A 45548-nucleotide genomic window follows, 5' to 3' on the forward strand; every position below is an offset into this window, starting at 1 on the left:
TCGCCGATGGTGATGTCGCCGCCGTTCTGCGTGATGGGGGGATTCGCAATGATTTGCTGGATGCGGGAGTCACCGTCGCTGCCTCCGCCCATCCAACCGTGACTGGAGTGGAGATGGCCGGTGATGTGGACCTGGCTGTCGGAGCCGGGATGGATGCGGATGTAGCCGGAGCCGGTGAAGACATTGACCGAAGGCGAGCCGCTGACGTTGAGGGTGCGGTCGAAGTTGCTGTCGGCGAGGGCAGCGGTGGCGGCGAAGGTGAGGACGGCGGCGGTGGCTAACATTTTCGCGTTCATGGAGTTCCTTTGCTCAGGCGATGGCTACGATTTCGATGCTGCCTGTGGTGCATCCGGTGATGTATTTATGCGCTGGCTTCGATGGGTTTACAGGACTGGTCGCCTGTCTTTCGGTGGCAGAACTATTGTTGCAGGATGACGTTGTCTCCGGGTTTTAGGCCGGCGAGGATCTCGGTCTTGGTGCCGTTGGAGATGCCGGCTTTGATGTCGATCTTACGACGTCCAGTCTTTTGTTTGGGGTCAGGGACTTCGACGGAGGCGTTGCGGTCTTTGTCATAGAGGACGGCCTGCTCGGGAACGGTGAGGACGTTTTTATGCTCTTCCATGAGGATCTCGGCGTTGGCGGTCATGTTGGCTTTGAGTTCGCCGCCGGGGTTGTCGATGGAGACGCGAACCTCGAAGGTGGTGACGTTGTCTTTTTCGACGCCGAGGGGAGCGATGCGCGTGACCTTGCCGAGGAAGGTCTTGTCCTTGAAGGACTCGACTTTGATGCGGGCAGGCTGGCCGAGATAGACCTTGCCGATGTCGGCCTCGTCGACCTTGCCCTGGACGTAGACCTGGCTGGTGTCGCCTACGGTCATGACGAGGGTGGCGGTGGAGCCGAGGACGAGGATGGAGCTTACGGCGTCACCTTTTTCTACGTCGCGGGAGAGGATGATTCCGTCCATGGGGGACTGGATGGTGGTGTAGCTGAGCTGCTCTTTAAGCTGCTTGAGCGAGGCTTGGTTCTGGGCGACCTGGGCCTCGGCCTGGCGAAGCTTGGATTGGTCGACGGAGATCTGGGCGACGGCTTTGTCACGAGTGTTGGCGGCGGCGAGGTACTTCTGTTGGGCGTCGTCGAGAGCTTGTTTGGAGACGACGCCGTCTTTGGACATCTCAAGATTGCGGTCGTAGGTGTGCTTGTACATGGGCAGGTCGGGGGCTTCAGCGTTGACCTTGTCGTAGTCGATGGATGCGGCGGCGGCGCGGGCGTTCGACTCGGCTGCAGCGAGTGTGGCCTTCTGGGCGGCGACCTGGGCGAAGATCTCGATCTGGTCGAGCTGGGCGAGGGTCTGGCCGGTGCGGACGCGGTCGTTGATGTCGACGTTGAGGTTGGTGACGATGCCGGAGGCTTTGGATTTGACCTCGACCTTGGTGATGGGCTGGACCTTGCCGGTGGCGACGACGGAGCGGGCTATATCTCCGTTTTCGGCCTTGGCGAGTTGGGAGGGCTCGAACTTGGTGGTGTTGCCGTGGGCGGTGACGGCGACGGCGAGAACGACGATGGCGATGAGGGCGGCTAGGCCTGACCAGAGCCAGAGTTTTCGTTTGTTTTTACGCTGTGTCGCCAAGGTATAGCTCCCATGAGATCGGTTATGTTACTGGTCTCGAAGTTTGATTACGCAAGAAGTGGCGGTGTGGTTCCGTATGGGTGGGTAAAAGTTTGGTGGAGCGGATGTTAGACGGGGAGGGGAGGGTGTCAGTAGCAGGGATGTCTAAAATTTGAGCGTAAAGGAGAGGGTTTACTGATGGGTGAAAGGCGGATGAACGGGGTGGGGTTTCACTCCGCAACGCGATGAGAGTGCACGTTGCGGTTGAGGTCTTCTTTCTGTTTTCTGTGGATGAAGGAGGTAGGCAATGGCAAGTGCAAAAGCAGATCCCTACGGGATGACAAAACAAAAGGGATAAACAACGACAACCACAACCGCAGATCCCCTACGGGGATGACAAACAAAAGGGCGAGCAACGGAAAAGGCAAGGGCAACGACAACAACAACAATAGAAACGATAGTGGCGGATTGGATGGGTCAGGCGTATTTACGGAGGACGCCGAGGACTTTGCCTTGAATGCTGACGTTTGCGGCAGGGGCGTAGATGGGGGCCATCTCGTTGTTCGAGGGTTGGAGTCGGATCATGCTGCCTTCGCGGTAGAAGCGCTTGAGGGTGGCGTCGGAGCCGTCGACCAGGGCGACGATGATCTCGCCTTCGCGGGCGGTGCGAGTGCGTTCGACGAGGACGTAGTCGCCGGAGACGATGTGTTCGTCGCGCATGGAGTCGCCGCGTACTTCGAGGGCGAAGACCTCGCGGTTTCCGATGATGTCGCTGAGGGAGATGCTCTCGGCGGTCTCGATGGCCTCGACGGGTTTGCCGGCGGCGATGCGGCCGAGAAGAGGCAGGCGATCGGAGCCTTTTTTGCCGCTGCGGACGGGAAGGACGTCGATGGAGCGGCTGCGGTTGTGCGCTCGCTGCAGCAGGCCTTTGTTCTGGAGGTTGGTGATGTGTTTATGCACGGTGGCGAGAGAGCTGAGGCCGAGGCCGCTGGCGATCTCCTCGTAGGAGGGAGAGTAGCCGTTCTTCTGGGTGAAGTTCGAGAGGAAGTCGATGACCTCTTTTTGCCGACGCGTGATAGCCATGCGCCTGATTGTAGCGAATAAAAAGCGAATTGCAAAAATATATTTGCTACTAAGTGCTCGACTGGATATCGGGGGGTGCTTGAAGTGTTACGTGTGTTGTCTTCAAAGATAGTGGCTAGGTATATTCCGATGTCTTCCGTGCATGAGAGGAAAGTACGGTGCGATTCCCGTTTTGAAATTGTCTATGCAAATCATACAAAACATGACTTGTCATTGAGCTGTCGATGCACCAAGGTAATTACACGCCTGCACGTTGGTAACGTGACCGATGGTTGGTAATGGGTGAATTGGACTACTGGAGGATTTTGAGGGATGAGAGTTCTGATCGTTGAGGATGACGCTGCACTTGGGTTGTTTCTGCAAAAGGGTTTGAAGCTTGAAGGACATGATGTGACGTGGGTCGGCGATGGCGAAGCCGGCCTGAGGCATGCGGAGGAGTATCGGCCGGATCTGATTGTGCTCGACCTGAGCCTGCCGCGGAAGGATGGCACCGAGGTACTGGCGGAGATGCGCGGGCGTTTCGACGAGACGGCGGTGCTGGTGTTGACGGGACGAAGCCAGGTGGAGGAGCGGGTGAAGTGTTTGAACCTTGGCGCGGACGACTGCCTGCTGAAGCCGTTTAGCTTTCATGAGCTGACGGCGCGTTGCCGGGCGCTGCTGCGACGACGTGAGCAGTATGCAGACCCGATGTTGCGGCATGGCGATGTGGAGTTGAACCGCATGGACCGGAGGGTGATGCGGAACGGGCGGTTGGTGGAACTTACGGTGAAGGAGTTCAGCCTGCTGGAGTTTTTGCTGATGAGGCGTGGACAGTGCTGCACGCGGAGTGAGCTGCTGCGCGAGGTGTGGCAGATGTCTCCTGATGCGGGGACCAATGTGGTGGATGTGTATGTGAACTATCTGCGCAGGAAGCTGGGCGCGGCGAGTGTGGATGGGGATGTGGCAGCGGGCTCTGTGATTGAGACGGTGCGGGGCGAGGGCTACCGGATGGGCGATGGTCGCAGGACGGTGGCGCGTGTGGAGGCGTATCCCGCTGGTGCGGCGCTTGCCGGTGCGTGAGGCAGTGGAGCGGGTGGAGCAAGCGGATCTGGTTGAACGGATCGATGTTGCGCTGCATGGTCTCTGCCAGCCGCTGACGGTGCTGCAGTGCCGGTTGGCGATGGGAGAGCTGATCGGCGAGCCGGAGGCGATGCGCGAGGCGATTCGAGAGGCGCTGCTGGAGTGTGCGCGGTTGAACAAGACCGTGGGTTCGATGCGGACGATGTTACAGGATTGCATGCGGGATAGAGACGACGAGAGGGCGGGGTAGAGGCGATGAGTGCAGAACGGGGTGCGGTGTTGAACGAAGACATGATGGAGATGGCGGCGACGCGGACGGTAGTGTTGGCGAGTGCGGATGCGGCGTTGCGGGAGAGGCTGCGAGCTTCGCTGACCGGGCTGCGTTGGCAGGTGCGCGAGGCTGCGGGTGGGGCGGAGGCGATGGCACAGCTTGAGGATGCGCGGTCCGAGGCGCTGCTGGTGGATAGCTGGCTGCCGGATCTTGAGGTGGGAGAGTTTGCGACGGTGATCCGGATGATGTATCCGGCGATGGAGTTGCTGCGGGTGGACGGCGGAGCGGATGGAGGGGCGCGGAGCCCGAGACGGAATGAGCTTTTGCATGCTCTGCGGGAGGCGCAGAATGCACCGTTGAACGATACGGCGGCGTGGATGGCGGCTCCGGTCTCGGTGCCGACGTCTGGTGTTGGTTCTGGATCTGGCGTAGGAGCGCGGATTCCGGTGCGGGTCACTGCGGTGACTACCTCGCCTGTTCGGCAGCGGGAGGTGTCGGGAAGAGATGCTGTTGACGAGGTGTTGCGTGCGATACCGGAGTCGCTTGTTGCGGCGGAGGTTCGGGCGGAGGCGATGTTGCCTGAGATGGTGGGGACGAGCGAGCCGATGCGTGAGTTGGCGAGGCTGATCCGGCTGGTGGCGCCGCGTTCGACGACGGTGCTGATTGAAGGTGAGACGGGGACGGGAAAAGAGGTGGTGGCGCGGGCTGTGCATCGGCTGAGTACACGCGCGGGGAGATCTTTTACGGTGTTGAACTGCGCGGCGATTCCTGAGGCTCTACTGGAGGCGGAGTTGTTTGGTCATACGCGGGGTGCGTTTACAGGGGCGGTGCAGTCGCGTACAGGACGGATTGAAGCGGCGCATGGGGGGACGCTGTTTCTGGATGAGATTGGCGAGATGCCGATGGCGCTGCAGGCGAAGATGCTGCGGTTTCTCGAGTGTGGCGAGTTGCAGCGGGTGGGCGATAACGAGACGGTGCGGGTGGATGTGAGGGTGGTTACGGCGACGCATCAGCCGTTGGAGAAGCTGGCGTCGAGCGTGGGGGCGGAGAGAACGTTTCGATTAGATCTTTATCATCGGCTCGCGGTGTTTCCGGTGGAGGTGCCGGCGCTTCGTCAGAGGATGGAGGATATGGCGCAGCTGGCGGAACACTTCCTGGAGCAGATGGGGCAGGAGATGCCGCGGAAGCGGTTGAGCGCGGAGGCGAAGGCGAGGCTGCATGAGCATAGCTGGCCGGGCAATGTTCGGGAGCTGATGCATGTGCTGGAGCGTGCGGCGATTCTGGCGGGGGACAGGCTGGAGATTGGTGCAGAGGAGATTCGGTTCCGTAGGGCTACTCGGGGGTAAAGATGGTGTCCTGCCGGACGGGCCCACTACTCGTGGGGAGGTCACTTCGTGACTTGTATACCTTGTCGTGGCAGGATCATCTTCTATGGGCCTCGCGTTGCTCGGCAATGAAAATTCCGACCAGCGGGAGGAGCTTGGGTGTCGGTGGTTGCTTGACCGGTATACGCGTCACGAGTGACCTACCGCTGAGCAAGCGGCCCGTCCGGCAGGACAGAATCCTGAAGATGATTTGTATAAGAGCGCTCTCATTCGAGGGCGCTTTTGTTTGGCCGCAGGACTGCATCTACAGCATGCGTGGAGGTGCAGGCGATGCAGACGACGACAGCGATGAGCGATGCACTGGGACGGTATCTGGATCTGACGAGTCAGCAGATGCAGGTGACGGCAAGCAACATGGCCAACGTAGATACGCCCGGATATAAGACGCAGGGATTCGACTTTGAACAGGAGTTTGCGCGGCAGTTGCATGATGGCGGCGGCGCGGCGGCGCTGGAGGGGATGCAGGCGCCGGTGGAAGATGTGGATGGGCTGGTGGCGCGTCCGGATGGAAACAATATTTCGATCGATCGCGAAAGTATCCAACTGGCGAAGTCGCAGCTTCAGTTCAAGCTAGGCGAGCAACTGTTGAAGGGTGAATTCTCCGGTCTGATGAGCGCAATTCATATGGATTCGAAATAACTATGAACCTCTTTGGCGTAATGGATGTGAGTGCTTCGGCGTTGAAGGCAGAGCGAGTGCGGGCGGAGGTGGTGGCGTCGAACATGGCGAACGCCGAGACGACGCGGACTCCAGAGGGCGGGCCGTATCAGAGACATCATGTGGTCTTTGAAGCGCAGGGCGGTGGGAGCTTCGAGCAGTCTCTGGCGAGCGAGATGAACGGTGGAGCGGGTACGACTTTTCGGAGTGGTCTTCGCAGCGCGTTTACAGGCGGGTTGGGAGGTTTGAGTAGCGGTTTGACGGCTGCCGATCCGACGCCTGGAGGAGTTGCGGTGACGAGTGTGATCAGCGATGCGAGTGCGCCGTTGCAGCGGTATGACCCGCAGCATCCGGATGCAGGGCCGGACGGGTTTGTGTCGTATCCCGACATCAATCCGCTGACCGAGATGGTGGATTTGATGGGCGCGACGCGTTCGTACGGGCTGAATGCTTCGGCGATTACGGCAGAGAAGAGCATGGTTTCGACGTCGCTGGATCTTCTGAAATAAAAATGCAGTGTGTAGCACGAGATGGACTGAGGTAGGGGAGCGATTGTGACAGCATTGACTGGTTTGACGATGCCGAGTGGGTTTAATGTTGGAACGGTTGACGACGGATTTTTGAGTGACGCCGGAGTTGGGGCTACGAGTACGGGTGGTGGCTCGGGCGTGCCGTTTGCGGGCGTGCTGCAGACGATGGTGCAGCAGACGGGTGCGCTGGATCAGAAGGCTTCGGAGGCGGTGACGGGTTTGTTGAACGGATCCGGTGTGGAGATTCACGACGCTATGATTGCGACTCAGAAGGCGAATATTGCGTTTGAGCTGGCGTTGCAGGTGCGCAATAAAGCAGTCGGCGCATACCAACAGATGATGAGCATGCAGTTTTAACGATTTGTGACTTCACAGAAACGCTGAGGCGAGATGGCAGAGACAGTACAGGCAGGAGCGGGGATTCAGAAGGTGGGACAGAACGGCGATAGTACGCCGGTAGGCAGAGCGATGGCGATGGCTTCGACGTTGCGGGAGCGGCTGATGGCGATGCCGCAGGGCAAGCGGACGTGGCTGATCGCATCGGTGGTATTTCTGGCGGCGATGTGTGCCGGGATGGCGTGGTACGCGGGACGGCCGGATTGGAGGGTGCTATTCAGCGGGCTGGATGGCAAGGATGTTCAGCAAGTGTCGCAGGAGCTGGCGGCGGCGGGGATTCCTTATGAGACGACGACCGATGGCGGCGGGGTTCAGGTGCCGGCAGACATGTTGGATAAGGCTCGGATGGAGGTGGCTGCGAAGGGAATGCCGCAGACGGGAAGACTGGGGTTTGAACTGTTCGACAAGCCGAACTGGGTGGGGAGTGAGTTTGATGAGCGCGTGAACTATCAGCGGGCGCTTGAGGGAGAGCTGGAACACACGATTGAGACGCTGGGCGTGGTGAAGTCGGCGAGGGTGCATCTGGTGTTGCCGCAGCCTTCGTTGTTTACGGCGGAAGAGAAGGTGGCGAAGGCGTCGGTGGTGTTGAAGCTGAAACGTGCGGCGCTCGATCCTGAACAGGCGGATGCGATTCGCAGTCTGGTGGCGGGGTCGGTTGAGAACCTGAGCGTGGACCAGGTGACGTTGGTGGATGCGGATGGACGGATGAACTTCAGGCCGCGTTCGGCCAGTGCGGCGGAGGCGGACGCGCAGCAGGCGATGGAGGCGAAGCTGGTGGCGATGCTGGAGCCATTGGCAGGACACGACAATGTGCGGGCTACGGTGAATGTGAGCTACGACGAGGGAAGCGAAGAGCGGACGGACGAGGTCTACGACCCGAGCGAAGTGGCGACGCTGAGTATGCAGAAGAGTGAACAGACTTCAGCGGTGCGGGGACAGCCTTCGGGTGTGCCTGGGACGGCGAGTAATTCTCCTGCGGGCGCTCCGGAGGGAGCTGTTGCGGGATCGCAGGCTGCAGCTGCTCCAGGAACTCCGCCTCTGCTGCAAAAGCAGGCGTTGCCTGTCTATCCGGCGCAGGGTTCGGGGGTGGGACAGAGTCTGCATGAGGAGAATGGTACTTACGGAGTTACAAAACATCTGGTTCACTCCGAGCAAGGACCGGGGAGGGTGCGGAGGGTATCGGCGGCGGTGGTGGTGAACGATCGCAGCGTGATCGAAGGCACGGGCAAACTGGAACACGCGGTGTGGAAGCCGCGCAGCGCGGAGGAGATGCATCGGCTGGAGGAGCTGGCACAGGCTGCGGTTGGGTTTGATGCGCGGCGTGGAGACCAGGTGGTGATGGAGAACGTGAGCTTCAGCACGAACGCTCCCGAGGTAAAGCCGCCTGCGATGGAGAGGGCGATGGAGCAGATGAGTGGGCTGCTGCATGCGCAGCCGGAGTTGATGCGGACGCTGATGATCGGAATCTGCGGTGTGCTGCTGGTGTTGTTTGTGCTGCGGCCGGTGGCACGACAGGTATCTGCGACGCTGCAGGAGCCGAGGTTGTTGACGGCTGGAATACAGACGCCCAGCGAATTTGATGGGCAGGAAGAGTTCACACTGCCGGCGGGGAACGATGTTGAAGAAGAGGTGTTGCCACGGGCAAGAACTAAGACGCACCAGTTGCAACAGGGGATCTTTGAGCATGTGTCGGAGCATATCCGGCGGGAGCCAGGACAGAGTACGAGATTGATTGAAGCATGGATCGGATCGGCGGAGGAGAGATCGTAATGGGGACAACGATGCAGATGTCGGGTGTAGAGGCGATGAGGCAGAATCCACTGCTGTTAACACCGGAAGCAGGATTTGTCCCGGCCGATATTCCAGGGTTGCGGAAGGCAGCGATCCTAATGGTGGCGATCGGGGATGAGCTGGCGAAGGTGCTCTTTCTGAGTCTCTCGGAGAAAGATGTGCAGCGGGTGACGGAGGAGATCACACGGCTGGGAGATGTTCCGGCGTCACAGCTAACGCAGGTATTGACGGAGTTTTACGGGCTGCTTGAGACACAGCAGTACATGGTGCGGGGAGGGCCGGACTATGCGCTGCGGTTGTTGACCGAGGCGTTCGGCGCGACCAGGGCCGAGGAGTTGCTGCTGCAGGTTAAAAAGATTCGCGAACGTACGAACGGCGATATGGCGATGCTGCAGAATATGGACGCGCAGCATCTGAGCAAGTTTTTGGAGAACGAGCACTCACAGACGGTGGCGCTGGTTCTGGCTCATCTGGATGCGAAGCGAGGATCGACGGTGCTGATGAATCTGCAGGGCGCGATGCGGGTGGATGTGGTGCGGCGCCTGGCGGAGATGCGGCAGTTTTCGCCCGAGATGGCGCAGACGGTGGCGATGGCGCTGCATAAGCGAATGGAAAAGATGGGTTCGAGTGGAAGGAAGTCTTACTCGGGCTACAGGGCCGTTGCTGAACTGTTGAACCGGCTGGATCAGGGGGAGAGCAGAGGGATTCTGGAGGAGATTGAACAGAATGAGCCAAAGGTTGCGATTGGAATTCGCGAGCTTATGTTCACGTTCGAAGATCTGCTGACGGTGCCACCGGAGAGCATTCGTGAGTTTGTGAGTGCAGCGGACAAGAAGGTGTTGGCGATGGCGCTGAAGGGTGGAAAAGACAACGTGAAGGCTCATCTGTTCAAAGCGATGAGCTCGCGCGCGGTGGAGATGATGAAGGAGGACATGGAGGTGATGGGGCCGGTGCGTATGCGAGATGTGGGCGCGGCGCAGCAGGAGCTGCTGGCGTTGGCGAGGCAGCTTGAGAGTGAAGGAAAGATGATGCTGAAGATGGAGGCCGACGATGATCTCGCCGTATGAGAGTGCAAACGGTAGGGGTGCTGGAGCTGGAGTCGCGGCCAGGTTGTTGCCTCCGGGCACGCAGACAGTGTCGCGGCTGGAGTTTGTGTCGCTGGACTACGAGCATGTCGATGAGGACGTGGTGGAAGAGGTCTTGACGGTGAAGCCGGAGGTTCGGGTGAAGGAGGAGATGGAGATGTTTGATGGCCGTCTCAAAGCTCAGGCCGAAGAGGCGAGAGTGCTGCTGGAGACGGCGCGAAGTGAGGCGAGGTCTGAGGCCAGGCAGGAGTGGGAACAGGAGTTGGAAGAGAGGATCGCGGAGGAGCGAACGTTGCTGCTCAAGGCGAACGATGATTTTCAGAGGGAACGAAGAAGGTACTTTGCCGAGGTGGAGGCGGAGCTGGTGAAGCTCTCGCTGGCTATTGCAAAGCGTGTACTTCATCGCGAGGCGAAGCTTGATCCTCTCTTGTTGGCTGGCGTGGTGAGGGTTGCTCTGGACAAGCTTGCGAAGGGAAGTGCGACCGTGTTGCGTGTGCCTGCGGAAGAGTTGGGGATGTGGAGCGCGGTCTTTGCGATGGACACGGATGCGACATTGCAGGTTGCTGGAGATAAGCGGTTGAGCGCAGGGGAGTGTGTGCTGGATACGAATGTCGGCACGGTGGAGCTGGGCGTGAGTGCGCAGCTCGATGAGATTGAACGAGGCTTCTTCGACCTGTTACAGCAGAGGCCCGCGTGATGCGAGACATGCACAGTATGGAGGGGGCCAGTCGCGGGGATCTTGCGCCTTATCTGAGGCAGCTTGAGGTTAGGCCGTCGTGGCGGTGGAGCGGACGGGTGGTTGAGGCGAATGGACAGACGATTGAAGCAGAGGGGCCGCTGTGTTCGGTGGGCGAGTGCTGCGAGATCGTCGATGGCGAGGGGCGAAGACATCGTGCGGAGGTGATCGGATTTCGGGGCAGGCATGTGCTTGCGATGCCGCTTGAGGCAACGCAGGGAATTCGCTATGGCGATGCCGTGCTGGCGATGGGGGTGAGGCCGGGAATCGCAGTGGGACGAGAGATGGAGGGCAGGATCGTCGATGCACTGGGTGCGCCGCTGGATGGACTGCCGGCGCTGGGTGCAGGTCAGGTGTGGCCGCTGGATGGAGCACTGCCGAATCCGATGGAGCGGGAGCCGATTAAGGATCCGCTGCAGACGGGGTTGCGTGTGCTGGATGGAATGTTGACGGTGGGACGCGGGCAGCGGGTAGGAATCTTTGGCGGATCGGGCGTGGGTAAGAGCACGCTGATCGGAATGATGACGAGAAATACTGCGGCGGATCTTACGGTGGTTGGGCTGGTGGGTGAGCGTGGACGCGAAGTGCGGGAGTTTGTGGAGGATTCGCTGGGCGAGGAGGGACGGAGGCGATCGGTGGTGTTGGTGTCGACGTCGGACCAGAGTCCGCTGCTGAGGATGAGGGCTGCGATGGCGGCTACGTCGGTGGCGGAGTTCTATGCCGCGCGTGGGAAGCATGTGCTGCTTGTGCTGGATTCGCTGACGCGGTATGCGATGGCGGCGAGAGAGGTTGGGCTGGCAGCGGGAGAGCCGCCGGCGAGCAAGGGGTATACGCCTTCGGTGTTTGCGCGATTGGCGAAGTTGGTGGAGCGTGCGGGAAACTTTCGGAACGGAAGTATCACGGCGTTCTATACGGTGCTGATGGAGGGCGACGATCAACAGGACCCGGTGGTGGATGCGGTTCGATCGCTGCTGGATGGGCATGTGGTTCTGTCGCGCTCGATGGCAGCCGCAGGATGGTATCCGCCGGTGAATGTGCTGGATTCGCTGAGCCGGTTGATGCCCGCTGTGACTACGGCGGAACATCGCGCCAAGGCGGCGACGGTGCGCAGATTGCTGGCGGCGCATGCGCGTTCGGAGGATCTGATTCGGATTGGAGCTTATAAGGCGGGCACGGATGAAGATCTTGACCGAGCGATGCAGGCGATGCCCGTGCTGCGGGAGTTTCTGGAGCAGAGAAGCGAGGAGCGCGTGACGATGCAGGACAGTGTAGAGCGATTGCGCAAGATGGAGCTATAACGATGCAGCCGCGCCTGGCTACCTTGCGACGAATGGTGAATTTGTATGCGCTTGTTGAAGAGATGCATGCGGCAGAGCTGCAGCGGATGACGGCCGCGGTTCGCGAGACGCAGGTCGCGATCTCAGTAGAGGAGGAGGCTGCGGCTGCGGCACGGCTGGAGGGACGGGTTGCGTTAGTTGACGAAGATTGCCTGGGACGCGTGATGGCCGAGACCCAGCAGGAGACCTCCGCGTGGCGAACGGAGCGGTTGGAACAACTTCGGCGGGAGCGCGAGGCGTTGAACGATGCGGCCAGGGAGCAGTATGTCGCGAGCAAGTTGAAGAGAGAACAGATCAAACGCGTGATGGAAGATATCGCGGAACGAGTCGACATCGAAGAGCAGAGGCGTGCGCAGGGAACTTCCGACGACAGGTTTCTGGCTCGTAGACGATGGACCGACGAACAGGAACGGATACGGGCAGATCGGCAGATGAAGACGTGCTAATGACGCGGGTGTTGAGTTTGGCGTGTGGAGTGCAGTTGCACTCGCTGCCGGAGATGGACGAGGGATCGAGATGATGAGTGCGGCAATTTTATTGACGGGGAATACGGAGCAGGCCGGTGTACGAACGTCGTCATCTGAGCGTGGAGGGTCGGAGATTGCTTCGTTTGCTCAGAGCTTTGATGAGAACGTTAGCAACAGCACCGGGATAGCTGGAGGAGGCATCCATGATGGCGAGGCTGTCGAACATCGCGGCGTGCAGGGGGACGCGACAAAGACTGTTGGAGAGACTACACCTGCGGGCGAAGGAAAGATCAAGGCAGTTGTAGACGAAGGTGCCGTCGGAGAAGGTGGGAAGACTGAGACGACGAGAAAGAATGTTGTGCAAGTCTCTGACTTTAAGGTGGAGTCGCAGAACGGCAGTTTGATGAAGGGCGTCGAGGTTACCGGGCATGATGGGCCGGAGGTGGAGAGTACAGCAGAGATGGCTGAGGTCTCCCAGCATGGAGAACCGAAAGCTCCTGTGGACGGGGACCCGGCTGGGACGGCTCCTACGCCGACTACAGACTCCTCGACCCAGAAGCAGACTTTGATCTCGAAGAACGAGGAAGTTGTCGTTGTTCAGAAAAAAGAAGGTGCCGCACCTGCGAAGGCTGATGAGACAGGACCGGTAAAGAAGACCGGGAAGACAAAAGAGAGTTCGGCGACTAAAGCGGGGCATAAGGCAACAGAGACGGGATTGAAGACGAGTGGAGGCGAGACGAAGTTGAGTGCGCAACCTTCTGTCCAGGCTCCGGCACCAGCTATATCGCCCGCTCCTGCGGTCAATGGCGCTCCAGCGAGCGTGGTCGCGAAGGCGCCGGAGAGTGGGCGTGACGACGGTGTATCTGCTGCGAGCAAGCCGGTTCAGTTGTCTGCTGGATCAGGAGAAGCATCGATTCAGACGCCTTCGGCTTCTTCATCCGGGAGCGACACTCAAGGAGGCGGAAGCAACGTCGTTGCAAACGAGATGGGCGCGCCTGCGGCAGCTATGCCGGATGGACAAGCAGAGGCTTCGAAGTTGAATGCGACACAACCTTCGACAACGTTGGGTGTCGAGACGGATGGTAAGGCGCAGACTGCCGTCGCGGCAGCAATGCATGCGATGGGAGCGGGGGGTGGGACGTCTTCCGAGTTTGGGACGACGATGCTTTCGCCTGCGGGAGTGCCCGCGGATGCAAGTTTCGCGAAGTTGCCTATTGGAGGCGCCGCTGCACACGGGACGAACCCTGGGACGATGAGTGCTGGATCGGATGGGTCTTCGGCGGTAACGGCTGGGTCGATGGATGGAGCTCCGAAGACGTTCGAGGCAACGCCGACTGCGCTTGAGATCGGCGTGCAGAACGGAACCCATGGCTGGTTGAAGGTGCGTGCGGAGATGACTGACAGCGGCGTGGTGAATGCATCGGTCTCTACCGCCACGGCTGCGGGGCAGGAGATGCTGCATCGGGAGCTTCCAGCTTTGACGGCGTATCTGCACCAGGAGAAGGTTGCCGTAAATATGGTCGTCGTTAATACGCCGACGACGGCAGGAGGAGAGTTTCGAGGTTCCGTCCCAAGGAATGGAGATGCAGGCGATGGCCAAGCGGCTAGCGCCGGGGGACAGCAGCAGGGTTTTGGACGAGCGGCTTCGGGTCGTGCGGGTGAGACGACGGGCCAACGGAGTTGGGATGGAGATGGTGAAGACGGACTACCGTCCAACGCGACGTATGCAGAGGGTGGAAGCTGGTTGAGCGTGCGTGCTTGACCCAGTCAAACGAGATGAATTCATAGAAGCACTCAACAAGGAGAGAGAACGATGGACATGCAGCAGATCAATTCGATTTCAACACCAAAGCCGGCGGCGGCCAAGGCGGTCGCCTCGTCGCTGTCTCCAAAGACGGTGACGGCCAAGGCGGCGGCAGGCGGCGCTCCGGCGTCCGGTGCCGCCAGCGACTCATCGACTATCACAGCGAACGATTTTCTTACGCTGCTGGTGAGCGAGCTTCAGAATCAGGATCCGACACAGCCGACGGACCCGAACGCTTATATCACTCAGCTGGTTGGAGTGAACAGCCTGCAGCAGCTGATCTCGATCAACCAGGGACTGACTTCGGTGGAGACGCCGGCGAGCGATTCTGGGGGGACTGGAGGGACGGGGACAGGTTCGAACGCTGTTGCGAATGTGAACGCGATGGCGAGCGTCGATTCTCTGCCAGCCGCGCAGTCGATGTCTGGCCAGAACTCGATATGGGGTGGTGGCACGACCTCAAGCTAACCGCTCCGGCGTCTTCGATTTGCATGCAGATGATCAGGAAACGCTGGGTCATTCAAGCAGGCTCGACAAACAACAGAACTGTAACCGGAAGGAATTATAGGAGAAGGGTCATGGGAAATTTTTCTATCGCACTGTCTGGACTGGATGCTGATTCAGTCGCATTGAACACGATCGGCAACAATCTGGCGAACCTTAACACGACTGCGTTCAAGGGTCAGACAACTTCGTTCGAGGATCTTTTCTATCAACAGATCGGTCAGTCCGGATCGGGAGATGCGATTCAGGTTGGAGCCGGAACCCAGGTCTCGGGTACGAGCACGGACTTCTCAGAGGGCACGATTCTGCCGGATGCGAATCCGAACTCTTCGGATATGGCGCTGCAGGGCAACGGATTCTTCGTGGTGCAACAGGGCGGAGTGCAGTCGCTGACGCGAGCGGGAAACTTTGAGTTGAGCTCGAACGGCGATCTGATTACGCAGGATGGTCAGCAGGTGATGGGCTATGCGGCGGTAAATGGCGTGGTGAACCAAAACACCAGTTTGGCGCCGATTACGATTCCTGTGGGTGTGAACGAAGGAGCCCAGGCCACGCAGAACTTCTCGGTGACGGCAAACCTGAATTCGAATGCGACCGTGGGTACTGCGTTCTCTTCGCCGGTGCAGGTCTACGACTCCCTCGGACAGAGTCATCAGGCGACGGTGAACTATACAAAGACGGGCACGAACACGTGGAGCTATTCGGTAACGCTGCCGGCCGGAGATGCGACCGGAACGCCCACGAACAACACCGGAACACTGACGTTTGATTCATCGGGAAATCTTGTGTCACCGACGGGAAGCGTGAGTAATATTACATTTCCCGGGTTGGCGGATGGAGCGAGCGATCTGAGCTTTAACTGGAACTTGAATGGCAGCAGCGGAAGTCCAACGGTGACCCAACTGGCGTCGGCTTCGACCAACACGGCGGCCCCCCAGGATGGATTTACCAGCGGCGTCTACCAGAGCTTCACCGTGGATCCGAGCGGCGTGATTACCGCGCAGTTCAGCAATGGACGGACTTCGACGATCGGTCAGGTTGCGGTGGCGACGGTTGCCAACACGGCGGGACTGACGGCATCGGGCGGTAATAACTTCAATACGACGGCGGCCTCGGGACAGGCGACGATTGGTGTAGCCGGGGCTGGTGGGCGAGGCACTATCGATGACGGCGCGCTGGAACAGTCGAACGTAAACATTTCAACAGAATTTTCTAATCTGATTGTGGCGCAAAGAGCCTTCGAGGCAAATTCGAAGACGGTGACGACCTTCGATACTGTCTCGCAGGATGTATTGGCGATGGTCCGGTAACGACGTTCGACTTGCAGGCTGCGGCGGCGTAGCGGGTAGGGACCGAAGAATCGGCTCCCATCGGCTGGCCGCCCAGGCTGTTTTTCAAATGAGCAGGCGCATCTGCTGCGCTGTTCTTTTGATCTTGAAGATTCGCTAATCTTCGGCTGTGCGTGACTGGCCCTTCGGTTGCATTTCTCTTCAGCATCATGGCTAGTTCTCCTACAGTTTTGGCGAGTTCTCCTTCGGCTGCGGTTGGCTCTGCGGCGGTTCCGACAACACCTAAGTTTCCCGTCCTTCCTCTTGTACTTGCAGCTGTCATGGGGGTTGCGGTCACTGCACTTGTTGTTGGCGGGGTCGTGTACTATCTGGTGCGCTCTGGCCGTCTTCCTGCACACGACAGCTCTGCACACAAAGCCGAAGCCGCCGTTCCGATGACAACCCATGTGATGGCGCTGGAGCCGTTGCTGGTGAATCTTGCCGATGCCGGAGGTAGTTCTTACCTGCGCGTCGCCTTGACTATGCGAGTAGCCGATGCGGCGACCAAGCGAGATGCGAAGCCGAAGGAAGAGGCAGCCAAAGACAATAAAGCCGGGGATGAGGCGATGGCCGAGGCGCGCGATACGGTGCTTACGGTGCTGGGGCGGCAGACGGCGGATGGCCTGTTGGCCCCCGATGGCAAAGAGCGCCTGAAGGCGGAGTTGAAGGCGGCGTTTGGTGCGCAGAACACTGACCTGAAGGTAGTGGATGTTTTCTTTACAGATTTCCTGGTGCAGCGCTGACAGGTAAGCGGGGGATGGAGGGGCGATGACGGGGACAGAGCTTGCGAGGCGCGATGCACAGTTTCAAGCACGGGCCAGTGGACAGATGGAGACGGCGATATCGGGGGTGCCAGCGACGGCAGATCTGGTGACACCGTGGATGAATCGCATCGAAGAACATCCGTCGTGGGATGTACTTGGACAGCTACGGGTGACGATGCGGGTGGGAGTGGCGCTGGCGCACTTCAAGGTTAGCGATCTGCTGGTGTTGAAGATCGGACAGGTGTTTTCGAGCGCTTCGCCCGCGACCGAGGATGTGCCATTGATGGTGGGCCAGGTGCAGCTGGGCTGGACTGAGTTTGAGGTGCAGGAACAGCGAATGGCTCTGCGGCTGACGCGGCTCGGGTAGGGATCGGCGTCGGACAGCGCGATGGCGAATTGAAGACATGGCGAATTTGTGTGGAGCGAACGAAGGCTTATGAGACGGAGTGAGGATATGCAACTTTTGCACGGCACGGGACGAAGAGTTGAGATCAGGGCTGCGGGCGCTCCGAAGGTGGAGGGGCTGGCTGGCTGGGCGATCGCTCTGCTCAGCGGCTGGCGCGGCGAACGCGAGGCTCGGCCAAAGCAGCTTCGGCTGGTAGAGAGGCTTTCTCTGGGTGGCAAGAGAGAGCTGATGCTGGTGACCTGCGGGGGTGAGAGCTTTCTGATTGGAGGCGGACTGGAGAGTGTGGAGTCGATTGTTCGGCTCGAAGACAAGGGTTTGTTGAAGGACCTGGCGAAGAGTTTGGATGAGACATGCGAGTAGGGCTCCGATTGCGATGGGTATGGTGGATTCTGTCTGGGCTGACTGTGGCATCGCCTGCGCTTCATGCTCAGATCGAGCGTCAGGGCATGGTTGCAGTGATACTGGCACCGGATTCGTTCTGGGTGAAGCACGCGGCCGGTGAGTCTGGAGGGGCGCACGCTTCGGGAAGGGAGCGAACGTCCGCGGCTAAGGCGAAGACGCATAGTTCGGGGACTAATGGGAGTGGGGCGGAGGGCGCGGGCGGGGGCAAGAAGAACGATTCGATCGCTCAGGAACTTTCCGGAAGCAAGAGTGTGCCGTGGTCGATTGTGTTCGGACTGACCTTGCTGACGTTGCTTCCTGCGCTTCTGTTGTCGATGACTCCACTGGTACGGCTGTTGGTTGTCTTTCACTTTCTGCGTCAGGCATTGGGAACGCAGACGGCGCCGTCGAACCAGATCCTGATGGGGCTGGCGCTGATGATGACGTGGTTTCTGATGCAGCCGGTGCTGCTGGAGGTGGAGCAGACTGCGGTGAATCCGTACAGCGCTGGGACCATCACCGGAGCGCAGGCACTGGACCTTGGCATAGCGCCGGTGAAGCGATACATGCTGCGTTATGCGCGTGAGAAAGATCTGGCGGTGTTTGCGTCGGCGGGAATGGCGGTTCGTCCTAATCGCAAGGAGGACCTGCCGATTCAGGTGGTTGTGCCGGCCTACATGCTGAGTGAGTTGAAGGCGGGGTTTCAGATCGGTGCGGTGTTGTTCCTGCCGTTTCTGCTGGTGGATCTGGTGGTAGCGAGCGTAACGACCTCGATCGGCATGATGCAGCTGCCGCCGGTCGTGATATCGACACCGTTGAAGATTCTGCTGTTTGTGATGGTGGATGGTTGGAGTCTGCTGGCGGATCAGTTGATCAAGAGTTTTTAGAGCACGCGAGTTGAAGGGATTTGGAGGCTAACGATGGGACCGGATCAGACGGTGGAGATTATGCGGAGGGTCTTGATTGAGGCGATGATGTTGAGCGCACCCCTGCTGGTGACGGCATGCCTGGTGAGCGTTCTGGTGAGCCTGGTGCAGACGCTGACCAGCGTGCAGGAGCAGACGCTGACGGCGGTTCCTCGTCTGGCGGTGGTCTTTGTCGTGATGGTCGCGGTGCTGCCCTGGATGGTGCATCGGCTGGTTGGTTTTACGGTGCATATGTTCACTGGCTTTCATAAGTACCTGGGATAGAGGCGGCATGAATCACGAGCTGAGCACGTTGATCGATAGTTGGCCACAGTATCTGAGTGCCGCGGTGCTTGTCATGGTGCGACTGAGCGGTTTGATGGTGTTTGGTCCGATCTTTTCATCGCCTGCGATTGCGCCGCGGATCAAGGCCGGCTTTGTCTTCGCGATGACGGTGCTTCTGGCCCCGGTGGTAGCGGCGGTGCCTGGGGCGAGGGCGGTGCTCGATGCAAGGGCCTTACTGGGCGAGCTTGGCGTGGGACTGGTGTTCGGCCTATCGCTGATGCTGCTGAACGAAGCGTTGTCGTTCGCCGGAACTTTGCTCGGGCTGCAGTTCAGCTTCTCGCTGGTGAATCTGCTCGATCCCAACTCGATGATCGAGACGGCGGTTCTGGGACAGATGCTGGGATGGCTGGGGATATTGGTGATCATTGGCTCAGGACTAGATCGCAGCATGCTGGCAGCGATGGTTCGCAGCTTTAGCGCGGTGCCGGTTGGACAGGCGCTGATTGAGGCTAAGACTGGGGCTGCGCTGGCGATGATGGCGAGCGGGATCTTTCTGGCAGGGTTGCAGTTGGCCGCTCCAGTGATGGCTGCGGCGATGGCGGTGGAGATAACGATCGGGCTTGTGGCGAGGCTTTCGCCGCAACTGCCGGCGATGGTCATCAGTGTTCCGGTGAAGACGCTGGTCTCCTATGTGGTCCTGATCGCGAGCCTGGCGGTGTGGCCTGGATGGATTGAACGCCACTTTACGGCGCTTCTGGACGCGGCGGCGAAGTTGCTGGTGCGCGCATGAAGACGAGAGTGATCGCGAGGCGTTATGGCGGATAAGGGGACAGAGAAGGCAACTCCGCAGCGAAAGAAGAAGGCAAAGGAGAAGGGTGACAGTGCGCATAGTCGCGAACTACTGTCTGCGATGGCGATGCTGGGTGGAGTTGTGACGCTGGGGGCGATGTCGCCCAGGTTTGTCGCCAGTTGGGGTGGAGTGTATATGTCGAGTCTGCGCTCGGCGGTGGTTGGGGTGAGTGGCGTGGATGGGCAGAACGGCGAGCAGCTTTGGAACGCTGCCGTGCGGCGAATGCTAGCACCGGCGTTGGCTCCGGTGGGCATGATTATGGCTGCCAGTTTTATTGGGGCGCTGGTGTCGGGCATCGCACAGAGCGGGGGGCTGCAGATCTATCCGAACGCAGTGGAGTTGAAGTTTTCGAAGTTGAACCCGGTGACGAATCTGGGAAATCTGTTCAGCCTTCGTTCGGCGACGCGGCTGGTGAAGTCTCTAGTGCCGGCAGCAGTGATGGTGGTGCTGGGGTGGGGCGCGCTGAAGGCTCTGCTGATTCCCATGCCGGTGATGAGCCTGGTGAGGTTGCCGGAGACGTTCTCGACAGCGTACGGGTTAGCGCTCGATGCGGCGTGGCTGACGTTGGCGTGGTCGGGGCTGGACTACGCGATCGAGTTGAGGAGCTGGAATCAACGTTTGAAGATGAGCAAGCAGGAGATGCGCGAAGAGATGCGGGATGCGATGGGGAATCCGCAGATCAAGGCGAAGGTCCGGCAGATGCAGCGCGCGATGCGCAAACGCAGAATGAAGGCGGATATGTCGCGGGCGAGTGTGGTGATTACAAATCCCACGCACTATGCGGTGGCACTGGAGTTCAGCTTCGAGACGATGTCGGCGCCGACTGTGCTTGCGAAGGGGCGGGATCTGCATGCCGCAGAGATTCGAGAGGAAGCGCAGTGGGCGGGTATTCCGATCATCGAGAACCCGCCCTTGGCGCGGAGTTTATACAAGCTGGTCGAACCGGGTCAGTCGATTCCATTTGAGCTGTACGCGGCGGTCGCGGGGATTCTGGCTTATCTCTATAGACAGAAGGTTCAGGAACGAGTGAAGCAGGAACGTGAGGCGAAAGAGCGAGCGCAGAAGACGCAACGGGGTAATGCAGCGTTGGACTGGCGGGCTGGTGCGGGAGCGATGGGAGTGGCTGGGATACATGGTTTCGGAGGTGGAATGTGAGTGAGATGACGATGGAGAAGAGTAAAGGATTTCAGATAGCGAAGCTGCAGACACTGCTGCTGCCGATTGCGGCGATCAGCATGGTCTTCGTCATGATTATTCCGATGCCCAGCGCGGTGTTGGATATTTTGCTGGCGGCATCGATCACTGCGTCGGTGATTGTGTTCCTGACGGCGGTGCAGGTTCAGCGAGCTGTGGATTTTTCGGTGTTCCCAACGTTGTTGCTGTTGCTTACGCTGTTCCGACTCTCACTGAATCTGGCTTCGAGCCGGAGGATCCTGCTGCATGGCCAGGAGGGGACGCACGCTGCGGGCTCGGTGATCGAGGCGTTCGGGCAGTTTGTGGTGGGGGGCAACTATGTGGTGGGTCTGGTGCTGTTCCTTGCGTTGATTGCGATCCAGTTCCTTGTGGTGAGTCACGGCGCGGTGAGGACGGCGGAGGTGACGGCAAGGTTCACGCTGGATGCGCTGCCGGGTAAGCAGATGGCGATTGATGCCGATATGAACGCTGGCTTGATCGATGAGCAGGGAGCGAGGAAGAGACGTCAGGCGATCGCACGCGAGGCTGAGTTTTATGGCGCGATGGACGGCGCCGCGAAGTTCAACCAGCGGGATTCGCTGGCTACGATTTTGATTACGGCTATCAATATCGTTGCGGGGCTGCTGATCGGTGTGCTGCAGCATGGAACGGATCTGGCGACCGCGGTGAAGACCTACACGATCCTGACCGTGGGAGATGGGCTGGTGACGATGATTCCCAGCCTGCTGGTGTCTATTGCCGGCGGTATGGTGTTGACGCGGGCATCGTCAGCCGGATCGCTCAATGAAGAGTTGGGGACGCAGCTTCTGCGTGGGCGGAATACTCTTTGGATCGCTTGCGGCGTGTTGCTTGGGCTGGCCTTGATTCCAGGGTTGCCGAAGCTCTCTTTTGTTCTGATGGCAGTTGGGATCGGATTGATTGCGCGCAAACTTCCGGCAGCAAAGGATTCCTCGCTGCTGGCGGACGAGGCTGCGGTTGCGTCTGTGACGACGGGCGATAAGAGTAAGGCCGCGGATGCGTCGAAGGGCGAGAATCTGGCGTCGCTGTTGAAGATGGATGAGCTGACACTGGAGATCGGCTTTCAGCTGATTCCGATGGTAGATGAGAAGCAGGGCGGCCAGATGCTGAATCGTGTGCGTGCTCTGCGGCGGCATCTGGCGACGGAGCTTGGATTTATCGTTCCGCCAGTTCATATTACGGACAATCTACGGCTGAAGCCACGCGAGTATGTGGTCAGCCTGCGCGGCGTTGAGATCGCACGATGGCAGACGGAGCAGAACTGTCTTCTGGCGGTGAATGCAGATCCGAAGGCGCGGGCGCTGCCTGGATTGGAGACCAAGGAGCCGGCGTTTGGTGTGCAGGCGCGATGGATCCAGCCAGGACTTGAGGAGCAGGCGCTGGCAGCGGGCTACTCGGTCGTGGATCAGACGACAGTGATTGGAACGCATCTGGGCGAGTTGATTCGCAGGCATGCGCATGAGCTGCTGGGACGGCAGGAGGTGAAGCGCCTGCTGGACAGCATGAACGAGACGCATCCGAAGCTGGTGGAAGAGCTGGTACCGAAGCTGATGACGCTCGGCGAGGTGCAGCGTGTGTTGCAACAGCTGCTGCGAGAACAGGTGTCGATTCGCGACCTAGGGATGATTCTGGAGATCTTGGTGGAGTCCGCGCAGCAGTCGAAGAACGTGGTGCATCTGGTGGAGAGCGTGCGGCAGGCGCTTGGACGCGGTCTTGTGCATCCTCTGCTGGATGGCGAGGGCGGACTGCGTGTGCTGGTGCTGGAGCCGACGCTGGAGAGCGATCTTCTGCACACCTTCGATCCGCAGCGTGCGGGGCTGCTGCTGGGAGATGGAGCGCGTCCGGCGGGGATGCCATCGGACTTCCTGAAGCGGCTTGTGGAGTCTGTGAAACGCCTAACCGGAGGAGCCTCCCCCTCGGCACTGCCCGTGCTTCTATGTCCGAGTCCGGCACGTTATCACCTGAGGCGATGGCTGGAGCCGTTTCTACCAAAGATAACGGTGCTGGCGCCGGGGGAGATTCCTCCGGAGATTCGGGTACGAAGCGTCGGGACGGTTGGTTGAAGACGGCTGAGGCAGGACAGGTAGACGGGCACGCAGATTTGGAATGGAGGAAGTGATGAGCGCAGGGGATTCGATTCCGGTACAGGTTTTGCAAGGGTTGTCGATGGGCAGGACGTTCGGTAAAGGAGGTTTGTCTGTGGGACATGCAGTGAACGAAAACGAGACGGGACTGGCGCAGTCCGCGATGTTGGCTTCGTATTCGAAGGATGGAACCACGACGGCGGGAACACTTGAGAGTAGTAGTGCTACTGAGCGCGATCTGCTGCTGATGGAGCATCTGCCTACCGTACGCTATCTGGCACGCCGCATTCATGAGCGGCTGCCTCAGCATGTGGATCTTGACGACCTGATCTCGGCTGGTGTGGTGGGGCTGATCGATGCGTTTTCGAAGTTCGATCACAGCAAGAAGGTGCAGTTCAAGAGCTATGCCCAGTTCAGGATTCGTGGCGCGATCCTTGATTCGCTCAGGACGCTGGACTGGAGCCCGAGAGAGCTGCGCAGGAAGGGCAGGGCGGTCGAAGAGGCGATACGGGCGGTGACGCAGAGAGTGGGCCGGGCGCCGTCGGAGCAGGAGATCGCGCAGGAGATGGAGCTTACGCTGGGCGAGTATCAGTTGCTGCTTGGGGATCTGAAGGGGTTGGAGATTGGAAGCCTGCACATGGAGCGATCCGAAGACTCGGGCGATGAAGAGCTTGCTTACATTCCAGGCTCTCCCGAGGAAGATCCGCTGTTTCGCTGTCTAAAGGGGGAGATGAAACAACGGCTGGCGGATGCGATCGACGAACTTCCCGAGAAGGAACGAATGGTGTTGACGCTCTACTACTACGAGGAGCTGACCATGAAGGAGATCGGCCTCACACTTGGCGTCGTGGAATCGAGGGTCTCGCAGATTCATTCGTCGGCGGTGCTAAGGCTGCGCGTGGCATTGGCTAGTTTGCGTGCGGGCGGTTCTGCGGCGAACGCACCGCTTAGTGGTGCAAAGCGGAAGTCTGCGACGCGTTGATCGTACGTCGATGGATGAGAGAACTCTAACGAGAAAAAGATTCAGGGAAAAGAAAAAGAGGATGCATGGCGAAGGTTCTTGGACAGGGAGATATCGATGCGTTGTTTGCTGCGGCTGGAGCGGCGGCGTCGACACAGACGGCAGGGTCGGATACAGAAGTTCCTCTGGAGCGATATGACTTCAGCCGCGCTGGCCAGATCAGTAATGACCAGATGCGTGCGATCAGTTCGGTCAATGATCTCTTTGCGCGCAACCTGATGCATACGCTGGGCGCTTGGCTGCGGACGCCATTCAAGATGAAGCTGGTTGCGGGCGAGCAGCTTCCGTTCAGCGAGTTTCTCGAACGGCTATCCTCTCCGAGTTATGTTTGTACCATTCGGCTGGAACCGCTCGGTGCGGTTGGGTTGCTGGAGCTTGAGCTGGCGCTGGCTTTTCCACTGGTGGATGTTCTGCTGGGTGGCGTCGGGCGAGCGTGGCCTGCGCGGGAACTGACGGAGATTGAGGAGGCGATTCTGACCTCGGTGGTGCAGCTGGCGGTGCAGGAGCTGAACCTCGCGTGGCAGTCCGTGGGGCTGGAGTTTGTCTTCGAGAAGAGGGAGTCGGAGCCGGCGGTCGCCCGAATGATGACTGCGGGGGAGAAGACGCTGTGCGTGAGCTTCGAGGCGCGCATGCCGGAGGCGCAGGGTGCTATGAATCTATGTCTTCCCGCTGTGGTGCTGAACGCTATTCTGCGGCGATTGATCTCGGAGGGAGACCGTCCGAAGAGACGATCGAAGGAGGCGATGACGCGAATGCGTGAGTTGATGGGCGAGACGAAGGTGGGCGCGGCTCTACAGTTTCCGAAGATGCGGCTGCGAGCAGGGGAGCTGACGACGCTTGTGCCGGGAACAGTTCTTCGTCTGCCTTTGGCGAAACATGAGGCTTCAGAGCTGCGTGTGGCTGGACTGCGGTTCGGACGAGCCCATCCGGTGCGGACGGGCGAACATCGTGGCGCGCAGCTTGAGGGCATGAGTGAGATGGATCATCTGAGTGATGTTCTGACAGATCGGAGTTTGACCGAAACAACGGCTGTGAACTAGCAGATCAACGACTGTGGACTAGAGAGGAAGACGCAATGGAGAGTGTTGTAGGTAGTGGTGAGGTCGCTGGACTCGATCCAGGGGTGAATCTGCTGTGTGACATCGAGCTGGACGCCACGCTGCAGTTCGGTTCACGCGAGATGCCGCTGCGTGAGGTGCTGGAGCTGGGGCCGGGAGATGTTGTGGAGCTCGACCGGCACGTGTCGGAGCCTGTCGATCTGGTGATTGGAGATCGTATTGTGGCGCGAGGAGAGGTGGTTGTCGTGAGCGGCAACTTTGCGCTTCGCATCACCGAGGTTGCAACGCCGCAACTGAGACTGGAGACGATACGATGCCTTTTTTAACAAGGAAGACAGTCAGTTTTGAGAGCGATACTCTGGCGTCGAATGGGCTGCATGCCGGGTATGGAGCTGCGTGGCAGGATGATGCTTTCAGACCTTCGAAGCCTCTTGCCGAGCTTGATGGAACAGGTATGCCTGCTTCTCTGCGACAGCCGCAGACGAAGAGGATCTGCGGGCATGAGGAGTGTGCGAATGGATGGGTGATGCCTTGGAGAAACCGGCGGAGGCCGATCTTTGAAGGACAATGGGGCTGCAGCGGACGCTGTGTGTTGGCAATGGTTCAGGCAGCGGTGCGTCGCGAGCTGGGTGATAGAGATCGCGCGATAGCTGCTCCACATCGGCATCGGGTACCGCTGGGGCTGGTAATGCTGGCACAGGGTTGGATTACGCATCCGCAGCTTCGCAGGGCTCTGGAGGCACAACGCGAGAGCGGGACGGGAAGGATTGGGGATTGGCTGATCCGTGAGAGCGGGGTAGAGCCGGAGAAGGTGACACGCGGGCTCAGCATGCAATGGGGCTGCCCGGTATTGACGACGGAGGGATTTTCTCCGGAAGCGATGGCGCTGGTGATGCCGAAGATATTTGTTGAGACGTTTGGGCTGCTTCCTCTTCGGGTAGCTGGATCGCGGATACTCTATCTCGGATCGATGGACCGTCTCGATGCGTCGGTTGCGTTTGCCATGGAGCAGATGACGGAGCTGAAGGTCGAGAGCGGGGTAGTGGAGGGTGAGCAGTTCGAGGCCGCTCGACGCAGACTGCTGGCGTGTGACGGAGTGGAGATGAGGCTGGAGTCGCTCGAAGACAAAGACTCCATGTCGGCACGAATCACGGCGCTGCTGGAGCAGAGACAGCCTCTGGCCGCTCGGCTTGTCCGGGTGCATCAGTACTACTGGCTTAGAATGTGGCTGGAGTCAGGTGCTCTTGGAAGGGTAGGAAGCCTGCCGGGGGCAGCGGGCGAAGATGTGATGGATTATGGGTTCACGATTGGCGATCAGAGATAACACGCAGGGATAAATAGACGATTCGTCGAAACGTAAAGAGGTCCTCGCGGGCCTCTTTTATGTTTGAAGATTGTTTTATCGCTGCATGAAGCCAGAGGCGGGGGTGTTTATGGAGGATGACATTGCACCTACCCCGGAGTCTTGTGCGGGTCCAAGGCCAAGCTTGATGATAGCTCGGGAGTCGGGGATCAGTTTGGTCTGCCAGCCGTTGTCGCTTTGAAACTTCTGCATTGCAGCTTCGGTCTGGGCGTCCCAGTGCCCTGAGCCCTCTCCGGAGAGGTAGCCAGACTTAACGAGAGAGGCCTGAATCTGTGAGGCGCGATCGTCGTCGATGGAGCGCTGGCCCGGTGCTTTCGCTGAAACCTTCGATTTGGAGTGCTTATTGAAGATTCTTGGGGAAGTAGGGCCGCGGCGAGTGTGAGTGGCAGCTATGGACGGCACGGCCGTTGCCAGAAGTAGAGTCGAGATTAAAAAGATTCTATTCAACTGCATAGCTTGATGAATACCTTGATGTGAGTATCGAGCAAAGAGTCTGTTGAAGATGATGTCAGAGTATCTCGGGAGTAACCTGCCGTGCAACAAAAAGATCGACTCTTGCGGCTACCTCTTTCGAGGTGGATTGTTTTGGAAACCGGCAACGACCGCTGCAAAGGGAGGATAAGTTTCTACCCTCCCTGTGCAGCGACTGGATACTACGGCAGTGTGCCACCGATATAGGAGTTGAGGTTCTTCTGCGTGGCGGACTGAACCACGAAGACTACATCGTCTTTGGATTTGAGGGTGGAGACGACGGCCCTATAACTAGCTTCGTCGGTGACCGGCTTGCGGTTGATGGCGGTGATGATGGCGCCCTTACCGAGACCAATCTCATCTGCAAACGAACCAGGACGGACGCTGGTGACGATGACTCCACTCTTGACACCTGAACGGGTAGCGATTGAAGGAGGGATGGCGGTGACCTTGATACCAAGGGTACCCTCTCCTGCATCCGCTTCCTGTGGCGCGGGAGTATCGTCTGACTGCCCGACGATATCCGCGTATGTCTTGGCACGATCGCCAATCATGACAGATGCGGTGTTTTGCTTGCCTTCGCGTAGGTAACCGAGCTTGACGCTAGAACCGACGCGACGGGCGGAGATGTCGTTGACCAGATCGTCGCCATCCTTGATGCTTCGTCCGTCGATGGAGACGATGACGTCACCTGCCTGAATGCCTGCCTTGGCTGCGCCGCCGTTGGGGCTAACGACGTTGACAATGACGCCGGTGGAGAAGCCGTAGACGCGTGCGACGGCAGAGGATTGGGCGGGCTGGAACTGAATGCCGATGGAGCCGCGAACTACCTTATGTTCGGGTCCGATGAGCATGTTGTAGACGTTGGCGATCGTGTTGGCCGGCATGGCGAAGCCGACGCCCTGCGAGCCCATCGACTGGGTGTAGATGGCGGTGTTCATGCCGACGACCTGGCCGGCCATATCGACGAGCGGGCCGCCGGAGTTGCCTGGATTAATGGCGGCGTCGGTCTGGATGAAGCGCTGGAACTGGGTCTGGGAGACGCCGTTTGCGCTGGGCTCGTCGATGCTGCGGTTCTTCGCCGAGATGATGCCGGCGGTGACCGTCTTCGCGAGAGAGAAGGGGCTGCCGATGGCGAGAACCCAGTCGCCGACCTGTGCGCCGTCGGAGTTGCCGAGCTTCGCGGTAGGCAGGGGCTCTTTGGTGTCGATCTTAATGACGGCGATGTCGGTGTCTTTGTCCACACCTACCACGGTCGCGGGACGGCCGGGATCGGTGGGATCATCGGCGTCGGTGGAGAGCTTGACGTAGATCTTATCGGCTTTGTCGACGACGTGATTATTGGTGATGATGTATCCGCGAGCGTCTACGATGAAGCCTGATCCGAGTGCTCGGCGTTCTCCTCCACTATCGCTGTCGTCGCCTCCACCACCACCCTGGCCACCGAAGAAGCGGTTGAAGAAGTCCTGCATGTCACCGGGAGACTGGGCATCGTCATCACCGCTCTGGCCACCCTGATCGTTGGGGTTGCGCTGCTGCAGGCCGCGTTTGCCATGGCGGTTGGTTGACTGTTTCGGGAGCTCTTCCGTGTTGATGTTGACCACGGCGGGGCCAACCTCTTTGACGATCTGGGAGAAGCCGTTGGATAAAGCCACGGGGGATGGGATCACAATGGGCCTGGCATCGGTTGAGTTGACGCCCGTCTGCTCTTTGCCACTTACGTTGCGGGTGAGCACAGAGCCGGCTAGGATTCCGATCGAAAGTGTGGCAAGGAGGGTAAAGGTGGCCGTGAGCCGGTGGTTGCGAATGCGTTCCAGAAAGGTGGGAGGGGTGCTGTTCGGTGTGTCCATCGGTAGGTCTAACCTCATTCTTGTACGTTCCTGAGAGCCGGAGTGCGTGCGCGGCATGAATCTTAAGTATAGCTGCTATTGGCGAGTCGTTCCGTCAGAGGTTTGAGTGAACCATATCTGGGTTTAGACGCGAAATAACGGCAAAAGTCTTTATTGGCTCAGACGGGGTGGGTGGGGAGCGGCGGGGTGGAGGAGAGGACCTCGATAACGGCTATGCCTGCGAGGATGAGAGCGGCTCCGGTGAGGGAGCGGCGGCCGAGATGTTCGTGCAGGATGAGGAAGGACGTGAGGCAGGCGAAGACTGGTTCCAGGGTGAGGAGGATTGCGGTATGGGTGGGGGGGAGATAGCGCTGGGACCAGCTCTGGATGGTGAAGGCCGCAGCGGTGGCTAGGAGGCTGGTGATGGCGAGGGCGGTGATGAGGCGGGGCGTCAGTGTGATGTGGGGCGGCCCATCGAGTGGGAGGGTGAGGGCCATTATGAGGGACGCTGCGCCGATCTGGAGGGTGGCGAGCTGGCCGGTGGGAACTCGGTGCGAGGTGTGGGCAAGGGCGAGGAGATGACCGGCGAAAGCTATGGCGCAGGCGAGGGTGAGGAGATCGCCGGGACCGATGCTGATGAAGAGCGTGCTCCAGGTTGTTCCGACGGGCGTGGTGAGCAGGAGCAGGCCGGAGAAGGCGAGGAGTGCTCCGATGGCGGTGTTCCAGCGGGGAACCGGCGTGTTGGGTGAGCGGAGGGCTGGGAAGATGGTAAAGAGAGGGACGAAGACGACGACTAACCCAGTGATGAAGGCGGATTTGGCGGGCGTGGTGCGGGCGAGTCCGGAGGTTTGGAACTGGTAGCCAGCGGCGAGGAAGAGGCCGACGATAAGGCCGGAGAAGAGGGCTCGGCGATCGATGTGGCGGAGTTGGCGATGGTTCACGATGGCCAGGGCGATGAAGGCCAGCGACATGCGAAGGAGATTGAAGAGAAGAGGAGAGATGTCCTGGAGGGCGTCTTTGACGAGGACGAAGGTGGCACCCCAGACGAAGACGACCGCGAGCAGCAGGAGGTGGGCGAGCGTGGTGGGGCTGAGGCGGCGGGGCAACTAGTCCTTCGCTCCTGACTGCTGTGGTTTGCCGGTTGTGGGTGTTGAGGGTTTTGCTTCGGAGTAGACGGTCTCGCCATTGACGATGGTGCGGAGGACTTTGGTGTGGAGAAGTTGCTGGGGTGTTGCGGTGGTGATGTCGCGGTCTAGGACGACCAGATCGGCGAGGTAGCCGGGTTCGAGGCGGCCTTTCAGGTGTTCGCGGAACTCGGCGAAGGCGGAGGCTTGGGTGTAGGCGTAGATGGCTTGGTTAAGCGTGATCTTTTCCTGGGGCTGGAAGGTCTGGGTGCCGGCTTCGTTTTGGCGAGTGATGGCGGAGTAGAGGCCACGGAAGGGGTTGATGGATTCGACGGGGTAGTCGGTGCCGAAGGCGAGGGTGACGTTGTGGTCGAGGAAGCTCTTCCAGGCGTAGGCGTACTGGACGCGTTGGAGACCGAGACGGTCGGCGGCCCATTTCATGTCGGTGAGCAGATGGCTGGGCTGCATGGAGGCGATGACGCCTTCGCTGGCGAAGCGGTCGAAGTCGGCAGGGAGCAGGACCTGGGCGTGTTCGATGCGAAAGCGGAGGCTGGCGGGGGTGGGGATGGATGGGGGTGGTGCGGTGACGATGTTGGCGTCGGGGCTGCTGGGGGCGGTGGGCGGAGGTGCGGGGTTGGCGACCTGCTGGGCGGCTCCGAGGGCGTCGAGGGCGATGTGGTTGGCGCGGTCGCCGATGGCGTGGAAGCCGATCTGGAAGCCTGCGGCGGCGCGTTCGGAGGTGAGCTGGACGAGCTTGTCCTCGTTGTAACGGGCGAGGCCGGAGTTGGCGGGGTCGTCGGCGTAGGGCTCGTCCATGGCTGCGGTGCGGGAGCCGAGGGAGCCGTCCATGAAGCCCTTGAGCATGGTGAGGTGGAGGAGCGGATCGTCGGTTGGGTGGCTGGCGCGGCGCTCCTGGAGGACGGCTACGGGCTGGTTGAAGTCGAGCCACTCGGCGATGCGGAGGTGGAGTTGGCCGGTGTGTTCGAGCTCTTCGAGGGCGAGGAAGTCCCCCCACTCGGAGTTGTCCTGGACGGAGGTGACGCCGTGGGCGAGGGCGTCGTTGATGGCTACGTTGAGGGCCTGGCGGCGCTGTTCGAGTGTGGGCGGCGGGACTTTGTTGAAGACGAGGTTGCTGGCGGCGGTCTCGCGGAGGATGCCGGTGGGGCTGCCGGAGGCGTCGCGGTCGATCTTTGCGCCGGGGGGATCGGGGGTGTCGGCGGTGATGTTGGCGGCGGCGAGGGCGGCGGAGTTGGCGAGGGCCATGTGGCCGTCGACGCGGGAGAGGATGGCTGGGTGGTCTCCGGTGACCTGGTCGATGTCGGTGCGGGTGGGAAGCTGGTTGCCGGGCCAGAGGGTGTGGTCCCAGCCGCCGCCGAGGAGCCAGTCGCTGTGTCTGGCGGTGGAGGCGTAGTTGCGGATGCGGTTCTGCATCTCGGAGAGGGAGTGGACGCCTTCGAGGTTGATGGAGAGCTTTTCGCGGCCGGCGTCGGCGATGTGGGTGTGGGCGTCGTTGAAGCCGGGCATGGCGAAGGCGTTGTGCAGGTCGATGATTCTGGTCTTTGGGCCTTTTAGTTTGAGGATGCTGGCGTCCGGGCCTGCGGCGATGATCTTTCCGTTGGTGATGGCGAGTGCGGAGACCTTTGCCGGCATGGGGGAGGGGTCGTTGGGGCGGAGGTGGGTGCCGGTGAGGATGTTGCCGTGGAGATAGATTACGTCGGCGGGGGGCTGCGCTTGGGTGGCGGCGGCGGCGAGGAGGATCGCGCTCAGGATGAGGGGTTTCACGAGAGGGAGTGTATCAATTCCGGCTGGCGACTTGGTTGGTATGGCCCCCCTCCCCCTGCACTATGTTGCGCAAAGTCTTCTATCCAGATGAGTTAGGCTTGGACTTAGGTGATGGGCTTGGGCGGTAGACCGGGATGATGTCTGGAGAGTGAGTTGGTCTGCCTCCCTATATCAAAGTGAAGCCCAGGCCGAGGCCGGGGCTTAGAGGGAGTGCACACGATCTACGCCAGGCGCTTCCTAATTGCACCAACGACACCAAGGATGCCGGTGCCAAGCAATACGAAGGTGGAAGGCTCGGGAACCGGGGAAGGATTGTCGGTCACCGTCCATGTTCCGGGTTTATTCGAAACCGAGGCAAGAACGCCGCTATCATCACTCGCATGATCTCTATCTTGTGTATCTTCGGGGTCCTCGACAAAAAAGAGGGTTTGGAACGACGCATCGCCGCCCGTCGGTTTAATGATGATGTCCCAGCCGATGATATTGCCGCTCGCGTCTGTATTGAAGAGCAAAAATTCACTGGAGGAGTCGAGATTATTGCCTGAAAGAACGCCATCACTGAAACTCCAGGAAACCGGAGTAAAAAGTAGATGCTCTTGGTTCGGCCCGAGTAGATTATCCACCGTAAACGACCCTGTAATCGAGTCACTTTTGGTGTATGGGCCGGTTACCGTTATGAAGGCCGAACCTGTGTAGGTATAGGTGAAGGTGTCTGCGTGGCGGATGCTGCGAGGATAGTGAGAGCAGCGGCAGAGAGCAGCCAAGGGCGTAGAGAGATATGAGGCCTCGTTTCAAATCGTTATATGAAGGGAAGGACTGCTTGACCTTATGCGAATGAGGCGTGCAAACGCTACGGAGAACTTAGGAAAGTCTTTTCCCGATGCGGATTCACGAGACTCGTTGGATCGGCGTTTAGGAACTCCCCTATCGGGGATAGGGTGGCGGTACTTCGGTTTGGATGAGAAAGATCTGGTTGGAGCGTGGTCTTATCTAGACCCTACTTAAAGGATAGTGGATTGGGGGTAACTGGTACGCACGCTGTAGGCTGCTTGTTTTGTTTGGGTTAGGTGGATTGTGGGGTTGACACGATATTGTCCTGCCGGACGGGCCCACTGCACGTGGGGTGGGCGTTTGCACGCCTTTTTAAGCCTTCGGGTGGGCCTTCCGTTGGTCGGCATAGATGATTGTTCCCGAGCAACGGGAGGGCTGTCCGAAGGGGTATACAAGTCACGAAGTGACCTCCCGCCGAGCAGGCGGCCCGTCCGGCAGGACATTATCCTTGATGATTTGCGATCTGGTCGGTGATGTCGAGGAGGGTCAGGAGGATGCGGCGGAGGGCGGTCTCGCGTCCGGTGGGGTCGTACCACTCCTGCAGGGTGTGGATGCCGCCGCCTATGCCGCCGCTGCCGATGGCGATGGCGGGAAGGCCGCGGGAGATGGGGATGTTCGCGTCGGTTGAGCCGAGACGGGGTTCGGTGCGGAGGGCGAGGTGGCGGTCGACGGCGCGGAGGGTGTGGAGCAGGGGTGAGTCGTCGGGGAGGGCGGCGGCGGGGCGGTTGCCGATGGTCTCGATGTGGAGTTTGGGTGGTGAGCTGGTGGTGTGCTGCCGGGCGGCGGCGAGGACGGCGGCGTCGAAGATCTGGTGGACGTCGGTGGCGGTGGAGATGAGTTGGAGGGGGTCGGTGGAGCGGATGTCGAGGAGGGCGGAGGCGGACTCGGGGATGGAGTTGATGGAGGTGCCGCCGGAGATGTGGCCGACGTTGATGGTGGTCTGGGGGTTGGTGGGGAGTTCGAGGGCGGCGATGTGGGCGATGGCCTGGCTGAGGAGGAGGATGGGGTTGGGTGCTCCGGCGTCGGACCAGGAGTGGCCGCCGGGGCCGGTGATGGTGACGCGGAAGCGGAGGCTGCCGAGGGCTCGGGTGACGACGGCGGAGGTTCCACTGCCTTCGAGGGCGATGGCGGCGGCGATGCGGGTGCGGTAGGGGCCGCGTTCGAAGAGGTGACGCATGCCGCGGAGGTCGCCTTCGCCCTCTTCGCCTACGTTGGCGGCGAAGAGGATGGGGATGGGTGGGGTGATGTTGGCGTAGCGGAGGGCGGCGATGATGGCGAGGAGGGCGGTGAGGCCGGCGGCGTTGTCGCAGATGCCGGGGGCGTAGATGCGGGGGGTGTCTTTTTCTTCGGTGGGGTGGATGGGGGTATTGGGGGGGAAGACTGTGTCGAGGTGGGCGGAGAGGAGGATGACGGGGGTGGGGGATTCGGTTGGGTTGGAAGCTAGTTCGGCGGGTGGGAGTTCGGCGAGGGCGTTGCCGGCGTCGTCGAGGTGGATGTTGGTGAGGCCGAACTGGTGGAAGCGCTCGAGGAACCAGTTGGCGCGGGCGGATTCGGCGAAGGGTGGGGCGGGGATGCGGACCATCTCGAGTTGCCACTGGAGGAGCTGGGGCTGGTGGAGGTGCAGCCAGTGGAAGGCGCGATGAACGGCGGTGAGAGCGGCGAGATGGGTGATGCGGCGCTGGGCGGAGGCGGTGGCGGGCATGTCTTTGGTGATTGTACGGGCGCTTGTCGTGCCGGACGGGCACGCTGCGCGCGGGGCGACCACTCCGTGGCTTTTTAACTTGCTTGCGGGGGAGGGGGGTGGGGGTCCTCCCGTCGGTCTGGATCTTTGTATTCGACCTCTAATAAGAAGAGGCCTTGGGGTGGGGCGGTGGGTCCGGCGGCGCTGCGGTTGCGGGCGGCGAGGATGGTTGGGATGGCGTGGGAGGAGATGCGGCCGGCTCCGATCTGGACGAAGGTGCCGACGAGGTTGCGGACCATGTGGTGAAGGAAGCCGTTGCCGGTGACTTCATAGAGGAAGAGGTCGTCTTGCTGGCGCCAGGCGGAGTGGTGGAGAGTGCGGGTGTTTGCCGATGGTGGGGGTGGATCGGCTTGGGTGCGGGTTGTGAGGTCGGGGTCAGCGGCGGCGAAGGAGGTGAAGTCGTGAGTGCCGAGGACGTGGGCGGCGGCTTGCTGGAGGAGGGCGAGGTCGAGCGGAAGCGGGCAGGCCCAGACGTAGGGAGCGAGCATGGGGGAGCAGATGCGTTCGCCGGGGAGGATGCGGTACTCGTAGGTTTTGCGGAGGGCGCTGTGGCGGGCGTGGAAGTGTGGAGGTGCGGGGGAGACGGAGAGGACGCGGATGCTGGGAGGGAGAGCGTGGTTGAGGGCGCGGTGGAGATTGGCGGCGGGGATGGGGATGGTGAGGGAGAAGGTGGCTACCTGGGCGAGGGCGTGGACACCGGTGTCGGTGCGTCCGGAGCCCTGGGGAAGTACGTCTTCGCCGGTGATGCGGTGGATGGCTTGTGCGAGTGTGCCCTGGATGGTGGGGAGTTGGGGCTGGATCTGCCAGCCGTTGTAGGGGGTTCCGTCGTAGCTGAGGATGATCTTCCAGTGCGGCATGGCTCTTATTCGGACGGTATCATGCTTGGTGCGGATGGGTCGGTGCCGGGTGTGGGTCTACTCAATTCAGCGGGCGGCTTTGGTTGTGATGCGTGTCTTCTTGGAGGGAAGGGCAGGCAACAGCAAAGGCAGAAGCAGGTCCATGTGGGATGACAAACAAAAGGACGGGCAACGGCAAGAACAACCGCAAAGACAGATGCGACCGCAAATCCCTGCGGGATGACAAGCAAAAGAACAGACAACGGCAACAGCACGGCGACAGCGACGACAAGAGAAGGCAGCAGAAGCAATAGTGGATGCGGAGTGTCTTTGAGCTTCGATGATAAGGGGTGAGCGTTGCTATACTTAGGGCATTGCAGGCAGGGAAGATTTTTTGATGGATGTTGGGAACGAAGCGACGGCTGGGTGCGTATACCTGCTCGACCGGAGGATTCCTGCAGGGCAGAGGTGTATGGGCCGGTAGCATTCTTTAAGAGTCGTCTGGAAGGTGCTGTGCGTCTTATTTAGCATTGAAAAATATATGGATAAGGACGGCCTAGCCGAGGTTATGCGGGTTCAGGTGAGGCTTTGAGTTCGGCTCGGTTTGCGCGGACGAGTGAGGGCAGGGCCGGAAGCGGTCAGGCAGAGGCAGGGAATCAACTGGGCGCGAGCTGGAGCTAATCCGGCCGTTGCCAGGGAAGAGTTGGAGAGCGCATCGTGAGATTAAGAGATATGCAGGCGGCGGCGAGCATCGCACTCATGCTGCTGAGTGTGTGCACGCAACCGGCATTGGGATTGGAATTGGCGCAGCAGGCTGGTTCGGGGACACAGGTGCCGCAGACCGATACGACGGTGCCTGGACATCAGACGAGTCCGACGACGCCGGTGGCGGCACAGCCGGTGCAGAACGATACGACGGGGCAGCAGGGTCTGCCGCAGGCTCCGGCGCCGAAGCTGACGGAGCCGCTGTTTCTGCGCGATACGCAGATCGACTACACGAAGCCGAAGAGTCACCTGTGGAATCCGATCGCACCTTATACGGCGATCAATGTTCCTCTGCTTCAGTTGGGGAATACGCCGAAGCTGGATTCGCTGTTGCAGGATGGGAAGATTTATCTGAGCCTGGCGGACGCGATTACGCTTGCGCTGGAGAATAACTACGATATTGCGATTGCACGGATCAACCTGGATATCGCGGATACGGATCTTCTGCGGGCACGGGCGGGATCGACACTGCGCGGCGTTTCTACGGGTCTGGTGACCAATACGCTGGGCGGTACGACGACGACGATTACGAGCGGCGGTGGACCGGGTGCGACCTCGGCCGGCGCGGGCGGTAGCAGCACGGGTGTGGGCGGACTGGTGCTGAGCACCAATGGCGGCGGGCCGGTGCCTGAGAATCTTGATCCGGTGCTGACGGGCCAGTTGGAGTATGAAGCGCAGCAGGCTCCGCAGTTGAACACCCTGTTCAGCGGCGGTCAGAGCGAGTTGACGACGGATACGGGGACGTACAACTTCAACTATGCCCAGGGCTTTTTGACTGGAACACAGTTGACGGTGGGCTTCAACAATACGCGCGTAACGACGAACAACGGGTTCAGCAACTATAGCCCTGCGTTGACGACGAGCTTTCGTGCGACGGCGACGCAGCATCTGTTGCAGGGGTTTGGCACGGGTGTAAACGGGCGGTTTATTCTGCAGGCGAAGAACGACCGGCGGATTACGGACTCGGCGTTTCGGCAGCAGGTGCTTTACACGGTGAACCAGGTGGAGAATATCTACTGGGCGCTGGTGAGCGCGTATGAAGATGAGCAGGCGAAGGAGCGCGCGCTGGGGCAGTCGACGCAGTTGACGTCAGATAACCGCAGACAGTTGGAGATTGGAACGCTGGCTCCGCTGGATGTGGTGAACTCGGACAGTTCGGTGGCGAACGACAAGCAGGCGTTGATCGCGTCGAAGACGAACCTGGAGTATCAACAGTTGTTGATGAAGCAGGCGATTGCGCGGAACCTGAACGATCCGCAGTTGTCGAACGCGCCGGTGATTCCGACGGACCGGGTGAGCCTGGAGAGGCTGCCGGAAGAAGATACGAACCAGGAAGACCTGGTGAAGCAGGCGTATGCGAACAACCCGCAGATTGAGCAGGCGGTGTTGAACATGAAGAACAACGAGATCACGATCAAGGCGTTCAAGAACGGACTGCTGCCGACGGTGGATGCGTACGGGTTTTATGGCGGAAGCGGACTGGGCGGCGCGCAGAATCCCAGTGCCATCAACTTCGATAGTCCAAGTGGAACGGCACCTTACCCGCCGGGCACATTTCCGTCGATTGGATATGGGACGGTGCTGAAGAACACGCTCAACAATAATTCGCCGGACCGCGGTGGTGGCGTCAACATGACGGTGACACTGCGAAACCGAACGGCGCAGGCGGATCAGGCACGGTCGCAGATGGAGTACAGGCAGTCGCAGATGCGGTTGCAGCAACTGTATACGCAGATTCGAATTCAGGTGATCAACCAGCAGTACGCGTTGACCAACGACCGGGCGCAGGTACAGGCGGCACAGGCGGCGCGTGACTTTGCGGCGCAGAGTCTGGACGCGGAACAAAAAAAGTACAAGCTGGGAGCTTCGACGACGGCGAATGTGCTGCAGCAGGGAAGGAATCTTGCGAATGCGGATAACACGCTGATCTCGGATACGGCGGCGTATGCGCGAGACAGGGCGCAGCTGCGGCAGCTTCTGGCGAATACGCTGGATCTTTATGGGATCAGCATTGAAGGGGCGGCGCACGGAGTTACGGGACAGGCTCCAGTGATTCCAGGGCTGACGGCTCCGAAGGCTCCGGCTCCGCCGAAGCCGATCAGTGCGAATCCGGGTGCGGCTCCGCAGTAGATTGTTTGTCAGATGAGAAAAGGACCTGGGCTTTGGCCTGGGTCTTTTTTTGCGTTATATGGGTGGAGAGCCGAGAGATGACGGGCGAGTTAGTTCGTCACGCTTACCTGAGGCTAAGTGTAGGAGCTACAGGCGATGGAGGCCTCGTTTGCACTAGACTGGATAGCTATGGGGAACGATCAGGTTAGTGAACACTTGAACTCTTTGGCGCAGGCTGCTTCGGCGTATCTGCGGTCGGCGATGCATCAACCGGTGCGGTGGCATGAGTGGGGCGAAGAGGCGTTTCGGCTGGCAGAGGCGGAGGACAAGCCGATCCTGCTGGACATTGGCGCGGTGTGGTGTCACTGGTGCCATGTGATGGATCGGGAGTCGTATGAGAGCGCGGATACGGCGAGGATCATCAACGATCACTTTATCGCGGTGAAGGTGGACCGGGATGAGCGGCCGGATGTGGATACGCGGTATCAGGCGGCGGTGTCGGCGATCAGTGGGCAGGGCGGTTGGCCGTTGACGGCGTTTCTTACACCGGATGGGAAGCCTTACTTTGGCGGGACATATTTTCCTCCGGGGGATCAGCATGGGAGGCCGGGTTTTCAGCGTGTGCTGCTGACGATGGCGGAGGCGTTTCAGAAGAGACGCGATGAGGTGAACGAGTCTGCGGGCAGCGTGATGGCGGCGATTGAGCATAACGAGTCGTTCATGGGACGGGCGGGGAATCCGGGGCCTGAGCTGGTGGGGAAGCTGATCGGGTCGGCGTTGAAGCAGTTCGATGCGCGGTCGGGAGGGTTTGGATCGCAGCCGAAGTTTCCGCACTCGGGCGCGATTGATTTGTTGCTCGATGCGGCTTCGCGGATGTCGGCGGATGGGACCGAGAGTGTGAGTGAGAAGGCGAGGGTCGCGGCGCAGGTGACGCTGCAGAAGATGGCGAAGGGTGGGATCTACGACCATCTGGCGGGAGGGTTTCATCGCTACTCGGTGGACGAGCAGTGGGTGGTGCCGCACTTTGAAAAGATGGCGTACGACAACAGCGAGCTGCTGAAGAACTACGTTCATGCATACCAGACGTTTGTGGATCCGGAGGCGGCGCGGGTGGCGCGGGAGATGATCCAGTGGATGGATGAGTGGCTGAGCGACCGGAAGCTGGGAGGGTTTTATGCGTCGCAGGATGCGGACCTCTCGCTGGACGACGATGGAGACTACTTTACGTGGACGCGGGATGAGGCGGCGGCGGTGTTGACGGTGGAGGAGCTTGCGGTGGCGAGCGCGTACTACGACATCGGCGAGATTGGGGATATGCATCACAATCCGGCGAAGAATGTGCTGCATGTGCGGGGCACGCTGGAGGGTGTGGCGAAGGCGAATGCGATACCGCTGGAGACGGCGAGGGAGAGGCTGGCTTCGGCGAAGAGCAAGCTGTATGCGGCGCGGTTGAAGCGGCCGACACCGTATGTGGACAAGACGGTGTATGTGGGATGGAACGGGATGTGCATCTCGGCGTACCTGGAGGCGGGGAGGGTGTTGGATATGCCCGAGGTGCGGGCGTTTGCGCTGAAGTCGCTGGACCGGGTGCTGAATACGGCGTGGGATGCGACGGATGGGCTGGCGCATGTGGTCGCGTATGGCGAGGCGGGCGGTAGTGGGGCGCGCGTTGCCGGGGTGCTGGACGACTATGTGTTTCTTGGTCATGCGGCGCTGGATGCGTGGGCGCTGACGGGAGAGATGCGGTACTACACGGCGGCGGAGGCGTTGATGGAGGGCGCGCTGGCGCGGTTTTACGATGTGACGGAATGCGGATTCTTCGATACGGAGATTGCGGTGAAGGGTGAGGTTCGGCTGGGTGCGCTGGTGACACGGCGCAAGCCTCTGCAGGACTCGCCGACGCCGGCGGGGAATCCAGTGGGCGCGGCGTTGTTGCTGCGGCTGGAGGCTCTGAATGGAAGGGAAGACTATGCGGTGAAGGCTCTGGAGACGCTGGAGACGTTCGCGGGCGTGGTGGAGCACTTTGGGCTGTATGCGGCGAGCTATGGGCTGGCGTTGCAGCGGATGGTGCTGCGGGATGTCGAGATCTGCGTGATTGGGGACGATGCTGCGGCGAGAAGGTTAGAGGCGGTGGCGCTGGCCAGGTATGCGGTGAACAAGAGCGTGATCCGGCTAAGGAAGGATCAGCTGGGGGCGTTGCCTCCGGCGCTGGCGGAGACGCTGCCTCATCTGCCGGGACTGCAGGGTGAGGGAAGCTTTGCGGTAGTGTGCAGCGCGGGAGGGTGTCTGCCGCCGGTGTCTACCGTGGATGAACTGATCGATGCTTTGAATCGTTCGTTGTGATGATTTGGGCTGTTGCGATGTGCGAACGAAATAGCCTCCGAGTCAGATTGGCCTCGGAGGCTATTTGTTGAGCCGTAGGAGTCTATTACTCCGACCCAGACGAACTGAAAGCAGAACTATACGTTAAAGAATTTGCGCTTTGCTGCGCCTGCCATTCCCAGAACGCCGGTGGCAAGCAGAGCGAAGGAGGATGGCTCAGGAACAGGGGCTTGCGAGACGGTTGAGCTGAAGGTCGCTGTATCGCTGAAGGTGAAGAAATTGAAGCTGCCGCCGGTTGTGTTGAAGACGGTGGATGAGGCAGGGACCTGTGTACCGTCGGTTACCGAGATGGAGGAGTTGAGCGCGTAGTTGGTGAATGGATCGTCAAAGCCATCGACAGCGGCGATGTTGACGTTTACGGGGCTCAACTGCTCAAAGCCTGCGATGAAACCGTCCGCTTCGAAGACTTCAACGGGGTTGGTGAATGCCTCTGTGGGACCTGATCCCAACTGGACGGTGGCGGAGGAGAGAAGCAGGGTGAATTCGTCAGCGGCGCCGGAAAATACGACGTTGTTGGTGTTGCCGGTTCCTGTGATGGTGATGAGCTGGGTGACGCCGGCGGAGGGACCGAACAACGTGCTTCCGGTGAGGGTCTCGGTGAAGGTGATTGGGTCAGCGTGGGCCGTGACAGCAAGGGCAGGCAGGAGAAGAGTACCGAGGGCAAGGCAAATCGATCGCAACGTGATGCTCCATGATGGGGATGAGTTTATTCCTGTATTGATTTGTAAGCCCGGGACAGGAGCGATCTAGATTAATATTCGTGCGCGTTACTTTAGAGTGCGGTCTGCGGTGACTAAGCCCAGAGATGGCAGAAGTGACGGAGGTGAAACGGAACTTCCGAATCACCTCCGATCTGTTTGTCTGTTAGTTGTTCATGGAATAGTTGACCGTTACTGTCGTCTCCACCTCGACGGGGTTGCCGCTTAGAAGGAAGGGTTTGTAGGTCCAGTCTTTGACTGCTTCAAGCGCGCTCTGGTCGTAGTCGGCACGAAGGCTCTTCTTGACCTGGATCTGCTTCACGGCTCCGTCCTTGCCGATGATGACGTGGAGAACTACGGGACCGTTGAGGATGTCTTTGTTCTCTTTGGCTGTGGGCGGGTATACCGGATTCTTCTTGTAGACGCTCTGTTCTGCCATGACTGCGGGTGCGACCTTTACTGGCTTGCCGTTTTCGTTCTGCGCGGCTGTTGTCGATGGGGTCGCTACATCCATGCGCAACGCCAGCGCCGAGGCACAGGTTGCTACTCCGACTGCTGCACACGTTGCGGCGATTGCAAACCGGCGCACGCCTTTGATCTCCACACGCTTCTGGGTCAGGTTCATAACTCTCCTCTCGAAGATGTTGGCATCGAAGATTCCGATGGCGTGAAGGGTTTTGTCCGGCGTTCCTTTTACAAGCAGCGACGCCAGCCGCATCAGCGACCGCACATAGGGTTCTGTTCCGTCGACGGCCTGGGCCGCCATGTCGTCACAGATCATCTCGCGGGTCTCTGCTATTCGTGACTTCGTCATCCATAAAAATGGGTGGTAGGCCACGGGCAGAGAGAGTGCTCCGTATACGAGGTTCTTGAGGAAGTCATGACGCTTCATGTGCGCGAACTCGTGTGCAAGCACTGCGTCGAGATCGAGTTCTGCACTGCTTTGCAGGAATCGTGGCGGCACCAGCACTACGCCCTGTCTTCCTCCGACTGTGACTGGTCCATCCATCTCGGGGGAGGCCGCTATTCGAGCTGATTCGCAACCGAAGATTGCTGCGCATCGCTGCCAATGGCGCATCGCTTCGTCTGTGAGTGTCACGGACTCCGCTTGATGGGTGAGCACACTTGTTCGATAGAGGCCCCATCCGAGACGGACGGCGAAGTAGAGGAGAGTGCATCCGTATATCGCTGCTACTGCGGTGAGTGCTTCCAGCGGTATTCGCAGTGCAACGGCTCCGGAGACCGTGGCGGCGCCTTCGACGACATGTACCAAGCCGCCTGCGGCGCTCGGGCCTCTCAGGAGAAGAGCCCAGAGCTTGTGCAAAACGCTTTCCAGTCGGAAGCTGCATGCAGGGACGACGGTTTGCAGGACTAATGCGGTTACCCAGATGCGATGTTCCATCGGCGGTCCGCTTGAACGCGCAATGCGGGCTGCGATCCATGCGGCGGCAAAGATCAGCGGTACCTGCCACAGCGAGTTCAGAAGATATTCCAGAGTTTTGGTCTCGATATCGCTCACTTGTCGCCTTCTTTCTCCTCGAGCATCTTGCTGAGCCGGGTGATTTGTTTGGCGTCGATCTGCTTGGTTTTGATGAGGCTCATGACCAGTTCTTCGGTCGATCCGCCAAACATGCGGTCGACCAGATCGCGCACGGCATGGCCCGATGCCTTTGCCTCGGTGACGATTGCGCTGTACTCGTAGGAGCGGCCGCGGAGTCTGCGCTTGAGCTTGCCTTTTCGTTGCAGGATGTTGAGCATCGTCTGCACCGTGGTGTAGGCGAGGCGCTGCTCCAGCCCCTCCTGAACGGCGCCCACGTTACTCGCTCCGAGCTTCCAGATCACCTGCATGATCTGTAACTCCAGTTTGGTGAGGGTGTCTTTTTCGTGCTCTCCCATAGTGTTATCTCCTAAACAATTAGGACATTAGGCGCGAGGGGTTTTGTTGTCAACTAAATTCTTAGGAGTTGGGAGGATTTATTGCTGCGTGATTTAGCCGATGAGGGGTTGCTGGGCGGGTGGGGCGGTGGGGTTGGGAGCGCGGAGGATGAGCATGTTGGCGGGATCGTTGCCGAGGGGGATGCCGTCTTTTTCGAAGGCGAGGATGATGCGGCGGCGGAGTTCGCGGAGGACGCCGTCACGCTGGTTGGCGCGGACGCGGATCTGGACCGGGTAGGTGACGGCGCGGCCTTCGATCTTGTCGACGCCGAGGATGTTAGGGTCGGCGATGGCGATGTCTTTGAAGGCGGGATCGTTGCGGACGCCGGTGGCGATGGTGCGGAGGAGGTCGATGACTTTGTCGGGGTTGGCGCTGGCGTCGACCGAGACGTTGAGGGTGGCGAGGGAGTAGTCGCGGGAGAGGTTGGAGACGGTGGCGATCTGGCTGTTGGGGACGACGTAGAGGGTTCCGTCGCCGTCGCGGAGGGTGGTACGGCGGAGGGAGAGGTCTTCGACGGTGCCTTTGAGGCCTGCGAGGATGACGACTTCACCGACGTTGTACTGGTCTTCGACGAGGATGAAGATGCCGTTGAGCATGTCCTTGAAGATGGACTGCGCGCCGAGGCCGACGCCGACGCCGACGATGCCGGCGGAGGCGAGGATGGGCTGGTAAGGGATGTCGAAGATGTTGAGGAGTTGGAGGAGGGCGATGAATCCGAGGACGCCGTAGGAGGTGGCTCGCAGGATGGAGGCCATGGTGCGGAGTTGGGCGGCGCGGTGGAAGTTGCCGACCTGGCGGTCGGCGCGGGTGTGCATCTTTTTGACGAAGAAGAGGACGATCCGCTGGAGCACGAAGATGATGACAAAGACAGCGATGATTCGAGGGAGTTTTTCGCCTACGAACTGGATGATGCCGGTGTGCCACTCTCGGCTGATGCTCTGGACGATTTGTTCGTCTTGCGGGCTCGTGGGCAGAAGGAGCATGATGACTGCGTCTCGCTTTCGGAGAGGGATGCTGTAGAACAGAGTGCGTCAGATGTTTGTTGGATGCAAGTGGATGCTTGAGCCGCAGGATGCGGCATAGGAGTGCGACTATGAGAGTACTTCAAGTGGCGTTGGCAGGGATGGTTCTTCTGATGATGGGTAGCGGCGGGGCGGTGGGAGGGCAGATGACGCAGACGCCGATTGCGCAGAATCCCTCTGTGCCGAGGGGCGCGGACCATGGTGCGGGTCTGGGCGATATTCCGAATTCACCACACCTTGAGGAGCAGCAGGCGCGGGCGCGGAACAACGAGCGCCAGCAGAAGCTGGTGGCAGATACGAATAAGCTGCTGGCGTTGGCTACGGATCTGAAGACGCAGGTGGACAAGACGGATAAGGGGATCATGTCGGTGGATGTGATCAAAAAGGCCGACGAGATCGAGAAGCTGGCGCATAGCGTGAAGGAACGGATGAAGGGTTAGAGGTTCAGGAACTTACAGCGTTATTGTGGCTGGGCGAGGGCTGCGGCGGCGTTGATGAGGGGTACGGGCAGGCCTGCGGTAGAGATGGCGGAGCTACGCATGGAGGATACGACGGTGGCGGCGCTCCAGTCCGGATGGGCGGCGCGGAGGAGGGCGGCTACGCCTGCGGCGAGGGGGGCGGAGGCGCTGGTTCCCATGGCTTCAACGTACTGGGTGTGGCCGAGGTTGAAGCAGCCGAAGCTGTGGGTAGCGTCGGTGGGGAGGCCATCGATAGTGTTGGGGATGCCTGCGCTGCAGGCTCCGCGGATCCATCCGGTGACGGCGGTGTCGCCGCCTGCGGGATAGCTGCCGCCGGGTGCGGCGAGGGCGTTGAGGGGGGCTCCGAAGTTGCTGTAGTAGGCGAGGGAGATGGGGCCGGGGGTGCAGGTGGCTCCGGTGGTGGTGTTCTGGGCGCAGGCGGGGGTGGTGGAGGCGATGAGGGCGAGGACGTCGCGGGACTGGGCGGGGAGTTCGACGTAGCGGGGGTTGGAGAGGTCGATGCCGTCGTTGCCGGCGGAGGCGACGAGGACGATGTTGGCCTGGGCGGCGGCGTAGGTGATCTGGTTGAAGGTTGCGAGGAGGCCGGCGCCGTCTCCGGTGGTGAGATCGGCGGTGACGCCCACGGAGAGGCTGACGATGTCGGCCCGGTTGGTGATGGCGTCTTCGATACCCTGCATGACCCAGCTGAGGAGGCCGCTGGCTTGTCCGGATTCGCAGAGGTCTGCGGGGTTGGTGTCGCCGGAGATGGTGGCGGGCATGCGCTGGAGGACCTTGATGTTGAGGATGGTGGCTTCCGGGGCTACGCCGATGACCTGTCCGGTGCCGGGACCGATGGCTCCGGCGGCGAGAGAGGCGGTCCAGGTGCCGTGACCCTCCTGATCTTGCGGGGTGCCGTCGTCACAGGTGCTGGGGTAGGCGGTCTCGTCGACTTCGCTGAGGTTCAGGACGAGGTTGGGAGCGATGTCGGGATGAGCCTGGTCTACGCCGCTGTCGAGGATGGCGATGCGGACTCCTTTGCCCATGGTGGTGTTCCAGGGGCCGATGGAGGGGCCGCCGGGGGTGTTGTTGCCGTATCCGCCGACCTGCTGGACGGCCCACTCCTGCGGGGTGGTGTAGAAGGTGTCGTAGGGTGGCGGGGGTGGTGACGGAGGCGGGATCGTCAGCGGGGGGGGTGG

43 protein-coding genes and 1 pseudogene are annotated in these 45548 nt (G+C 60.2%); 29 read left to right on the forward strand and 15 right to left on the reverse strand.

What is annotated here, in order from left to right; all coding sequences use genetic code 11:
• From GSQ82_RS25050 to lexA, 3 genes and pseudogenes are all read right to left on the reverse strand, one after another.
• A pseudogene (locus GSQ82_RS25050) lies at positions 1–296 on the reverse strand (hypothetical protein); the annotation flags it as partial.
• A gap of 122 nt (positions 297–418) precedes the next feature.
• Positions 419–1627 (reverse strand): efflux RND transporter periplasmic adaptor subunit, encoded by a 1209-nt coding sequence (locus GSQ82_RS08855; protein ID WP_158791913.1) that lies wholly within the window; start codon positions 1625–1627, stop codon positions 419–421.
• A gap of 456 nt (positions 1628–2083) precedes the next feature.
• Positions 2084–2689, reverse strand: coding sequence for a transcriptional repressor LexA (gene lexA / locus GSQ82_RS08860; protein ID WP_158791914.1), 606 nt, complete (start codon positions 2687–2689; stop codon positions 2084–2086).
• A 312-nt stretch (positions 2690–3001) separates the two neighbouring features.
• Between lexA and GSQ82_RS08865 the strand changes: the two genes are divergently transcribed.
• From GSQ82_RS08865 to GSQ82_RS08990, 26 genes are all read left to right on the forward strand, one after another.
• Complete coding sequence (locus tag GSQ82_RS08865; protein ID WP_158791915.1) at positions 3002–3748, forward strand: response regulator transcription factor; 747 nt, start codon at positions 3002–3004, stop codon at positions 3746–3748.
• Positions 3726–3998 (forward strand): hypothetical protein, encoded by a 273-nt coding sequence (locus tag GSQ82_RS08870; RefSeq protein ID WP_158791916.1) that lies wholly within the window; start codon positions 3726–3728, stop codon positions 3996–3998. The genes GSQ82_RS08865 and GSQ82_RS08870 overlap by 23 nt, the downstream gene beginning before the upstream one ends.
• Positions 3999–4003: 5 nt before the next feature.
• Positions 4004–5365: a sigma 54-interacting transcriptional regulator gene (locus GSQ82_RS08875; RefSeq protein ID WP_158791917.1), complete on the forward strand. Its 1362-nt coding sequence runs from the start codon at positions 4004–4006 to the stop codon at positions 5363–5365.
• Positions 5366–5674: 309 nt separating this feature from the next.
• A complete protein-coding gene (flgB, locus tag GSQ82_RS08880; RefSeq protein ID WP_158791918.1) occupies positions 5675–6043 on the forward strand; it encodes a flagellar basal body rod protein FlgB in 369 nt (122 codons plus the stop codon).
• Positions 6044–6045: 2 nt separating this feature from the next.
• The gene (gene flgC / locus GSQ82_RS08885; RefSeq protein WP_158791919.1) at positions 6046–6570 is read left to right on the forward strand and encodes a flagellar basal body rod protein FlgC; all 525 of its coding nucleotides are present in this window, start codon (positions 6046–6048) and stop codon (positions 6568–6570) included.
• Positions 6571–6615: 45 nt separating this feature from the next.
• Positions 6616–6948 (forward strand): flagellar hook-basal body complex protein FliE, encoded by a 333-nt coding sequence (gene fliE, locus GSQ82_RS08890; RefSeq protein WP_254061519.1) that lies wholly within the window; start codon positions 6616–6618, stop codon positions 6946–6948.
• Positions 6949–6981: 33 nt separating this feature from the next.
• A complete protein-coding gene (gene fliF / locus GSQ82_RS08895; RefSeq protein ID WP_158791920.1) occupies positions 6982–8757 on the forward strand; it encodes a flagellar basal-body MS-ring/collar protein FliF in 1776 nt (591 codons plus the stop codon).
• Entirely contained in the window at positions 8757–9845 is a 1089-nt protein-coding gene (fliG, locus tag GSQ82_RS08900; protein WP_158791921.1) for a flagellar motor switch protein FliG, read from the forward strand. Before fliF ends, fliG begins: the two co-directional genes overlap by 1 nt.
• Entirely contained in the window at positions 9829–10560 is a 732-nt protein-coding gene (locus tag GSQ82_RS08905) for a FliH/SctL family protein (protein ID WP_158791922.1), read from the forward strand. Before fliG ends, GSQ82_RS08905 begins: the two co-directional genes overlap by 17 nt.
• Entirely contained in the window at positions 10560–11897 is a 1338-nt protein-coding gene (locus tag GSQ82_RS08910; protein WP_371417183.1) for a FliI/YscN family ATPase, read from the forward strand. Before GSQ82_RS08905 ends, GSQ82_RS08910 begins: the two co-directional genes overlap by 1 nt.
• A 2-nt stretch (positions 11898–11899) precedes the next feature.
• Positions 11900–12382, forward strand: coding sequence for a hypothetical protein (locus tag GSQ82_RS08915; protein WP_158791923.1), 483 nt, complete (start codon positions 11900–11902; stop codon positions 12380–12382).
• 22 nt (positions 12383–12404) lie between these two features.
• Entirely contained in the window at positions 12405–14165 is a 1761-nt protein-coding gene (locus tag GSQ82_RS08920; RefSeq protein ID WP_158791924.1) for a hypothetical protein, read from the forward strand.
• Positions 14166–14222: 57 nt separating this feature from the next.
• A complete protein-coding gene (locus tag GSQ82_RS08925) occupies positions 14223–14675 on the forward strand; it encodes a flagellar hook capping FlgD N-terminal domain-containing protein (RefSeq protein WP_158791925.1) in 453 nt (150 codons plus the stop codon).
• Between the two features lie 110 nt (positions 14676–14785).
• Positions 14786–16021 (forward strand): flagellar hook protein FlgE, encoded by a 1236-nt coding sequence (locus GSQ82_RS08930; protein WP_158791926.1) that lies wholly within the window; start codon positions 14786–14788, stop codon positions 16019–16021.
• Between the two features lie 188 nt (positions 16022–16209).
• Positions 16210–16782 carry a flagellar basal body-associated protein FliL gene (gene fliL, locus GSQ82_RS08935; RefSeq protein ID WP_158791927.1) on the forward strand — a complete coding sequence of 191 codons (573 nt, stop codon included), beginning with the start codon at positions 16210–16212 and terminating at the stop codon, positions 16780–16782.
• 25 nt (positions 16783–16807) lie between these two features.
• A complete protein-coding gene (locus GSQ82_RS08940; RefSeq protein WP_158791928.1) occupies positions 16808–17170 on the forward strand; it encodes a FliM/FliN family flagellar motor C-terminal domain-containing protein in 363 nt (120 codons plus the stop codon).
• Between the two features lie 87 nt (positions 17171–17257).
• Entirely contained in the window at positions 17258–17569 is a 312-nt protein-coding gene (locus tag GSQ82_RS08945) for a flagellar biosynthetic protein FliO (protein WP_158791929.1), read from the forward strand.
• Positions 17570–17655: 86 nt separating this feature from the next.
• The gene (gene fliP / locus GSQ82_RS08950) at positions 17656–18477 is read left to right on the forward strand and encodes a flagellar type III secretion system pore protein FliP (protein ID WP_254061520.1); all 822 of its coding nucleotides are present in this window, start codon (positions 17656–17658) and stop codon (positions 18475–18477) included.
• A 33-nt stretch (positions 18478–18510) separates the two neighbouring features.
• A complete protein-coding gene (locus tag GSQ82_RS08955) occupies positions 18511–18780 on the forward strand; it encodes a flagellar biosynthetic protein FliQ (protein ID WP_158791930.1) in 270 nt (89 codons plus the stop codon).
• Between the two features lie 7 nt (positions 18781–18787).
• On the forward strand, positions 18788–19570 hold the full coding sequence (locus tag GSQ82_RS08960) for a flagellar biosynthetic protein FliR (RefSeq protein WP_254061521.1): 783 nt from the start codon (positions 18788–18790) through the stop codon (positions 19568–19570).
• Positions 19571–19594: 24 nt separating this feature from the next.
• On the forward strand, positions 19595–20785 hold the full coding sequence (locus GSQ82_RS08965; protein WP_158791931.1) for an EscU/YscU/HrcU family type III secretion system export apparatus switch protein: 1191 nt from the start codon (positions 19595–19597) through the stop codon (positions 20783–20785).
• Between the two features lie 5 nt (positions 20786–20790).
• A complete protein-coding gene (gene flhA / locus GSQ82_RS08970; RefSeq protein WP_158792206.1) occupies positions 20791–22905 on the forward strand; it encodes a flagellar biosynthesis protein FlhA in 2115 nt (704 codons plus the stop codon).
• 55 nt (positions 22906–22960) lie between these two features.
• A complete protein-coding gene (locus tag GSQ82_RS08975) occupies positions 22961–23908 on the forward strand; it encodes a sigma-70 family RNA polymerase sigma factor (RefSeq protein WP_254061522.1) in 948 nt (315 codons plus the stop codon).
• A 65-nt stretch (positions 23909–23973) separates the two neighbouring features.
• Positions 23974–24987 carry a flagellar motor switch protein FliM gene (locus GSQ82_RS08980; RefSeq protein ID WP_158791932.1) on the forward strand — a complete coding sequence of 338 codons (1014 nt, stop codon included), beginning with the start codon at positions 23974–23976 and terminating at the stop codon, positions 24985–24987.
• Positions 24988–25022: 35 nt separating this feature from the next.
• Complete coding sequence (locus tag GSQ82_RS08985; protein WP_158791933.1) at positions 25023–25331, forward strand: FliM/FliN family flagellar motor switch protein; 309 nt, start codon at positions 25023–25025, stop codon at positions 25329–25331.
• Positions 25319–26329, forward strand: a complete 1011-nt coding sequence (locus GSQ82_RS08990) for a hypothetical protein (protein ID WP_158791934.1) — start codon at positions 25319–25321, stop codon at positions 26327–26329. Before GSQ82_RS08985 ends, GSQ82_RS08990 begins: the two co-directional genes overlap by 13 nt.
• A 75-nt stretch (positions 26330–26404) precedes the next feature.
• On the opposite strand, the gene GSQ82_RS08995 is transcribed toward GSQ82_RS08990, so the two are convergent.
• From GSQ82_RS08995 to truA, 7 genes are all read right to left on the reverse strand, one after another.
• Positions 26405–26770: a peptidoglycan-binding protein gene (locus GSQ82_RS08995; RefSeq protein ID WP_254061523.1), complete on the reverse strand. Its 366-nt coding sequence runs from the start codon at positions 26768–26770 to the stop codon at positions 26405–26407.
• 251 nt (positions 26771–27021) lie between these two features.
• A complete protein-coding gene (locus GSQ82_RS09000) occupies positions 27022–28707 on the reverse strand; it encodes a trypsin-like peptidase domain-containing protein (protein WP_254061524.1) in 1686 nt (561 codons plus the stop codon).
• Between the two features lie 140 nt (positions 28708–28847).
• Positions 28848–29774 (reverse strand): DMT family transporter, encoded by a 927-nt coding sequence (locus GSQ82_RS09005; protein ID WP_158791936.1) that lies wholly within the window; start codon positions 29772–29774, stop codon positions 28848–28850.
• A complete protein-coding gene (locus GSQ82_RS09010; protein WP_254061525.1) occupies positions 29775–31574 on the reverse strand; it encodes an amidohydrolase in 1800 nt (599 codons plus the stop codon).
• A 221-nt stretch (positions 31575–31795) separates the two neighbouring features.
• The gene (locus GSQ82_RS09015; RefSeq protein ID WP_254061526.1) at positions 31796–32197 is read right to left on the reverse strand and encodes a PEP-CTERM sorting domain-containing protein; all 402 of its coding nucleotides are present in this window, start codon (positions 32195–32197) and stop codon (positions 31796–31798) included.
• A 650-nt stretch (positions 32198–32847) separates the two neighbouring features.
• The gene (locus GSQ82_RS09020; RefSeq protein WP_158791938.1) at positions 32848–34107 is read right to left on the reverse strand and encodes a M20/M25/M40 family metallo-hydrolase; all 1260 of its coding nucleotides are present in this window, start codon (positions 34105–34107) and stop codon (positions 32848–32850) included.
• Positions 34108–34181: 74 nt separating this feature from the next.
• On the reverse strand, positions 34182–35003 hold the full coding sequence (gene truA / locus GSQ82_RS09025; protein WP_158791939.1) for a tRNA pseudouridine(38-40) synthase TruA: 822 nt from the start codon (positions 35001–35003) through the stop codon (positions 34182–34184).
• A gap of 696 nt (positions 35004–35699) precedes the next feature.
• Here truA and GSQ82_RS09030 point away from each other — a divergent pair.
• Positions 35700–37877 (forward strand): TolC family protein, encoded by a 2178-nt coding sequence (locus tag GSQ82_RS09030; protein ID WP_254061527.1) that lies wholly within the window; start codon positions 35700–35702, stop codon positions 37875–37877.
• A 135-nt stretch (positions 37878–38012) separates the two neighbouring features.
• Positions 38013–40199 carry a thioredoxin domain-containing protein gene (locus tag GSQ82_RS09035; protein ID WP_254061528.1) on the forward strand — a complete coding sequence of 729 codons (2187 nt, stop codon included), beginning with the start codon at positions 38013–38015 and terminating at the stop codon, positions 40197–40199.
• A gap of 116 nt (positions 40200–40315) precedes the next feature.
• On the opposite strand, the gene GSQ82_RS09040 is transcribed toward GSQ82_RS09035, so the two are convergent.
• The 4 genes from GSQ82_RS09040 to GSQ82_RS09055 form a co-directional block, all read right to left on the reverse strand.
• Positions 40316–40918 (reverse strand): PEP-CTERM sorting domain-containing protein, encoded by a 603-nt coding sequence (locus tag GSQ82_RS09040; RefSeq protein ID WP_158791940.1) that lies wholly within the window; start codon positions 40916–40918, stop codon positions 40316–40318.
• Between the two features lie 184 nt (positions 40919–41102).
• Positions 41103–42455 carry a M56 family metallopeptidase gene (locus tag GSQ82_RS09045; RefSeq protein WP_158791941.1) on the reverse strand — a complete coding sequence of 451 codons (1353 nt, stop codon included), beginning with the start codon at positions 42453–42455 and terminating at the stop codon, positions 41103–41105.
• A complete protein-coding gene (locus GSQ82_RS09050) occupies positions 42452–42832 on the reverse strand; it encodes a BlaI/MecI/CopY family transcriptional regulator (protein ID WP_158791942.1) in 381 nt (126 codons plus the stop codon). Before GSQ82_RS09050 ends, GSQ82_RS09045 begins: the two co-directional genes overlap by 4 nt.
• Positions 42833–42925: 93 nt before the next feature.
• Complete coding sequence (locus tag GSQ82_RS09055) at positions 42926–43855, reverse strand: mechanosensitive ion channel family protein (RefSeq protein ID WP_158791943.1); 930 nt, start codon at positions 43853–43855, stop codon at positions 42926–42928.
• A gap of 110 nt (positions 43856–43965) precedes the next feature.
• On the opposite strand from GSQ82_RS09055, the gene GSQ82_RS09060 reads away from it, so the two are divergent.
• On the forward strand, positions 43966–44334 hold the full coding sequence (locus GSQ82_RS09060; RefSeq protein WP_158791944.1) for a hypothetical protein: 369 nt from the start codon (positions 43966–43968) through the stop codon (positions 44332–44334).
• 20 nt (positions 44335–44354) lie between these two features.
• Here the strand turns inward: GSQ82_RS09060 and GSQ82_RS09065 are convergent.
• On the reverse strand, positions 44355–45548 hold a 1194-nt coding region (locus GSQ82_RS09065), incomplete at its 5' end, for a S8 family serine peptidase (RefSeq protein ID WP_158791945.1).

Origin of the sequence: Granulicella sp. L60 (assembly GCF_009765825.1) — a bacterium.
Classification (GTDB): domain Bacteria; phylum Acidobacteriota; class Terriglobia; order Terriglobales; family Acidobacteriaceae; genus Edaphobacter.

Excerpts from the sequence above, each read along its gene's own strand:
- lexA (WP_158791914.1), bottom strand. The coding sequence starts at position 2,689 with ATGGCTATCACGCGTCGGCAAAAAGAGGTCATCGACTTCCTCTCGAAC.
- GSQ82_RS08865 (WP_158791915.1), top strand. The coding sequence starts at position 3,002 with ATGAGAGTTCTGATCGTTGAGGATGACGCTGCACTTGGGTTGTTTCTG.
- GSQ82_RS08875 (WP_158791917.1), top strand. The coding sequence starts at position 4,004 with ATGAGTGCAGAACGGGGTGCGGTGTTGAACGAAGACATGATGGAGATG.
- flgB (WP_158791918.1), top strand. The coding sequence starts at position 5,675 with ATGCAGACGACGACAGCGATGAGCGATGCACTGGGACGGTATCTGGAT.
- flgC (WP_158791919.1), top strand. The coding sequence starts at position 6,046 with ATGAACCTCTTTGGCGTAATGGATGTGAGTGCTTCGGCGTTGAAGGCA.
- fliF (WP_158791920.1), top strand. The coding sequence starts at position 6,982 with ATGGCAGAGACAGTACAGGCAGGAGCGGGGATTCAGAAGGTGGGACAG.
- fliG (WP_158791921.1), top strand. The coding sequence starts at position 8,757 with ATGGGGACAACGATGCAGATGTCGGGTGTAGAGGCGATGAGGCAGAAT.
- GSQ82_RS08905 (WP_158791922.1), top strand. The coding sequence starts at position 9,829 with ATGATCTCGCCGTATGAGAGTGCAAACGGTAGGGGTGCTGGAGCTGGA.
- GSQ82_RS08910 (WP_371417183.1), top strand. The coding sequence starts at position 10,560 with ATGCGAGACATGCACAGTATGGAGGGGGCCAGTCGCGGGGATCTTGCG.
- GSQ82_RS08915 (WP_158791923.1), top strand. The coding sequence starts at position 11,900 with ATGCAGCCGCGCCTGGCTACCTTGCGACGAATGGTGAATTTGTATGCG.
- GSQ82_RS08925 (WP_158791925.1), top strand. The coding sequence starts at position 14,223 with ATGCAGCAGATCAATTCGATTTCAACACCAAAGCCGGCGGCGGCCAAG.
- GSQ82_RS08930 (WP_158791926.1), top strand. The coding sequence starts at position 14,786 with ATGGGAAATTTTTCTATCGCACTGTCTGGACTGGATGCTGATTCAGTC.
- fliL (WP_158791927.1), top strand. The coding sequence starts at position 16,210 with ATGGCTAGTTCTCCTACAGTTTTGGCGAGTTCTCCTTCGGCTGCGGTT.
- GSQ82_RS08940 (WP_158791928.1), top strand. The coding sequence starts at position 16,808 with ATGACGGGGACAGAGCTTGCGAGGCGCGATGCACAGTTTCAAGCACGG.
- GSQ82_RS08945 (WP_158791929.1), top strand. The coding sequence starts at position 17,258 with ATGCAACTTTTGCACGGCACGGGACGAAGAGTTGAGATCAGGGCTGCG.
- fliP (WP_254061520.1), top strand. The coding sequence starts at position 17,656 with ATGGTTGCAGTGATACTGGCACCGGATTCGTTCTGGGTGAAGCACGCG.
- GSQ82_RS08955 (WP_158791930.1), top strand. The coding sequence starts at position 18,511 with ATGGGACCGGATCAGACGGTGGAGATTATGCGGAGGGTCTTGATTGAG.
- GSQ82_RS08960 (WP_254061521.1), top strand. The coding sequence starts at position 18,788 with ATGAATCACGAGCTGAGCACGTTGATCGATAGTTGGCCACAGTATCTG.
- GSQ82_RS08965 (WP_158791931.1), top strand. The coding sequence starts at position 19,595 with ATGGCGGATAAGGGGACAGAGAAGGCAACTCCGCAGCGAAAGAAGAAG.
- flhA (WP_158792206.1), top strand. The coding sequence starts at position 20,791 with ATGACGATGGAGAAGAGTAAAGGATTTCAGATAGCGAAGCTGCAGACA.
- GSQ82_RS08975 (WP_254061522.1), top strand. The coding sequence starts at position 22,961 with ATGAGCGCAGGGGATTCGATTCCGGTACAGGTTTTGCAAGGGTTGTCG.
- GSQ82_RS08980 (WP_158791932.1), top strand. The coding sequence starts at position 23,974 with ATGGCGAAGGTTCTTGGACAGGGAGATATCGATGCGTTGTTTGCTGCG.
- GSQ82_RS08985 (WP_158791933.1), top strand. The coding sequence starts at position 25,023 with ATGGAGAGTGTTGTAGGTAGTGGTGAGGTCGCTGGACTCGATCCAGGG.
- GSQ82_RS08990 (WP_158791934.1), top strand. The coding sequence starts at position 25,319 with ATGCCTTTTTTAACAAGGAAGACAGTCAGTTTTGAGAGCGATACTCTG.
- GSQ82_RS09000 (WP_254061524.1), bottom strand. The coding sequence starts at position 28,707 with ATGAGGTTAGACCTACCGATGGACACACCGAACAGCACCCCTCCCACC.
- GSQ82_RS09020 (WP_158791938.1), bottom strand. The coding sequence starts at position 34,107 with ATGCCCGCCACCGCCTCCGCCCAGCGCCGCATCACCCATCTCGCCGCT.
- truA (WP_158791939.1), bottom strand. The coding sequence starts at position 35,003 with ATGCCGCACTGGAAGATCATCCTCAGCTACGACGGAACCCCCTACAAC.
- GSQ82_RS09035 (WP_254061528.1), top strand. The coding sequence starts at position 38,013 with ATGGAGGCCTCGTTTGCACTAGACTGGATAGCTATGGGGAACGATCAG.
- GSQ82_RS09050 (WP_158791942.1), bottom strand. The coding sequence starts at position 42,832 with ATGGGAGAGCACGAAAAAGACACCCTCACCAAACTGGAGTTACAGATC.
- GSQ82_RS09055 (WP_158791943.1), bottom strand. The coding sequence starts at position 43,855 with ATGCTCCTTCTGCCCACGAGCCCGCAAGACGAACAAATCGTCCAGAGC.
- GSQ82_RS09060 (WP_158791944.1), top strand. The coding sequence starts at position 43,966 with ATGAGAGTACTTCAAGTGGCGTTGGCAGGGATGGTTCTTCTGATGATG.